We start from the raw sequence: 57,532 nt of genomic DNA, 5'->3' as shown, positions 1-57,532 counted from the left end.
GGCCGCGCCGCCGCCGCGGTCGAAGATGTCGCCCACCAAGTGCAGGTGGTCGACGGCGAGGCGCTTGATGAGCGAGGCGAGCGACTCGATAAAGTCGTCGGCGCTGGCGGTCTCCAAGATGGATTCGATAATGCGCTCGTGATAACGCACGCGGTAGTTGTTCTCGTCCGGATGCGTGTGCAGCAGCTCGTCGATGATGTAGGCGTAATCGCGCGGGATGGCCTTACGTACCTTGGAGCGGGTGTAGCGGCTCGAAAGCGAGCGGGCAACCACAATGAGCTGGTTGAGCATGGTCTTGTACCAGGTGGGCGAGTCCTCGTGCCGGCTGCGGACCAGATCGATCTTCTCGCGCGGGTAGTAGATGAGCGTGCACAGCTCGCCCTTTTCGTTAAAGGAGAGCGTGTCGCCAAAGATTTCGTCGACATGCTCGCGCACGACGCCCGAGCAGTTGTTGAGGATGTGCATAAAGGCTTCGTACTCGCCATGCACATCGCTCATAAAATGCTCGGTGCCCTTGGGTAGGTTGAGGATGGCCGAGAGGTTGATGATCTCGGTGAATGCGGATTGCTCGGTGGGGAACTGTCTCGACAGCAGGCGCAGATACTTGAAGTCTTGCGGATTGCGATCGAATGCGACCATGAAACACCTTCCGATGTGGTTGGTAAAACTGATAAACAGCGTCAAGCGTTTATCAGTATGCGCTGCTTTTGTTTCAATTGGGGTTAGGAGATTGAATTGTTGGCCGAACGGTTTGCTAAATCGATTTAGTTGAGGTAGATATGGCGGTTGAGTGGAGACGTCGGGTCGCTTTTGCAGGCGCATACCTCCGGGATCGCTAGAGATGATGGCGGTAAAGATGTTCACTACCTTTGGTTCAATTTGGTAAATAACGGACATTTGTACCGTATTCCCGCTTGCTGTGCGATAATTTGCGCAGCAATGAGTAAGGAGCCTCATATGAGTGATTTTGTCCTGACCTGTGAATCCGCCGCCGATCGAACCCGTGAGTTCTTTGCGTCGCGCAATATTCCTGTCGCGTGTTTTCATTACGAGATCGACGATGTTGTCTATACGGATGATCTGTATCAGTCGATTACGCCGGACGAGTTTTTTGCTCAGATTGCCGCGGGCGCCATGCCCAAGACGTCTCAGGTGAGCGTGGGTGAGTACGAGGAGTTTTGGGAGCCGTTTGTTGCCGAGGGTAAAGACGTGCTGCACCTGACGTTGTCGTCGGGTATTTCGGGCACGTATGGATCGGCCTGCGTTGCGGCGCAGATGCTCGCGGATCGCTATCCCCAGGGCGGCAAGGTGCGCGTCATCGATTCGCTGGCGGCGTCTTCGGGCCTTGGCCTGCTGGCGGAATGTGCCGCCGACGTTCGCGATAGCGGCGCTTCGCTCGACGAGACGTCCGCTTGGATTGAGGAGCATAAACTCAACCTGCACCACTGGTTCTTCTCGACCGATCTGTCGAGCTACCTGCGCGGTGGTCGCATTTCGGCTGCGAGCGCGATCATCGGCACGGCGCTCAAGATTTGCCCGCTTATGACGGTCGATTGCGAAGGTGAGCTGGTGCCGCGTGAGAAGATTCGCACCAAGAAGCGCGCGATTTCCGAGATGGCTAAGACCATGATGGCACACGTGCAGGGCGGTGCGGATTATTCGGGTAAGTGCATCATGTCGCACTCGGCGTGTCGCGAGGATGCCGAGGCAGTTGCGGCGCTGATCGAGGAACAGGTTCCGCAGCTTAAAGGCAAGATTGAGATTAATGACATCGGTGCTCTGATTGGCTCGCATACCGGACCTGGTACGGTGGCGCTCTTCTTTATGGGCGACAAGCGCGTGGATTAACGTTTGTGGGCTGGCTGACGGTTTTAACGGCTACGCCTGTCCTCCTGACATTTGATAACAGAAAAAGGCCCGTCCCGTTGTTTGCGGGGCGGGCCTTGCTGTTGCGGCTAGCGTTTCTTTCCACGGAAGAAGAAACCGTGTAGCGAGGGCTTGAGTCCGCGGTTGGCACGACGCTCCTCGATATGATCGTGGATCGAGGCGACGCGCTCGATGACCTCGTCGGGAATCGGCACGTCGGGATTCACGTTCTCGACCTGGCTGACCTCAGCGGCGGCGACCTGGTCGATAATGGGCACATCGTCGCGCGAGATGACAGGCGTGGCGTCTTCCTTCATCTTGCGGTAGCGCTCCATCATGTCGGTTTGCAGCTGCTGGGCCGAAGGCGGCGTCCAGATGATAGCGTTGGCGCCGGCGGCGATGGTTTCACGGATGCTCTCGGGCGTCTTGCCACCCGGTGCGATGAGTGGCAGGCTGGGATAGTGCTCTCGCAGCTCGCGTAGGACCTGGGGTGTGTTTTTGCCGGCGGCGATGTTGAGGATCTTGGCCCCGGCGCGCACCTTGGCGTGGGCATCGTCATCGCAGCGAACGACCGTGGCGATGACGGGGATGTCGGCGATGTTGGTGATGTGCTCGACCATCTCGGCGGTAGCGGGGGAGTTGACCACGCACCCCGCCGCGCCTTGCATCTCGGAGACGGCCGCCATCTGCACGGAGCGCTTACCGGTGGTGGTGCCGCCGCCAACGCCCACAAAGACCGGGCACTCGGCAACAGTCAGCAGCGCCTGCGTAATGGCGGGCTGCGGCGTGAAGGGGTAGACGGCAAACACGGCGTCGGCATTGGAGTTGCGGATGACCGCCACGTCGGTGGTGTAGATGAGCGATTTGATGCGGCGTCCAAAGAGCGTAAAGCCGCTGGCCTCCTCGATCTCATCAGGCATGCGGAGGGCCGCCTTGCGCAGGCGCCCGTCGATGGGCAGCGGCTCCATGGGCAAGAGGCCGCTGGGGGTTACGGCCACCTGGGGCTCGGTAAATTCGTCCGCAAGCTCAACCTCTGAGAAATCGACCGAGGCGACGATGTCCTCGTGAACCTCGGCGGGAACATCGATGGGGGCGTGGTCGTTCGTCGCGGCGGGCGTGTCGAAGGAGCTGGTGGCGACAAAAGCGTCAACACGCTCGTTCAAATCGTTGAGAGAATCCATTGCGGTCCGTTTCTATAATGTGCGGTCGGCAGCGTGCGACCGGCGCTACGTTGCTAAAACGTTTGACGAGTTGATTTTTCCCCGCCGCGCTATCCGTTAGACCGAAGGGCCGGCGAACGTGAAGGAGCTGTGGTGGCAGGTTTTGAGGTGCTATCTTAAATGTCCCGTTTATAAGAGAGGTGGCGCGGTATGGAAATCACGACATTATTGAGCTCGATTGGCCTATGCGTGGGCGCAATCGTAGCCGCCGCGGTCATCTACTTTGTGGTTACGGCCATTAAGGGCAAAAAGGCCGAGCGCAAGGAACGCGAGGCACTTAAGCAGCACCGTGACCAGCAGGACAGGCGCGCACGGAGATAGCTAGTTGAGTTGGTCCGTGCGCTAACTGCGTTTTCGGATCAGAGCGATGTAGAAGCCCTCAAAGTCGCGGCTGGGCGGGATGGTCAGCGTGCCGGGCATGCCGTTGGCGACGGTCGAGACGTGGCCGGTGGCGATGGCCTCGGTGAGGGCGTTGCTCTCGACGCGTGGCTCTTCGCCAGCTTCCTGAGCACGGCGCGTTTCACTTTCACTCGGCGTGCCGTCGAGGGGGATGAGCTCGCAGTCCATGTGTTTGTCGAGGGCCTCTTGCAGGGCGTCCTCGTTTTCCTGCGGCATGATCGAACAAGTGGAATAGACGAGCGTGCCGCCTGGCTTGAGGGCGCCCATGGCGCGGTCCAGAAGCGCGCGCTGCGAGCGGGCGCACTTGCAGAGCAGCTGCTCGGTCAGGCCGCGCAGGCTTTTCTCGTTGCCTCTGATGACGGTGCCCGTGCCGGTGCAGGGGGCGTCGAGCAGGATGCGGTCAAAGCGGAAGAACTCGTCAAGCTCGCGTGCGTCGATGCGCATGACGGGCACGTTTTTGGCGCCCTGGCGGCCCAAGTTGGCCTCGAGCTTTTCGGCGCGGGGAATGCTCATCTCGCAGGCGGTGAGGTGCGCCTGTCCCTGGGTGAGGGCGGCGATCTGCGTCGTCTTGCCGCCGGGGGCCGCGCACATGTCCAGGATATCCTCGCCGGCCTGAGCGCCCAGCACCAAAGGAGGCATCATGGACGACAGGCTCTGCAGGTAGATTTTGCCGTTGCGGTAGATGTCGAGATCCCACAGATCGGATACCTGGGCCTCGGGCAGGATGAAAGCGTCCGGGTACCAGGCAACGGTTTGGTGGGCGATGCCGGCTGCGTCGAGTGCGGCGGCGATGTCCTCGGCGGTCGCCTTGAGCGTGTTGGCACGCAGCGTGACCGGGCGCGTGGCAGCGGCGTCGAAGCCTTCGATCATGAGCTCGGCATCGGCAAGCGCATAGGCGCCGGCGACCGTGTCGACCATAAAGCGCGGCAGGTAGGCGGCGGAGTGTTGGGCGGCAAGCTGGTCGGAAAGCTCGGTAGCGGCAAACTGCCTAAGCTTGAGCTCGGGCTTAACCTGCTTTTTCTGCTTACGAAGACGCGGCTTGGACATCCGTCTTTCCTTCCCATTCCATTAAAAGTAGTCAATTTGGGACGGGGCTATTTTAGCTGCCCGTCCGTTTCGGCAGGCGTTGCAGTTAAATTTGGGACGGGGTAGCTAAAATAGCCCCGTCCCAAATTGACTAGTCTGCCTTGGCGTTTGTCTAGTACTGGCTCTCGTGCTTGCTAAAGAAGTCGAAGCGCGGGGGCAGTGGCTTTACGCGGTGCTCGCCGGGCTTCTCGCCCAGGCTCTCCACAAACTCATCCGTGGAGGCAAAGATGTTGTCCCAGCTAAAGAAGGCGACCGGATCGACGTCGAAGTACTCGCAGATGAGCTCGCAGCCGGCCGGCACAATACCGTGCATGAGCACGGTCGCCACGCGCAGCTCGGTAAAGGCGTCGACCAGTGCCTGCGTCATTGCGGCGTTTGCCTCGCTACCCTCGAGCTTGTTGGCAGCCTTGGAGGCGTCGCTCCAGCGCTTGTTGGCGGCACGCAGGTAGTCGTCGCACACGGCGAGTGCGCGGTGCGTCTCGAACTTGTACATGGCCTGCTCAAAGGCGAGAGCTGCCTGCTCGGCGGCTTCGGCCACGGTGGCGGAGGCGGCACCGGCGGGGATGCAGCCGTTGCGGTAGGGGCTCTCGTCGCCCTCCTTGACGGCGACGCCGTAGAAGCAGCTGCGGGCCAGGCGGTTGAACACGCCGGTCAAAAGCGCGCTCTCCTTAAGGGCCGGGTCGATAACGCGCTTGTCGTCGCAGGCGCGCACCTCGTTGCCGTCCTTGTCCTTGCCGGTCACGCGTGTGTCATATGCCTTGGGGCTAAAGCTCACCGGCTTCTCGGACAGGCCGAGCGACAGCCAATGCGCGCGCATCTGCTCGCAGGTGTAGTGGTTGAGCAGGTCGTCTGCCGGCGGGGGAGGCGTCTGCGAGGACGAGCTGGCCTTTTTGCCCATGTAGAGCAGGTGATAGCAGGCGCTGACGGTGCTCTGCGTGAGGTTCCACCCCAGGGCCTCCCACATGGCGGTCTGCGCGATGCAGTAGAAGTAGATGTTATCCTGACCGATAAACTGGTAGATCTGTGCGTCGTCCGAGCACCACCAGTCGCGCCAGTCGAGCGAGCTGTGCTGGTAGGTGGGTGCGGGGACCTGCGTGGAATCGGCGGCGGGCTTGCCCATGAGGGCGGCGTCCTGGGCGGCGACGCCCTCGGTCACGCCGGCGGCGCGGGCGTCGCGGGCGAGCACGGTGCGGGTGTAGCTGATGGGCGCCCACAGGCTCTCGGGCCAGCACCAGCAGGTGACATCGGTCACGCCATCGACCTCGGGCACCGGAACGCCCCAGTCGATGTTGCCGGTGATGCGGAAGGGCACGAGCGCCTTGCCGCTACGGAAGCGCACGCCGCCGTTGGCGAGCACCGCGTGGGCGGCGTCGCGTTCCTTCCAGCTGGGGAAGGTGACGGTAAAACTGCTCTTGTTGCCCTCGGGCTCCAGCACGGTGTGCTCGGGGAGCTGGTCCTCGACGGCATCGAATGCTTCGCGGAACTTGTTCTGGATGTAGAGCTGTGCCGGCAGCAGCCACTCTTCCATGGTCTTGGAGACCACGGAGCGAACCTGCGGGTTCTGGGCGAGCTTGGCAGTATAGGTCTTCATAAAATCGAGGTAGGCGGGCAGGTCGAAGTAGAGGTTGTCGACCGGGCGCAGCTCGGGCACCTCGCCGGTGAGCTGGCTCTTGGGCGCGATGAGCTCCTCGGGCTCAAACTGGTGGCCCAGGTCGCACTCGTCGGCATAAGCCTTCTCGGACTTGCAACCTTGGATGGGGCAGCGGCCGATGACCTGGCGACCGTTGAGGAACGTGCCGGCCTTGGCGTCGTAGAACTGCAGGGTAGAGCGCTTGGAGATGGTGCCCTGCTCGTGCAGGCGCTCGATAATCTCGGCGGTCACCTTGTTGTGAATCTGCGCAGCCGGCTCAAGGCCCGAGCCGCCGTAGATGTCGCAGCTGATGTTGTAGTTGTTGAGGGTCGCGGCCTGACGGGAGTGATTGGACTCGACATACTCGCTAATGGACTTATCGTAGCCCTCGTTCTCCTTGAGCTTGCGGTAGCTCTCCATGATGGGCGAGCCGTAGCAGTCGGTGCCCGAGGTGAAGATGACGTTCTCGCGGCCCAGGCGGTCGCGCAGGAAGCGGGCGAAGAAGTCGGCCGGGACAAAGACGCCGCCAACGTGGCCAAAGTGAAGACCCTTGTTGCCATAGGGCTCGCCGGCGGTGACGATGGCGCGGCGAGGCCAGCTGGGACGGTCGTTCATGGAGTATTTGGATGCCATGGGACTCCTTCGCATATGGTGAGAGCGCAGCCGGGCGCAAGGCCTGGCGACGCGGTGGTCAATTCGTGCATATCGTTCGACATTATCGCACATGCGGACGGGTACGTGGCAGGGGCGCTATCCTAAGATGCTATGAATGAGATTTCCAACATACATGCGTTTGAAGACGAGGATTTCCTGCACGCTTGCTTTGTGTGGGGGATGGCCGTGCTTGGCGCATTTGCCGTGTGCCTGGTGCCGGTGTTTATGCTGCTGGGTGGGCCCGCGGACTTGGATGCGGCTGACGCGGGTGGCTGGACGGCTGTCTTGGGCTGGATAGTTGGCTTGGCTGCGGTTTCGGCGGCGTCATTTGCCGTGCACGAGTTGGTGCACGGCGTGTTCTTTAAGCTGTTTGCGCCCGCCGGTGCGCACGTGACCTTTGGGGCGAACCTCGAGACGTGCATGATTTACGCCTGCGCCGAGGGCGTGGTGTATTCGCGCCGGCGGTACGTGGCAGTTTGTCTGGCGCCGACGGTTGTCGTGACGACAGCGTTTACCCTGGGGTTTGCGTTTTCGGGCTATCCGCTGCTGTGCTACCTGGCAGCCGGCTTGCATTTGTCGGGCTGTGTGGGCGACTGGTATTACGTGCGGACCATTTTGCGCGACCGCCGCATTGTCGCCTGCGAGGACACGTCCTTTGGCGTTCGCTTTTTTGGTCAGTAGTCTTTTTGGGACGGGGCTATTTTGACTACTTTTTGGAGATGGGTATTTTTGACTGCTTTACGTCAAAAGTAGTCAAAATAGCCCCGTCCCAAAAAGACTACCCTGGGCAAAGATTGGGAGGAGATGTCCATGAAGCCGCTACTGCTGCATGCGTGCTGTGCGCCGTGCTCGCTTGAGCCGGTTCGTCTGCTGCGTGAGGAGGGGTTTGAGCCCACGATTTGCTGGACCAACCCCAATATTCAGCCGCGCGATGAATGGCGGCGGCGTTTGGACGAGCTGCGCCGGTGGTGTGCCGATGGCGACATCGAGCTCATCGAGGCGGGGGAGGACCGCGAGCGCTGGGAGGCCGGCGTGGCCCCGCTGGGCGCCGATCGACCCCGTCGCTGTCGTGCGTGCTATGCCCTGCGCCTGGCCGAGGCATGCCGTGTGGCCCAGGAGTGCGGGTTTGAGTTTGTGGGTACGACGCTCGCCGTCTCGCCGTATCAGTTGTTCGAAACCTGCAACGATGCGTTGGAGCGCTTGGCGGCGGCACATGGGCTCACCCCGGTCATTCGCGATTTTCGCCCGTATTATCCCGAGGCCACGCGTCGTTCGCGCGAGCTGGGCATGTATCGGCAGAACTACTGTGGTTGCCGATTCTCGGCCGTCGAGGCGGCCATGGACCGCGCCCGCATCCGCGACGAGCGCAAAGCCGCCAAAAAGTAGTTCTTTTGGGCTGGTAGCCTGCTAGGATGTAGAGCGGATTTTAGCTATATAAGGAGTATTCGACGTGTCTATGCGTACCGATGATTTTGACTACAACCTTCCTGAGGAACTGATTGCCCAGGCTCCTGCTGAGCCGCGCGACTCCTGCCGCCTGCTGGTGGTGGATCGCAAGGGCTCCCAGGCGGGAACGCCGCTGGAGCATGGCGGCACCGTCGAGCACCGCATCTTCCGCGACATCATCGACTATATCGAGCCGGGTGACGTGCTCGTCATCAACCAGACGCGCGTGATGCCGGCCCGTCTTATCGGGCGCAAGGCCGGCTCGGGCGGCGTGGTCGAAACGCTGCTGCTCAAGCGCCGCGAGGACGTTGATCCGCTGGGTCATGTTTGGGAGTGCTTGGTCAAGCCGGGCAAGCGCCTAAAGCCTGGTGCGCAGATTGAGTATCGCGCCGGTGGTGCCCATGCGCCCGAGGGTGCTCCCGTGGTGCTGACGGCCGAGGTCGTCGACTTTGTCACCGATAGCCGCGGCGGCCGCCTGGTGCGTTTTGAGCCGGCCGGTTGCAATGCCGCCGGCGAGCCGCGCACGCTCGATGAGGCTATCCATGCTGCCGGCCACGTGCCGCTGCCGCCCTACATTACCGATTACGAGGGCGATCCCGAGAAGTACCAGACCGTTTACGCCATGAAGGAGGAGCACTCAGCTGCCGCTCCCACGGCGGGCCTGCACTTCACGCCCGAGCTCATGGCCGCTATCGAGGCCAAGGGTGCGAAGTTTGCCGCTGTCGAGCTCGAGGTGGGCATCGATACCTTCCGTCTGGTGGAGGAGGACGACCCCACGCAGCACGTGATGCACACCGAGCGCTATCACGTGTCGCAGGAGGTTGTCGACGCCGTGCATAAGGCTAAGGCCGAGGGGCATCGCGTGATTGCTGTCGGTACCACCGCAGTCCGCTCGCTCGAGAGTGCGTTTGACGCGGACGCGCCGGTGTCCGATCCGGCTGTGACGGCGCGCTATTTTGAGGGCCGTAAGGACGGGGCCGACACGCTCGGCCGTGGTGACATCGTGGCGCGCGAGAACGCGACGACGCAGCTCTACCTCATGCCCGGCTCGACCTATCACGTGGTCGACGCGCTGATCACTAACTTCCATGTTCCGCGCTCCACACTCATGATGCTCGTGAGCGCACTTGCCACCCGCGATCAGATCATGGATGCCTACGCCGCCGCTATCGAGCAGCGCTACCGCTTCTTCAGCTTTGGCGACGCCATGCTCATTTGTTAGTTACGCCGTTCTACCGAACGGCGGACCGGCCGACGCTGCGCGGGCCGCATTTGGACAATCTGACGCTCAACTTCAAGGGCGCGACCAGAAGGTCAGCGCCCTTTCGTTTCACGTCACCTTGCCTCAAATGCGACCCGCTCGCTGTCGCTGCCAAAACATCGGCATTTCTTTGGTTGTCAAGAGATTGCCGTTCTGGCGGGTTTTCGCTGACTTCGCCAAAACATTGGCGTTGCCGTGGTTCAACCTGCCAAAAAGGGACAGGTTTATTTTGGCAGGTTTTATCTGGGCAAACGTTGTTGGTGCAATGGGGACTGCTTTATATGCACCAAGTTGGTGCAAAGTAGCCTGGCCCCTTTGCACCAATCAAAACGTTGCGGTGAGTGTTTTTTGGCAGCTGGTTTACTTGCTCGCGAACAGCCAGATCAGGACGATCACGAGGATTACGGTGACAATGCAGACGATTGCGCCGGTGAATTTAACGCGTGAGTCGCGGGTGCGCTCGCGCACGTCGTTCTCGGCGGCTTCGAGCTGAGCCACTTCGCGCTCGGTTTCGGCACGCTCGTCCTTATCGCGAGCCAGGGAGCCCGCGAGCGATTCGGTGATCTCGGGATGGTTGTGCACCTCGGTCGCCTGCTCGATGATCGACTGCGCATGCGCGACGTCCGCCTGGGCATTGGCGATAGCCTGCTCTTGCTCTTGACGCGCTTTGTCCTCGGTGACGATCTTCTCGCGTAATTCGCGCTGGCGCGTTGCAGCGGCCGCCTTTGCGGTCTGCAGCTCGTCGCGCGCGGCATCGGCCTCGGCCGTCACGGCCTGATGGGCGCGCTTGGCGTCGGCGATGGGGGCTTGCGCCTGCTCGACGGCGTGCTCGGCGGCTGCGAGCGAGTGCTCAAGATCGGCGGTGATGCGCGGGATATCCTCCTCGGCTTTACGCAGGGCATCAGCCGTGTCGGAGATCTGCATCGAAAGCTCGCTGGTGCGCACCGTATAGTTGGCGGGATTTGCCGAGGGATTGCGTTGCAGCTCGGCATACTCACGGCGCAACGTTTCGAGTTGAGCACGCGTGGCGTCGACGGTTTGCTGCGCTGCGGCAACGCCGGCGTCGCGCTCGGCCTGTACCTTGTCGCGGATGCGCTTGGAGTCCTCGAGACGTCGTACGAGGCGGTTACCGGTCTCGCGCGAGCTGGCTTCGCGCGCTTCGACGGCATCGAGTGCGGCTTTGAGACGCCGCTCGGTGGCGTCGTCCTCTTCTTTTATTTGTTCGAGCTGCGCTTTGAGCTCTGTTGTCTTGGCGGCATGGGTATCGCGGCCGATTTCTGCCGCCGCGGCGGCCTTTTGTGCCGTGTCGATAGCGTGGCGCTGCTCGGCGACGATTTGGTCGTAGCGGCCTGCGATATCCTGGCGCGTCTCGAGCTCCTCGCCTTGATCGGCGATGCGCTGATCAAGTTCGGCCAGGTGGGCACGAGCGTCCGCGAGCGCCTTTTTTGCGGCGTTCATCTCGCGCATGGCAGAGGCGCCCTGGGCGATAAAAGTGCCTACGGCGTTTGCTGTATTTGAGACGGCGGTTCCCAGATCGCGGCTGGCTGCAGGGGCGTGTGGAGCGGTCGGGTGACCGGCGTCGGCCGTACCCGCATCGGGCGCCTGCGACGTGGCGATATTGCCGGTGCCACCCTCGATCACGGAAAATCCGGCAGTGTGCGGGTCAACTGCATCTGCGCCAATTGTAGGGTGCTCGAGCTGTAAGAACGAAGGTACGGTGCTGCCTTGGTCGGCAACGGGGGTCTCGCCAGGCACGAAGGTCGATGCGGCCTCGGCGGCCTTCTCTTCTTCGGCGTCCACATCGGCGTCGGCCACGGCGTCTTTCATCGCTTTGACGGCATCCATCATGGAGTCCATGACGGCATCGAGCTCTTCTTCCGAAGATACCTCGATGGGTCCTGCCGCCTGTGACGCGGGGTCCGCGTCGGGCTCGGCGTCGTTCGACTCCGGTTGCTCGCCTTCGTCATGCTCGACAGTATCGCCTGTGTCTGTTGCCTTATCCGCACCGGCGTGCGCATCTTCGGCGGATGCATCGACGGAAGCGGCGACGCAGGTAGGAGTGCTGCAGTCGTCGACGGCGTCTGCGGAATCATCAATATGCTGCTGAGTCTGGGGGTCCAGCTCGTCTGTCATAGGCATGTGCTCCTCATCGTTGATTGTCACCCTATGATAAAGCCTCGCGCCGGCATCCCGCGCGCCGCAGCAAAGTTTCAAAACGTGTTCGATGGCTCGCTTGGATAGCAAAAATTTGGCCGCTCTATTCAGTTTGCGCTTGACATTCCCTTCTCCGAAAGACGTTATGCCGTTCAACTGCCGCGGTCTTTATAATGGTTTGCGTATGAACCGCAACCAAGGAGTTCCAGTTTATGGACCAGAGCCTATTTAAATTCGACCTGATCGCCGAGGATCCGACGACGCATGCGCGTGCCGGCGTGCTGCACACTCCGCACGGCGACATCGAGACGCCGATCTTTATGCCCGTGGGCACCAAGGCAAACGTCAAGGGCATTCCTGCCGAGACTGTCAAGCAGCTCGGCGCCCAGATCGTGCTTGCCAATACCTATCACCTGTCCATGCGTCCCGGCGAGGATACCATCGCCGAGTTGGGTGGCCTGCACAAGTTTATGAACTGGCATGGCCCCATCCTCACTGATTCCGGCGGTTTCCAGGTGTTCAGCCACAACGACGCCGTCAAGCTCACCGACGAGGGCGTGCGCTTTATCGTCAACGACTACGACGGCCGCCACGTGTTCTGGACGCCCGAGGACAACATGGAAATCGCCATGAAGCTCGGCTCCGACATCTGCATGCAGCTCGACCAGTGCCCGGGCTATCCCGCCACGCGCGCCTACGTTGAGCGCGCCGTTGAGCTGTCGAGCATGTGGGCCGAGCGCTGCTATAAAGCTCATACCCGCGACGACCAGGCGCTCTTTGGCATCGTTCAGGGTGGCATGCATCTGGACCTGCGCCTGCGTTCGCTGCGCCATCTGGAGGAGTGCGGTGACTTCCCCGGTTACGGCATTGGCGGCTACTCGGTGGGCGAGGACCACGAGACCATGTTTGAGACGCTGGCACCGCTCGCGAGCGAGTACATGCCCAAACATAAGCCGCGCTACCTGATGGGCGTCGGCAACCCGACGACGCTCGTGCGTGGTGTAGGCGTGGGCATCGACATGTTCGACTGCGTGCTGCCGACGCGCACCGGCCGCATGGGGACGGCGTTTTCGAGCGAGGGTCGCCTTAACTTCCGCAACGCCCGCTTTGCGCACGACGACGGCCCCATCGATCCCACCTGCACCTGCCCGGTGTGCACGGGCGGCTACAGCCGTGCGCTCATTCGCCATATGGTCACGCAGAAGGAGATGCTCGGCGGCATTTTGCTTTCGATGCACAACATCTACTACCTGCTCAACCTTATGCAGCGTGCCCGCCAGGCCATTATCGAGGGCCGTTACGGTGCGTTCGTGAGCGACTGGATGAACAGCCCCGCGGCAGTGGATTACTAAGAGCTGCGGGTGCGCTTACGGGGGCGCTCGCGCGGTGTCGAGGCTACGTGCCAATCGACCGTGCGTAGCCGGCGCCGGGCATCGCATGCGTCGGCATCGGTTGCACGACCTCTGACCGATGCCTTGCAAGCGCTTGATGCATCGTGGGTACCATACCGAATGGTTGATGTTCGGGCGGGTGTTTGACGCATGGCGTCGACCCCGCCCGTTTCTATTTTCGATAGGAGTATCCCATGATTAAGAATGAGAACGTCGAGGGCGAGCCGGCCTACGACGAGACGTACCGACGCGGCCCCGTGGTTATGCGCGGCCCTATGATTCCTAAGGACAACACCTACGCCAACCTGCTGGCGCCCGAGGACTCGACTGACTGGTTGCACGCCGACCCGTGGCGTGTGCTGCGCATTCAGGCCGAGTTTGTCGATGGCTTCGGCGCGCTTGCCGAGCTCGGGCCCGCGGTGACCATCTTCGGCAGTGCCCGCACGCCCAAGACCGATCCGCTCTACAAGGCGGCGCGCACGGTCGGCCGCAAGATCGCGCAGCGCGGCGTGGCGGTTATCACCGGCGGTGGTCCTGGCATTATGGAGGCGGCCAACAGGGGAGCGGCGAGCGCCAACGGCAAGTCGGTCGGCTTGGGTATTGAGCTTCCGCACGAGCATGGGCTCAACAAATACGTGAACCTCGGCATGGACTTCCGTTACTTCTTTGTGCGCAAGACCATGTTTGTCAAATACAGCTCGGGCGCCATCGTGTTTCCCGGTGGTTTTGGTACGCTCGACGAGATGTTTGAGGTGCTCACGCTGGTGCAGACGCACAAGGTCAAACGCATGCCGCTTGTTTTGGTGGGCAGCGAATACTGGCAGGGCCTGTTCGACTGGCTCAACGGCCCGGTGATGGATGCCGGCATGATCAGCCCACTCGATCCAGATCTCGTCCACATCACCGATGACCTCAACGAGGCCGTCGATATTGTCCTGAGCGGGCTGATGTAGGGTAGGTAAAATGGGACGGGGCTAAAAAGACTGGTCTGAAACGTTTGATATCAGTCTTTTTGGCCCCGTCCCAAATGAACTGCTTCCAAGTTGCGGTGGAATAGGGATTGATTTGCGGTTGATAAGCCAAAAACAGTCCCTATTCCACCGCAAGTGGTAAAGGTGCCCCTAGTGGATGGGCTGGTAGCGGGGACAGTAGCTGATGGCGATGGCGTCGACGCCTACGTGGGTGGCGATGGTGCAGCCGATGGGGCCGGTGCCGGCGTCTACGTAGTTCTGGCCTGCGAGCGCTTGGTTGACGAGCTCCTGCTCCTCGGCGGCGCCGGTCGTGAGCACACGTACGCTGGAGCCCGGGTGCTCGGCCAAAAATGCGAGGCAATCTGCCATGGTGTTGGTGACGATGCGCTTGGCGCCACGACCCTTTTTGATCGCCTTGATCTCGCCCGATTTCCACTCCGGCGAAACGGCCAGGCGAATATTGAGCATCTGCGTGAGCTGGCCGGCGAGCTTGGGCGCGCGGCCGTTCTTAACGAGGTTCTCGAGCGTGCGGGGAATCAGCAGCAGATGGGCGTCGGGCAGCGTCGCGCGGATCTGCGCTTCGGTCTCGTCCAGGCTGCGGCCGTCCTCACGCATGGCCAGCGCGTACTCCACCAGCAGGCCCTCGGCACCCGAGCCGGTGCGCGAATCGATGCAGCGCACGTCGAGCTCGTGCGCTTCGGCCGTCAGGCTGGCGTTGGCATAGCAGGCGGACCACTCACTGCACAGTGAGATAAAGATGGCGCTATCGTGGCCGTCGGCGCGCACGCGGTCAAAGAGTGCCTTGAACTCGCCGGCGCTTGGCTGCGAGGTGTGCGGCAGCTGCTTGGATCCGGCCATGCGGGCGACGTATTCCTCGGCGGTAATCTGCACCTGGTCGAGCAGGTCTTCGCCTTCGATAATCACATGAAGTGGAATCACGTAAATGCCGAGCTCTTGGGCGCGGGCGGGGGAGATGTCCGACGTGGAGTCGGTTATGATGGCAAAAGACATAATTGCACCTTTCGTTGGGGCGCTTGCGCGCCGCCTTCTGAGAGCAAAGTGCGACAAGTATAGTAGAGTCGCTCCACATTGCTAGGTTCAATTGTTGAATAGTCAACAGTTTGAAGTGTCGGTGTGGAAATCGTCAACTGGGGAAGAGGGATGTCGATGGAGGCGCTGGAGATATGCAAGCGGCCGGTCGTGCTGTTTGATTTTGACGGCACGGTGGCCGATACGGGCCGGGCGGTGATGACCTCGACGCGTAAAACGCTGGCTGCGCGCGGGTTTTCTGAGGCGCAGATGGGTGACCTGCGCCGCATGATCGGGCCTCCGTTGTGGAAGAGCTTCCACGACTTTTACGGCTTCTCGCGCGAGGAGTCGCTTGTGGTGGCCGACGAGTACCGTGCCTTTTTTGATGAGCTGGGACCGGAAGAGTACCCCGTGTTCGATGGAATTCCCGAACTGCTCGATGGCCTGGCCGCCCAGGGGCATCACTTGGCCGTGGCGACGTCGCGCATGGAGGCAAAGTGCATCGACATGGTGGGCGAGCTGGGGCTTTCACAGTTTGAGGCGGTGGTCGGTATGAATCCGCCGCAGGGGCGCGAGACCAAGGCCGATTCGGTTCGCGATGCCCTGGCGGCGCTCGGCGCGACGGCGGACGATGCCGTGATGATCGGCGACCGCTTTAACGATGTGGAGGGCGCGCACGCAAGGGGCGTGCCGTGCATTGGCATCTATTCGGGCGCGGCGGTGCCGGGCGAGCACGAGGCGGCGGGCGCCGATGCAGTGGTGCACTCGGTGGCCGAGCTTGCTAAACTTTTCGCCATCTAATGACGTTATGCGAGGGGCGGGTGTGGCCGTCGCTCATTGGTAAGGAGGTCGTCCATGAATCAGGTGGAACAGAGCGTTACCGAGTATGTCGACGAGATCTGGGAAGATGTCGTTGCCGATATTGAGCAGCTGGTGAGCTATCCGTCCGTGGCCGTTGCTGCCCATGCGGAGCCCGGTGCGCCGTTTGGCCGCCCGGTCCGTGATGCGCTCGATTGTGCGCTCGGCATTGCGCAAAAGCTCGGCTACCAGACGAGCGACGACGAGGGCTATGTGGGCATCGCCGACATTCCCGGCCGCGGCGATAAGCAGCTTGCGACCATCTGCCATGTGGATGTGGTGCCCGCCGGTCCCGGTTGGAACACCGACCCGTTTGCGATGGAGCGCCGCGAGGGCTGGCTGCTCGGTCGTGGCGTGATCGACGACAAGGGCCCGGCCGTGTTGTCGCTCTACGCCGGTGCCTACCTGATCAAGCACGGCATTGTGCCGCGCTATACCTTCCGCGCGCTGCTGGGCTGCGATGAGGAAGTGGGCATGTCCGACGTTCACCATTATCTGGAGAACCACGCAGACCCCGACTTTTTGTTTACGCCCGATGCCGAGTTCCCGGTCTGCAATGCCGAGAAGGGCCAGTTTGGGGCGACGTTTGTGAGCTCCAAGATCGACGGCGGGCGCATCGTATCGTGGAGCGGTGCCGAGGCGAGCAACGCCATTCCGTCGCAGTCTATCTGCGAACTCGCGATTGCCGCCGATGAGCTGCCGGCGCCCGTTGAGAACGCCGACCGCCTGGAGATCACGGCGCTCGATAACGGGCATGCGCAGATTTTCGCCCACGGTATTGGCGGTCACGCTTCGATGCCCGAGGGAACGATCAATGCCGTCGGCCTCATCGTGGCGTATCTGCGCGAGGCCGAGGACGCGTTTGGTGCACGCGACGAGCGCCTGCTGACGCCCGCCGAGCACGAGTTTGTCAAGTTTCTGACCTTTGTACATGCGGATGCCTATGGCCACGGCCTGGGTATCGACGCGACGAGCCCGGCGTTTGGCCCGCTCACGTGCAACCCCGGTGTTATCCGTGTGATGGATGGCCATATTGAGCAGGTCATCGACGTACGTTTCCCCGACAGCACGAGCGCCGATACCATCTGCGAGCAGCTCGAGCCGCTCGTGGGCCGCTTTGGCGTGACGTGCCGTGTGGGTCGTGCAAAGGTGCCGTTCTCGGTGTCCGCCGACGATCCGGCCGTGAAGGCGCTTATTGATACCTATAACGAGTTTACGGGCAAGCATGCCGAGCCCTTTGCCATGGGCGGCGGCACGTACGCGCGCAACTTTGCCCGCGCCGTGTCGTTTGGCCCCGAGGAAACCGGCCTGGAGCTGCCCGCATGGGGCGGCCAGATGCACGGCCCCAACGAGTGCGCCAACGAGGAACAGCTCAAGCAGGCGCTCAAGATCTATATTGTTGCGATCCTCCGTTTGAATGAATTAGAGCTTTAAGGTTTCGCGGTTTCCTAATCTAAGTTGCGATGGAATAGTTCCTAGAATGGGCCATTTGATGGCCAAGCAGGAACTATTTCACCGCAACTTTGTTTTTATTGGTGTAAAAGGCGGGCCATGCTTGGGGGCGGGTTTGTTATTCGTCTGTAAAGCCGAGTCGCGCTTGCGGTAAGGGTCTATCAAATGCCCGTAAGAAACCGCAGTTGGCGCGGGCACCGCCCGATCGAGGCCGTATCTTTCCAAACAGCAAAGCGGGCAGGGTGCCCGCGAGTCGCATGTATGAAAGGAAGATCATGCTCGATCAGGCTTATTCTCGTCGTCAGTTCCTCGGCCTCGCTGGTGGTCTTGCCAGCTTCGTGGGCCTCGGCCTCGTTGGCTGCGGCGGCGCAGGCGCTTCCAACGCCGCCGACAAGGGCAGCGCCGCTGCCGAGTCCGTCTCCGGCGAGGTGACCTACGACGGCGCCTCCTCGTTCCAGGCTCTCGTCGAGGCCGCTGCCGAGAAGTTCATGGACGCCAACCCGGACGTCTCCGTCTCTGGCTCGGGCAACGGTTCGGGCAAGGGCCTGACCGCCGTTGCCGCCGGTACCGTCACCATCGGTAATTCCGACGTCTTCGCCGAGACCAAGCTCGAGGCCGACCAGGTCAAGAACCTCGTCGACCACGAGGTCGCCGTCGTGGGCATGGGTCCCGTCGTCTCCAAGAACGTGAAGGTCGACGACTTGTCCCTCGAGCAGCTCAAGGGCATCTTCTCCGGCCAGATCACCAACTGGAAGGAGGTCGGCGGCGACGACGCCACCATCGTCGTTCTCAACCGCAAGGCCGGCTCCGGCACCCGCGCCACCTTCGAGGCCGCCGTCTTTGGTGACGAGGCCGTCGACTTTAAGGGCGACGCCGAGCTCGACAAGTCCGGCGACGTCCAGACTCAGATGGCCAGCACCGACAACGCCATCTCCTACCTCGACTTCTCGCACTTCGACGACTCCAAGTTCAACGCCATCAAGGTTGAGGGCGTGGAGCCCAAGAGCGCAAACGTCACTGACGACTCCTTTAAGATCTGGGCGACCGAGCACATGTACTGCGCAAAGGACGCCGACGATGCCACCAAGGCCTTCCTGGAGTTCATGCTTTCCGAAGACGTCCAGGGCAAACTCGTCGAGGAACAGGGCTTTATCCCTGTCTCTGCCATGAAGGTCGTCAAGGACGCCAGCGGCAAGGTCTCCGCTAAATAAGTAATCGCCCCGGAAAGGTTTGCAATGGCAAAACAGCTGCCAAAGCGCGACCTTGAGAACGTGGGCCTGGGCGTCACGGGCGCGTGCGTAGCGCTCGTGACGCTTGTCGTTGCCGCGCTCATCTTTATGGTCGCCCAAAAGGGCCTCTCGGCTTTTCTCAAGGACGGCGTTTCGGTCGTCGAGTTCTTTACCGGCACCAAGTGGGACCTGGCCAACACGGCCGAAAACGGCCTGCCCTATACCGGCGCCCTGCCCCTGATCGTCACCTCGTTTGCGGTCATGGTGCTCTCCACGCTTATCGCGCTGCCCATCGCCATCGGCTCTGCCATCTTTGCGGTCGAGATTAGCCCTAAGTTTGGCTCCAAGGTGTTTCAGCCGCTTATTGAGCTTTTGACCGGCATTCCCTCGGTCGTCTTTGGCCTGGTCGGCTTTCACGTGGTCGTCGGTCTTATGAAGAGCGTTTTCCACGTGAGCACGGGCCTGGGCATCTTGCCCGGTGCCATTGTGCTGGCCGTCATGATCTTGCCGACGATGACCACCCTTTCGGTCGATGGCCTGCGTGCCGTGCCCGATAGCTACCGTCAGGGTTCGCTCGCGCTGGGCTACACCCGCTGGCAGACCATCTGGCACGTGGTACTCAAATCCGCCATGCCGTCGCTCATGACCGCGGTCATCCTCGGCATGACCCGTGCCTTTGGCGAGACGCTCGCCGTGCGCATGGTTATCGGCGGTATCGAGGCCATGCCGACGTCGCTGCTGTCGCCGGCGTCCACCATCACCACCACGCTCACCACGTCCATGGCGGTCTATGCCGAGGGCTCGGCCCAAGACGACGTCCTGTGGGCGCTCGGTCTGCTGCTGATGGGCATGAGCCTCATCTTTATCCTGATCATCCACCTTATCGGCCGCAAGGGGGCGAAGGCTCGTGGCTAGCACGCGCATTCATATCGACGAGGCGAGACTCAGGCGCGTCCAAAAGCAGGACCGCATTGCCACGGGCGTGCTGACGGCAATCGTCGTCATCGTCATGCTCATCGTCGTCTCCATGGTGGCCTATATCCTGTTCGAGGGCATCTCGACGCTGTTCCAGCCGGGCTTTCTCACGCAGCCCGCGCGCGCCAACGGAACCCAGGGCGGCGTGCTCTACCAGCTGTTCGACTCGTTCTATCTGCTGTTGATCACCCTAGGTATCTCGGTGCCCATCAGCTTGGGCGGCGCGGTCTTCCTGGTTGAGTACGCGCCGGACGGACCCATCCGTGACATCGCCTCCACCGCCATCGAGACGCTGTCCTCGCTGCCTTCCATCGTCGTCGGCATGTTCGGCTTTCTGGTATTCTCGGTGCAGCTGGGCTGGAAGTACTCCATCATCTCCGGCGCCGTCGCGCTCACCATGTTCAACATTCCCATCCTGGTGCGCGTGATCCAGCAGGCGCTCGAGGACGTGCCGCAGGCCCAGCGCGATGCGTGCCTGGCTATGGGCCTCACCCGCTGGGAGGCCACGCTGCACATCCTGATCCCCGAGGCCATGCCCGCTATCGTGACCGGTATCGTGCTTTCGGCCGGCCGTGTGTTTGGCGAGGCCGCGGCGCTGCTCTTTACCTCGGGCATGAGCTCGCCGGTGCGTCTGAACTTCTTGAGCTTTAACCTGTCGAGTCCCACCTGCGCCTGGAACGTGTTCCGCCCCGGTGAGTCGCTCGCCGTGCACATCTATAAGATCTATGGCGAGGGCAGCCCCGAGGCACAGCAGATTGTTTGGGGCACCGCGGCACTGCTGATGATCTGCGTGCTGCTGTTTAACGTAGTCGCCCGTATCGTGGGCAAGCAACTGGCAAGGAGGATGACGGCCGAATGAGCGAGATAAATGCAACGCCCGCAACCGAGGCGGCCGCGTCCGAGACCCAGGACTTTCTGTCGAGCGTGGGGGAGAGCGAGAAGCGCGTGCGCGTAAGCGGCAAAGCGGTGAGCGACGAGGTCGTGCTTTCCACCAAGGACGTCAACGTTTACTATGGCGACCACCATGCGCTGCACGATACGTCGCTCGACTTTCACAAGGGCGAGATCACGGCGCTCATCGGGCCTTCGGGCTGCGGTAAGTCGACCTTTTTGCGCAGCCTCAACCTTATGAATCGCGAGATTCGCGGCTGCCGCGTGGAAGGCGAGATTAACTATCGCGGGCGCAACGTGAACACCAAGACCGAGAACACCTACGAGCTGCGTCGCTCCATTGGCATGGTGTTTCAGCAGCCCAACCCTTTCCGCAAGTCCATTCGCGACAACATCACGTTTGCGCCCAAACGCCACGGCATTACTGACCGCGACGAGCTCGATCGCATGGTCGAGGAAAGCCTGCGCGGCGCGGCGCTGTGGGACGAGGTCAAGGACAAGCTCGACAAGAGCGCCTACGCGCTTTCGGGTGGCCAGCAGCAACGCCTGTGCATTGCGCGCACGCTGGCGCTCAATCCCGATGTGATTCTGTTTGACGAGCCCTGCTCGGCGCTCGACCCCATCTCGACGCTGGCAATCGAGGACCTGATGTCATCGATTGTTGCCGACCGCGCCATCGTCATCGTGACGCACAACATGGAGCAGGCGTCGCGCGTGTCCAACCGCACGGCGTTTTTCTACATGGGCGATATGGTCGAGTACGACGAGACCGACGAGATTTTCCAACGGCCCAAGGATAAGCGGCTGAATGATTACCTCACCGGCATGTTCTCCTAGTCCGGGACATGCCTGAGGCCCGCGGCGGCCATGGTTGCCGCGGGACTGATTGGAGAGGCGGGTCATCTCTTACGGGAGATGGCCCGCCTTTTTGTGTCGTGTGCGGCCGTCGACCTACCAAAAAGGAGGCTTCGGTAGTTTGTGTGACAAGGGGCTAGCCTAGGCAGCAACGCTCTTCGCTCCCTTCACGCCCTTCTTCCTCGCCTTCACCGGGCGACCCGGGAGCTGGGGCTGGCAGTCGCCGCACCTGAGCATGAGCAGGGCCACGAGGTTGTCGGTGTTGCGGAAGCCGTAGCCCATCCTCACCGTCACCTTGATCTTGTTGTTGATGGCCTCTACGCGCCCGTTGCTGATGCCGAGCTCGACTGCGGCGATGATGTCGTCGCGCCGGCGGCGCACCTTCTTCTCCACGGCGACGACCTTGGCGATCTTGCAGTAGGCGGCCCTGTGCATCCAGTCGTCGAGCAGCTCGGCGGCCTCGGAGCCGTCGGCTGCCCGGAAGACGGCCCGCAGGTCCTCCTTGAGCTCCCAGGCCCTGACCAGCCGCGAGCCGGCCCTCTTCTTGAGCGCCTCGAGCCTCGCCCTCTGGCCGTCGGTGAGGTCCTCGGGGTTCTTCACGAGCGCGTAGCGGCTGCCCTTGATGGAGGCCGCCTCCTCCTCGAGCGCCCTGACCTCCTCGGGCGGCAGCTCGCCTTTGGCAGGCCTGCCGCGCTTGCCCTCGGGCCTGGGCCTGGCGGCCCTGGCGGCGGCCCTGGCGGCGTTCCACTCCTCGCAGCGCACGGCGTCGAGCGCGTCGTTCATCCACTGGACCACGTGGAAGGGGTCCATGACCCACCTCGCGTTGGGGCAGCGGCGCTTGACCAGCTGCCTTATCCACCTCGCGCCGTCGGCGGTCACCACCTCTATGGCGCGCCTCTGCTCGCGCGTGAGCTCGTCGAGGAACAGGTTGAGCACGTCCTTGCCGGTGCCCTCGTGCGCCCAGATGAGGCAGCCGCGGTCGTGGTCGACGACCACCGTGACGTACTTGTGGCCCTTCTTGTACGACGTCTCGTCGATGCCGATGCGGCGCACGCCGTCGAACCTCGAGGCGCCGCGCGCGGCCTCCAGCTCGGCGTAGACGCGCCTGCACACGCCGCCCACGCTGTGCCACTCGACGCGGGCGAGCTCGGAGACCGCCGAGGCGGTGCAGCGGACCGCCAGCCACGCCACCCAGTCCTCGAAGTCGCGCGTGAAGCGCGCCCCGTGCCGCGCCCAGGGGACGGCCTCGGTGCGCACGCCGTGCTCCGGGCAGCGCACCCTGCAGGGCGCGTACTCCAGGTAGCAGGCCGAGCGCGCCAGGTCCATCGCCCTCCACAGCCTGGGGGCCCCGCGGTTCGCCATGTCGTAGAAGTCGCAGGCCCTGCCGCATACGGGGCAGCGGCGCTGCTCGCGCTTGTAGGGCCGGACGCTCACGACGATGCGCTCGGCCTCGATGCGCGCGCCCAGGACGACCGTGCGGGCCAGACCGAGGGCGAGAAGTAGTAGACTCTTCATGCGTCACACCTCTTCGGTTGTCTGAATTTGGCTTAGCAATCATAGGCGGATGACGCGGAAACGGCCCCTCCCGGGGCCGTTTCAGTTCCAGATCGTTGTTTTCGCCCGCTGAGCTGGGCCTATGCCGGAATCTCTCCCACAGAAACCACCGAAGAGCCCCAAAAAGGGACAGGTTTATTTTGGCAGGTTTAACGTTTTACCACGGAGTGCCCTTGGACTGCTCTGACGTTTGCCCAGATAAAACCTGCCAAAAAAACCTGTCCCTTTTTGGTAGGTTTTGGGGTGGGGCTCGCTGCTATCATGGACAACGTTGAATTTCTACGAAGGAGCAGGGCATATGGCGATTCTTTTGGGATGCGATTCCGTCAGCCTAGAGTTTCCCACCAAGCATATTTTCGATAGCGTGACGCTCGGCGTGGACGAGGGCGACCGCATTGGCATCGTCGGCAAAAACGGCGACGGCAAATCGACGCTGCTGAGTGTGCTCGCCGGTATGCTGGACCCCGACGACGGCCGCGTGACGCATCGCCGCGACACCACGATTGGTTTGCTCGGCCAAAAGGACAACCTGGTCGATACCGACACCGTGCATCATGCCGTCGTCGGCGACACGCCCGAGTACGAATGGGCGTCGAGCCCGCGTACGCGCCAGATCCTGGCCGGCCTTATTAGCGATGTGCCCTGGGAGGGCACGGTGGGCGAGCTTTCGGGCGGTCAGCGCCGCCGCGTGGATCTCGCGCGCCTGCTGATCGGCGACTACGATGTACTCATGCTCGACGAGCCCACCAACCACCTGGACATGCGCACCATCAACTGGCTCGCGCGCCACTTAAAGGCCCGCTGGCAGCGCGGCCAGGGCGCCATGCTCGTGGTCACGCACGACCGTTGGTTCTTGGACGAGGTCTGCACTAGCATGTGGGAGGTCCACGACGGCCAGGTCGATCCCTTCGAGGGCGGCTACTCGGCCTACATCCTTCAGCGCGTAGAGCGCGACCGCATGGCCGCCGTTACCGAGGAGCGCCGTCGCAACATGGCGCGCAAGGAGCTCGCGTGGCTGAGCCGCGGCGCACAGGCGCGCTCCACCAAGCCCAAGTTTCGCGTGGATGCCGCCCGCGAGCTCATTGCCGACGTACCGCCCGTGCGCGACGAGCTGGAGCTCAAGCGCCTGGCGGTGAGTCGCCTGGGCAAGCAGGTTATCGACGTGGTCGACGTGGACGCCGGCTATGCCGATACCGACGGCGCGCCCAAGCAGGTGCTCTCCGACGTGACCTGGCTCATTGGTGCGGGCGACCGCTATGGTCTTTTGGGCGAGAACGGCGCCGGCAAGTCCACACTGCTCGATGTGATTCAGGGCAAGATCGCGCCCCTGCGCGGCCGCGTGAAGATTGGCCAGACGGTGCGCTTTGGCGTGCTGTCGCAGCAGCTCGAGGAGCTCGAGCCCTACATGGGCGACACGATCCGCGAGGTGCTCAGCAACTACAAGAAGTACTACGTTATCGATGGCAAGGAGACCTCGCCCGAGAAGCTCTGCGAGCGCCTGGGCTTTACGACGCAGCAGCTCTGGAGCCGCATCGGCGATCTTTCGGGCGGACAGCGCCGTCGCCTGTCGCTGCTGCTGACGATCCTGGACGAGCCCAATGTGCTCATCCTGGACGAGCCCGGCAACGACCTGGATACCGACATGCTGGCGATTGTCGAGGACCTGCTCGATGGTTGGCCCGGCACGTTGATTCTGGTAACGCATGACCGCTTTTTGATGGAGCGCGTGACCGACCAGCAGTGGGCGCTGCTCGACGGCCACCTGACGCATATGCCCGGCGGCGTCGACCAGTACCTGCGCCTGTGCAATGCCACCGCCGAGGGCGAGCCCGTGGGTGCGCCGAGCGCCAAGACCGGCACGTTTGACACCGGTGCCGCGGCAGCTGCGGCCGAAAAGCCCAAGGCGAGCGGTCAGCCCAATGGCCTTTCCAATGCCGAGCGCCAGAAGCTCCGCCGCGAGGTGAGCTCGCTCGAGCGCAAGATGGAGACGCAGCGCGCTCGCGTGGAGGAGGCCGAGGCCGCGATGGCTCAGGTCGACCCTACCAACTACACGGCGCTGGGCGAGCAGCAGGCAAAGATCGACGAGGCTCACGCCGCTATGGACGAGCTGGAGATGGCGTGGCTCGAGGCGAGCGAGAAGCTCGAGGGCGAGGAGTAGACGAGGATGATCAAAGCCGCGTTTTTCGATATCGACGGCACGCTACTGAGCTTTAAGACGCACCGGATTCCGGCGTCGGCACAGCAAGTGCTCGACAGCTTTCACGAGCAGGGGATCGCGTGCGTGATCGCCACGGGCCGTCCGACCTACCAGATGCCCGATTGGCTGTTCGATCTTGGTTGGGATGCGTACATTACGCTTTCGGGCCAGCACTGCTTTGATGCCGAGGGCGTCTACCGCAGCTGTCCGATTGATCCGGAGGACGTTGCGGTGATTGTGGACCAGGTGGCGCAGGGGCGCTATGACTCACTGTGCATGCAGGGCGAGAACTCGTTTGTGAACCGCCTGTCCGAGCGCGTGGTGACGGCCGGTAACAACGCGGGAATCGTTTACCACGAGGAGCCGTTTGAGCATGCCTTCGATGCGCCGGTTTACCAGTTTTGCGCCTTTGTGGATCCTGCCGACGAGCATATCGTGACCGATGCCGTGTCGCATTCGCTCACCACGCGCTGGTGCGACCTGTTCTGCGATATTATTCCGGCCAATGGCGGCAAGGACCTGGGCGTGGCGGCGACGCTGGAGCGCCTGGGTATCGACGCGAGCGAGGCGATCGCCTTTGGCGACGGCGAGAACGACCTGTCGATGTTTGCCGCCGTGGGCACGAGCGTGGCCATGGGCAACGCGCAAGACACGGTAAAGGCTGCGGCGACCTACGTGACGACCGCCGTGGACGACGACGGAATTTACAACGCCGCAAAGCACTTTGGGCTGCTATAGCTGCGGCTCGGCACTTGGGGACGTTCCTTTTCTGCCGTCAGTTGGGGACGCCCCTTGCGCGTGGTGTGCCGCGTCGCCCGGCCGGAAAGCCACGTATGCTACAGGTTCTTGACACCCATCGCGCGCATGGCGTTCAGGATGGCGATGATCGCCACGCCCACGTCGCCGAACACGGCGAGCCACATGTTGGCAATGCCCAGTGCCGCAAGTACCAGAATCAGCACCTTAATACCCAGTGCAAAGATGATGTTCTGCCAAACAATCGTCATGGTCTTGCGAGCCACGCGGATTGCACGGGAAATGTTGGACGGCTTGTCGTCCATGAGTACAACGTCGGCGGCCTCAATCGCGGCGTCGGAGCCCATGGCGCCCATGGCAATGCCCACATCGGCACGGGTGAGCACGGGCGCATCGTTGATACCGTCGCCCACAAAGGCGAGCTTGCCCTTGCCCGATTCGGTCGCCAGCAATACCTCGACGCGCTCGACCTTGTCTCCTGGCAGAAGCTGCGCGTGGAACTCATCGACTCCCAGCTGATTGGCCACGGCGGCGGCCACTTCCTCGCGGTCTCCCGTGAGCATGACGGTGCGCTTGACGCCGGCGGCGTGCAGCTCGCGAATCGTTTGCTCGGCATCGGCTTTGACGGTGTCGGCAATTACGATGTGACCGGCATAGACGTCATCGACCAGCACATGGAGGATAGTGCCGACGACCTCACAGTCCGGTGTTTCAACGCCGGACGCGGCGAGCATCTTGGCGTTGCCGACGACGACGTGCTTGCCGTCGATGTTCGCCGTCACGCCGTGGCCCGCGTCGTTGGCGGATTCGCATACACGCTTGGGGTCGAGTTGACCCTGGAAGGCGGCGCGCACCGACTGCGCGATGGGGTGGTCGGAGAACGACTCGGCGAGGGCTGCGACTTCAAGCAGCGATTGCTCGGTATAGCCGCCCTCAGGGTGCACCGCGACGACCGAGAACGTGCCGTTGGTGAGCGTGCCGGTTTTGTCGAAGACGACGGTATCCACATCGGCGAGCGCCTCGAGGTAGTTGGAGCCCTTGATGAGAACTCCCAGCTTGGACGCGCCGCCGATGCCGCCAAAGAAGCTCAGCGGCACGCTAATTACGAGTGCGCACGGGCAGCTGACGACGAGGAAGGTCAGGCCGCGCAGGATCCAATCGGACCAAGCACCGGTCACCAGGCCGCCGCCGAGCGCGAGCACCGCTGCCGCGCCGGTGACGGCGGGCGTGTAGACGCGGGCGAACCGTGTGATGAAGTTTTCGGTGCGCGCCTTCTTTTCGCTGGCGTTTTCCACAAGCTCCAGGACGCGCGCGACGGTGGACTCGCCAAAGGGTTTGGTGGTGCGCACGCGGATAAGACCCGTCATGTTGATGCAGCCGCTGATGATATCGTCGCCGGTCTTGGCGGTACGGGGGACCGACTCGCCGGTGAGGGCGGCGGTGTCGAGCTGGGTTACGCCCTCGACGATAACGCCGTCGATGGGCACGCGCTCGCCGGGCTTGATGACAATGACGGTGCCGACGGCGATGTCATCGGGAAAGACCTGCTCGAGCGTGCCGTCAGCCTGCTCAACGTTGGCGTAATCGGGCGCGATGTCCATCATGGCGCTGATCGATTTGCGACTCTTGCCCACGGCGTATGCCTGGAACAGCTCGCCGACCTGGTAGAACAGCATAACGGCGGCGCCTTCGGCCATGTGCGGGTCGGTATCGGGGAAGAGCACCATGGCAAACGCGCCGATGGTCGCGACGGCCATGAGAAAGCTCTCGTCGAACGCCTTGCCGCGGCGGATGTTATTGAATGCCTTTTGCAGTACGTCGTATCCGGCAATCAAAAACGGCACGAGGAACAGCACAAAGCTGGCGTAGATGTTGCCGGGCTCTCCAAATGCGATAGTGAGGGCGCCGAGCTCATCGAGGGCGTACACCACGACAAAAATACCCAGCGCTACCAGGATGCGGTTGCGTTTATGCTCGAGTGACTCTTTTTTCTTGCGCTTCTTCTTTTTCTTCTTGGGGTCGGCGGTGGCCATGACTCAATCCTCCCATTTGAATGTATGAACACTCGCTCATGTAATTTCGCGAGCAAAGGCCGCGGCAAGCGCGGCCTTGCAGGTTGGCGTAAACCTGGGCTAGAGAATGATCTCGCAGTCCGGCTCAGCGTCGGCGGTGAACTCCACGACGCGATCAAGGACCTCGTCGAACTCAGCGTCGTCGGCCTCAAGCGTCAGCTTCTGGGTCATAAAGTTGACCGAAACGGATTTGACGCCCTCGAGCTTGGCGAGTTCGTCCTGAAGCTTACGCGCGCAGTTGGCGCAGTCGATCTCGTCGAGCTTGAACTGCTTTTTCATGATGGGTTCCTTTCCCTGTATTTGCGGCTTGGGTGCAGACCGCTCTGGTACCGTGGTTGGTCGCTATTCGCAGATGTGGCTCATGCCTTGGTTGAGCATGGTGTAGACATGATCGTCGGCGAGCGAGTAGAGGATGTTGCGCCCGTCGCGCCGGAATTTAACCAGGTGCGACTGTTTGAGCGTGCGCAGCTGGTGCGACACCGCGGACTGCGAGGTCGCAGTCGCCTCGGCGATGTCGGCCACGCAGAGTTCGCGGCCCATGAGAGCGTAGAGGATCTTGATACGCGTGGTGTCGCTGAAAACCTTGAACAAGTCGGCAAGGTCGTACAGCAGCTCCTCGTCGGGAAGGTCCTCGGGCGAGCAAGTGGTGGGGATGTCGGGCACGATGGTGGTGTCGATGTCGGTCCTTATTTCATCGGCGTGTTCGCTCATTGCAATATCCTTTCATATGAACATGTGCTCATATAACTTACTTCCGAGTATATGAGCGCATGTTCATATGTCAATATAATTTGCGAAATTTTTTGCTATCGGATGGCTCTAGAGGCGGCTAAGGGCATTGGTTGGTGCTGATAAGGCCGCCGATGCCAACGTGGGTACCCTAGCGACGTGCAAAAAGGGGAGTTTTCAGCATCGACGAGGGGTTATTTATTGCATGATACGGCGTCGTTTGCCGCCACAGGGCTTTACTGGAGTGCAAATGGCAATAGATATTCCCCAGCTGTTGCCTAACTTACATCGAAAACAGCGGCTTCGGTGCAAAATGGGGCAATTCGGCCGCCCTCGGATACTCGGCTCTGCTGAAAACTCCCGTTTTTGCACGTCGCCGGGGTACCCACCCTGTCAGTCCGCCTCTGTTCTGGCCCCGTACACCCTGCCTTCGGGTGTGGAGGTGCTTGTTTGGGCGAACTCCGGGCAATCCAGCTCGATGACTTGCATGTCGTCGATGGCCGGGACATTGTTGATCGTCGGGTCGTCCAGCGAGATGCCCTCGAGCACTGCGCGCTCGAGCTCAAGTGCATTACCCTGCGCTGCGTCTTGACGGAGGAGCTCCTCAATACGCTTCTTTTCCTCGATAAATCTCCTGAGCACAAATTGTCGCAGCTCTTCTTGCTTGATTGCGAAATCTTTGGGCAGGCGCGATGGGCGAATGCCCTCCTTTCGCTGGATTGCCTCCATAACCCTGGCGAAGGCGCTGGCGTGCATAAAGGAATAGCGACTGACGGTAATGATTCCGTAGCCCATGGACGCCAGCGCGTTCTTGCGCTCTTCGTCAATGGCGCGGTCTTCTTCGGCATCGTGCTGAAATCCGTTGTATTCGATATCGGTTCGGGACCGCTTGAGATATGCATCCATATAGAACTTTTCGCGCCGCGTGAGATTCTTTGCAGCAGCTGTGACCTTTACTTCGTAGTCGGTCTCGATCTCGCTAATGCCAAGACCGCCCTCGCGTCTGGGTAGCGTGAGCATCATGACAAACGCCGTTTCCATCGGCGATCGGCATCCGTCCCGCACGCATTGGATGGCTTTTCGAGCAAGTTCGAGGCCCTTGCAGTCGATGAGGGAGTTAAAGAAATGTTTAAGGCTCGAAGTCGAGGTGAGCGCGAAGCGCTCGGTATAGGATGTCGAGGCATCGTGCCCAAGGGAATAGGCTCCACACAGTTCGAAGTAGTACTCCACAAGTTCTCGAAAGGGAAGATAGGTTGCGGCCTGAAGCGCACAGAGTTCGACGCCGACAATATAGATGTCGTCGGCAAGCTTGATAAAGCGCGAGCCCGCGAATCGCTTGGATGATACGTGGCACTTGCAGCCCGTCATGCTGCGCACGTTTGCGCGCTCGAACACCGTTGTATCGAGCGGGGCATCGTTATCCAGAGCGACGTTGTGCCTGGCGAGCCAGTCGGCGGCAGAGTCGAGCAGATCCTTGCTGGGGCGCGCCCCGTAGATCTTGGCAGGGCTGCAGGGCTCGGTGCCAATTGCGGATACCGAGTATGCGGCTTGGTAGACCGCTTTTGCCGTGTTATGTGAAAGCACGATACTCATACAGATAGCATGGCAGACCAGGCGGCGGGGTTCGCAATGAATGCCAAGGCAAAATGGCGCGGCATAACAAAAGCTGTCCAAGCGCTTGACGTCAATGATGGAGAAAGATGCTATTTGGAGCATTGTCGCAGCTCGCTGGCTACGCAGACCTCCACAACTGATGCTGGTCAGCATCGTTTTGATGCAAAGGCGGCGTCAACAAAAATGTGCAATTTGGCTTGAACATACGCAGATGAAGTACTTGGTTATGCGGCGGCTAGACATCGGGGGCTGGAGGGCCATGTTGTACGGCGCGAAAAACGGGCCGATATCCGCTTGGACATCGGCCCGTTTTTGCGTCGCTTGAGGGGGGCGCCTCGGCGTGTCGCTTTTGCGCCGGGCGCTATGGTCCGGCAAGTATTGCTCGCGAATGGCGCCTCTGCTTGGCAATCTACTTGGCAAACAGGTTCTTGAGGTTGAACTCGGCCTGCACCGTGCGGAGCATGAGGTCGGTGTCGTCGAGGCCCAGGTGCTGCTCGTTGGCGTCGGGCGCGAGGGTGCCGCGACGGCGTGCCCAGTTCTCGAGTGCGGCGGGCGCGGACTCGCGGGGGAGCGAGCGCACGTCGGCGTCCAGGCTGCGGCAGATCTGGCGTGAGTCGATGACGATAATCTTGCCGGCTCGGCGCGCCTCGGCATAGCCGTCCAGATGGATCTTGAACCAGCTGTCCTCAAAGGCGGCGTTGTGCGCCATGTACGGGTATTTCTTCATGAGCTTGAGCAGCTGCTTTTGCAGCTCCTTGTTCTCGCGGAAGGGCGTTTTGCCGTCGATGTCGTTCCAGGTGATGTGATGGATATTCGACAGCGGCACATCTTCGCCGCGGTAGATATCGGGCAGGCCGCAGTAGTGTGCCTCGGCGTCGTGCGGGACGGCGTCGCTGGTGAGCTCCATGATCTCCCAGCCCACGTTGATGATGTAGCCGCGCTCGGGTGCGCGGCCGGTGGTCTCGATGTCGATGCCGAGCACCGTGCCCTGGATGGGCTTGCGGGCGTACGCCACGCCGAGCGCATCGCGGTCGCCGCGGATCTCGCGCATGACGGACGCGGCGGTGCGCTTTTGCATCTTGCCGATGCCGGCGCAGGTATCGGCGTCGGACAGGCCGCGCGAAAGCGTCGCGGGCGTCACGTTGCGCAGGCGCGCCTCGCCAATCTGGTCGCATAGGTCGCGGTTGCGGTCGGCCAGGTCGCGCACGGTGGCAAAGTCGAAGCCAGGGTCGCCCTCGGCGGTAAAGTACTCGGTCTCGAGCACCTTGAGGGCCTCTTCGCCTTTTTGACGCTCGGACTCCATGGCGGCGTGATCGCCATAGATGAACATGGGGATAAACGGCTGGCGCTCGTATTCGAGTGCTTGCGAAACATTCATATACTGCTCCTTGGACGGGCCGCGTCGTGCGGCTCGGGGTCATTGAGATGTGGCGAGATGATAGTTTACCATATGCAACTATTGGCATCACGCCTAGGACAACTACAATACCCTAGTTGACCGCTAGGACTTTTACAATGCTGCCGAAAGACACGAAAGGTTCCATCCGTCATGGATTTGCTGATTGATATTTTGCTCGACGCCGGCAAGGACACGCTCTCGCTGGTGCCGTTCTTGTTGGTGACATATCTGGCCCTCGAGACGCTGGAGCATGTGGCAGGCGATCGTGTCAACGGCGCCATCAAGCGTGCCGGCGCCGCTGGCCCCGTGGTTGGCTCGTTGCTGGGCATGGTGCCGCAGTGTGGCTTTTCGGCGATGGCGGCAACGCTGTACGCCGGTCGCGTCGTGACGTTGGGCACCCTGGTGGCGGTGTTTCTCTCGACCTCCGACGAGATGCTGCCACTGCTGCTTGCCGAGCAGGTTCCCGTGCAGACCATGGCGATGCTTTTGGCTTCGAAGGCGCTGATCGCGCTGGTCACGGGCTTTATCGTGGATGCCGTCATTCGCGGCCTGCGTCGCAACGCCCGTGCTCATGCGGCGATTCGCCGTACCGTGTTGGGAACCGCTGCCAATCCGGCGCACGTTAACTGCGCGCACGACGACCATACCGGCGGTGACATCATCGACGAGGTGGCCGAGGCGGGCGTGAGCGCCGACCACATCCATGAGCTGTGCGAGCGCGACCATTGCGGTTGTGATGAAGACGAGGACGAGCGTGACCACGGACATGGCCACGACCACGGACACGAGGGCGAGCACGAACACCACCACGGTCACTCCCACTCACACAAAGGCGCGCCCGTCCTGTCGATTATCCGCAGCGCGATTTCGCACACCGTACAGGTTTCGGTATTCATTTTCCTGGTGACGCTGATTCTGGTCGCCGTGCTCGAGACCTTCGGCGAGTCCGCGATCGAGCAGTTCCTGCGCGGCAACGAGACGCTCGCTGTCCTGGGTTCGGCGCTTGTCGGCCTCATTCCCAACTGCTCGGCGAGCGTGGTCATTACGCAGCTGTATCTGGAAGGCGCGCTGCAGCTGGCACCGATGCTCGCCGGCACGCTCATTTCTGCCGGCGTGGGTTACCTGGTGCTGTTCCGCACCAACCGCAGCGCTCGCGAAAACGCGGTGTTCCTGGTCATGATGTACGTCATCGGCGCCGGCTGGGGCCTTATCCTTTCCGCCTTTGGCCTCTAAGTAGATGTTTGAGGCATCCCGTAAAAACTGGGGCATTCCTCAAAGATCTACCGCCATGACCGGCGTTGGATGCGCGCCAATCGCCAAAACAAAAAGGTAGATTTTTATGCATGTCCCAAAAATCTACCTTGGTTAGCGCAGCAGGTCGGTGAGGTTGCGCTTAAAGCGGGCGCGGTCTTCGCTGGTGAAGGCTGCCGGTCCACGGGTGCGACCGCCGGCGCGGCGCACTTTCTTTTCTTCGTGACGAATAAACAGCTGCATATCGATGGTGGCTTTGTCGTACAAGCGCCCGCGCACGCCGATAGCGGCGGCATCGCGACCGAGCACCATGCTGGCCAGGCCAATGTCCTGTGTCACGACCACATCGCCTGCCTGCAGACGCTCGATAATGGCAAAGTCGGCGCTATCGGCGCCTACGCTCACGTCGAGTGTTGTGACCCAAAAGCCACGTCGCGCGTGCTCGGCATCGCGTGGGTCGTCACGGCGAATGTGCCGCTCCAGGTTTTGCGTGCTGTTGCCGGCAACAACCACGGCAACACCCGCCCGTCGTGCGCAGTCGATCGACTCACGCGTGACCGGGCAGGCGTCGGCATCAATAAACAGCGTTCGCGGCATCTAGTGCACCAGCTTGCCAAAGCGGATAGCGCGAATAACCAGCGTCACGCCAAACACCAGGAGTGCAGCGCCGGTAAAGATGACGAGCATCTTTGCCGACCACAGCGGGTAGATGAACACGAACACGCCGGCGATGATGGAGAGCGCGCCGCTCAGGATGGCGAGGGCGCGGTTGGAAGAAAGCTCGGACTCCAGAATCGACATGATGCCCTCGACAATCCAGCCAAAGCCGGCCACGACCACCACAAGCGTGCTGAGCGTCGCGGTCGAAAGCGCCTGGTTGCGCAGGATCACCACGCCGCCCAAGATGATGAGCAGGTTGGCGAGGATGCTCGTGACGCGCCAGCCGGCGGGCAGCAGCGGCTCAAAAATGGCGGTGAACAGCCTGACGCCAGCCGTGATCACAAAGTAGAAGCCCAGTACGGTCGTCAAAAAGACGAGGGTCTTAGCGGGTGCAAACAGCAGCGCGATGCCGGCGATGAGTGCGATGACACCCGTGGCGGCGTAGATCCAGCGCACGGCTTTAATCGCCTTGCCTGCCATGCTTTTCTCGTCAAATCCAAACAGACTCGATTGTTGGTCGTCATTCTTAAAGATGCCCATGAGGCCTCCTTTCCGTGCGGCGTAAGCCGCGATCGTTACAACTGGTATCGCCTAAAGGAGCTGGCGTATGGGCCGGGGGAGGGCGAAACACAACTCAAAGGCCCCGATTTGTTTCCGTTGTTCCCCACGTTGCGATTTTCTATTCAACAGGTGTAGAACATTGCAGCTCTGTTCGTTATTGCCTGCGTTTTAGGTTAGATTTTCCTAAGAACAATTGGCTTTTTGGGGGTCCCTATGAACGAAGCAGTTCCCGTGGTGCCGTCGAGCGCCGAGTCGATGGCAAAGCAGGGTTGCGAAAAGCTTGGCCTGGATGCGTTTGATGCGCTGGTCCGTCGCGCCCGCACATGCCGCCGTTTTGACGAGTCCATGCGCGTGCCGCGCGAGTTTTTGCTCGAGCTGGCAGAGCTGGCGCACCTGGTCCCCTGTGGCGCCAATGCTCAGCGCTTGCGTTTTCATGTGGTGAGCGGTGCCGAGGACTGCGCTCGCGTGTTTGACGAACTCGCATGGGCCGGGGCGCTCAAGGACTGGCCGGGTCCTGCCGAGGGCGAGCGTCCGACCGGCTACATTGCAATTCTTGCCGAGCGCACCGTTCCCGGCAAGCCCGCCGCGCCTATCACCGAGGTCGACACGGGCATCGCGGCTCAGACGATGATGCTCGCCGCGCGCAGCGCAACGCCCGAGGTGGCGGCTTGCATGTTCAAGGCCTTTACGCCCCGCGCGATCGATGCGATGGGGCTCGACGGCGACAAGTACGAGCTCAAGCTAATCATGGCCTTTGGCGTGTCGGCCGAGACCCAGGTTATCGACGCGATCGATTCCAACCCCGACGGTTCTATTAATTACTGGCGCGACGAGGCGCAGGTGCATCACGTGCCCAAGCGTCCGCTTGCCGACGTGCTGGTGTAGTTGCGTCGTTGCGGCGCGATCCGGCGGCAAACCACCACAAAGGTGCCTGTCCCCTTTGTGGTGGTGCGAGGGGAGGGCGTGTGTCCGATCTGTATTTGGTTCGGCATGGGCAGACCGAGCTTAACGTGCAGAACATTTTGCAGGGCTGGCAAGACTCGCCGCTCACGGAGCGCGGGCGCGAGCAGGCACTGGCGACGCGCGCGGCGTTTGAGGCGCGCGGTATCTCCTTTGACCACGCGTATTCGTCTCCGTTGGGTCGGGCGCGCCACACGGCCGAGCTGATCGTTGGCGAGGATCTTCCCATAGAGCCGGTCGATGATTTGCGCGAGTGGCGCCTGGGCACGCTGGAGGGCACATCAAATCGCGATATGCCGCCGCAGCCCTGGGGCGATTATCCGGTGGCCTTTGGTGGCGAGTCGGAAGGCGAGCTTCGGGCGCGCATGGTCGCGGCGCTGTCCCGTATTATGGCCCGACCGCAGCACGATCGTGTGCTTGCGGTCTCTCATGGCTCTGCCTGCCAGGAGTTTCTTAGATGCGTGACCGGCGGGGGAGAGCAGCCCGACAACGGTGCCGTGCTTCATTTTGGCTATTGCGACGGGGCGTTTTCGCTCCTTGATTGGTAACGAACGAAGGGACCCCTATGAACAAAGATCTGTATCTGGTCCGTCATGGACAGACAATATTCAACCTTAAACGCATTATTCAGGGATGGAGCGATTCGCCGCTCACGCAGTTGGGCTGCGAGCAGGCGGCGCGTGCCGGCATGTTCTTGCGTGCGCGTGGCGTTGAGCCCGATCACGCCTACACCTCGACGCTGCACCGCACCGAGCAGACTATCGCCAGCCTGTGGCCGGGCCTTGCCTACGAGCGTCTGGATGGCCTGCGCGAGTGGTTCTTTGGCGACTTTGAGGCCGAGCGCGTGATGCTGATGCCCGAGCGTCCGTGGCGTGACTTTTATCGTCAGTTTGGCGGTGAGGGCCAGATGCAGGTACGTGAGCGCATGGTGACGACGTTGACCGATCTTATGCGACGCCCGGACCATTCGTGCGTGCTCGCGGTGAGCCATGCCTCGGCCATCAAGGAGTTTTTGGATCACTCTAGGGGAGCGGCGGCCGACGAGCGCGAGCGCGTGCCGGGCAACTGCTCGGTTCTGCATTTTGCGTTTGACGATGCAACCGATACGTTTGAACTGGTCGAAGTCTTTACGCAGGAGGATTACGCGCGTGAGCTGGGGCTAGAGCCACTCGTGGCGGCAGCGGGCCCGCGGCGTGGGTAGCGCGGGTGCGGCGATGCGGTTTGCCGGCGTAATTGTTTGATGCGAAAGGGGCGGGGATGCATGCGCATGTATCCCCGCCCCTTGCTTGTTGAGCTGCCGAGTCTTTGTGCTGGGCGTTTAGGCCCCGTTAGAACCGTGCGATCTGGTGAGTGAGCAGACCCGTCGGAACCTGCGGCGCGACGCCGCTGACCTGTGCGGCGGGGAACAGCACGGCCACGGTAAAGTTGAACGGCTCTTTGCCCGTGTAGGTGCCGGCTGCGCGGGCCTCGTCTGCCAGGAGCTGCGACGCCCCGGTCAGAGCGACGGCGTAGGCGGGGTCGTCGGCCAGTGCCGGCTCCGGTGCCTGATCGAGCATGGCTCGGATGGCGGCAACAGCGTCCTCGCGCTTGACTTCCCACACGCGATGCGTAATGCCGGTGGGGTCGGTGACGGCATAGAGCGCCGCGCCCTCTTTGGCGGCGCCAAGGATGATATCCATGACGGGCGAGGCTTCGTAGGCGAGCGACACGGGGCGCGGCTGCACCTTGAGCTCGGCGATTGTACGGGCGGCTGCGGCCGCATCTGCGGAAGCTGCGTCGCCGCCCGTCAGTACGCCGACCGGGCAAATTGCCACAACGCCCGTCACGCGCCCTGGCTCTCCGGAGCATTCGTACACGTAATACGCCGCACCCGGATCCTTGAGCATGAGCCCATCGGCAATCGCACCGCGCAGGGCGTCGTTGCCGCTCAGGATGTCGCCCATCTGCGGCAGAGCCTCGAGCACACGGTCCTGAGCCGGGCGGATGCAGGGAAACGGAAGAGCTTTCATGGACAGTCCTAACGCGCTAGTCGGTTTGTTTGCGGCTTATTATGCCCCAACTTGGCTATTCGCGCCCCAGAGCGTGTTGTCGGCGAGCGCGATCAGCACCCGCTGGCAGCGAACGATATCGGCGTGGGGCACATATTCGTTGGGCTTATGGGCGAGCGCGAGCGAGCCTGGGCCATAGCTCATGCAGTTGCGGTTACCCGTCTTGCCGGCAATGACGGCAGTGTCGGTGTAGCCGGTAAAGAAGCCGACGGTCGTGTCCGCGCCTGTCACGTCATCGGCGGCACGCTTGAGCGCGGCTAGAAGGGGAGAGACCGGATCGCGCTCGATGGCGGGGCGGTCGCCTGTCACGGTATAGCTTCCATGGCAACCGGGGACTGTGGCTTCGGCGCCGGCGATGGCCTGCTCTACCATGCGCGTCGCGGCGGCCGTATCGGTCGGCGGCGTCAGGCGCATATCGACCCAGACCTTGGCACGGTCGGGCACGACATAGGGGCGATAGCCGCCCTCGATCTGTCCAAACGTGATGGTCGAAGCCCCCAGCTCATCATGCACGGGCAGCGCCGCGAACGCATGGCGCAGCGCACAGACGGCCTCGGCCATGGCGGCGACGGCATCCGCTCCCTTCCAGGGCTGGCTCGCATGCGCCGTGACGCCGGTCATCTCGATCTCGAACCACGTGCGACCTTTGTGCGCCACCTGAATCTGTCCGTCGGTGGGCTCGGTGTCCAGCACCCATTCGCGCGAGCCGACCCAGCCGGCATCGATGGCGGCCTCGGAGCCGCGCATAAAGTCCTCTTCGTCGACCGAGAAAATAAGCGAGAAGCCGCGGTGGGGCAGCTCGCCCTCTGCCGCCACGCGCTCGAGTGCGTGGACAAGCGCGGTAATGGCGCAAGCCAGGCCGCCCTTCATGTCGCAGGCGCCCCGGCCATAGAGTTTGTCGTTGCGCACAACCGCCCCAAGCGGCGGCGTGTCCGCGTCCCAGCCATCTCCTAGGGTGACGGTATCCATATGGCAGATGTAGACGAGTCGCGCCTCGTCGCTCACACCCGGCACGGTGACAATAAGGTTGCGGCGCCCGGAGAGTACTTCGAGCTCTGCAATCTGCACGGCATCGAGCGCAGGACTATCAAGCTGCGCCAGCTGCTGTTCAATGAGCCTCTTAATGAAGTGTTCGATCTCGCCTTCGTAGGCGCCCGGGTCCGAGCTATCAATCTTCACGAGCTCCTGCGTAAGCCGCCAGGCAAAGTTCTCATCAACCATATGCAACCTCACAATCAGTTTGTTTCCAAAACCGATTGTAAGCCACCTGGAAAATTCGCGACGTGTGCGTAGCAGTATTAACCGTTCACAGGCCGAGCCATCGCGTTTGGCGTCCGGGCAGGCTCGCAAACGACGCAATGGGTACGTATCCTTCATGGACGACATGCTGTGCGACATATCTGCCTTTCGGTATCACCGGATACCTCCACAGGTCTTGGCAATAATGCCGGATCTGCCCGATTCTGTGGACGATCCGCGCAGGGAGCATCTTTGTGAGCACCCGCTCGTCAAGTATTTCCTGGGCACTCCGTTACACGTGTTGGCGCAGGGCCTCTGCGGGCGTAAGGGCGGCCGCATTGTCAGGCATGTTTGGAACGGGGAGAGGCCGTTTGGCTCCGTGCGGCAGACAGAGTTTGGCCTTGATGTCGCGTCCCCGCTCTTTACCCTGCTGACCCTGGCTTCCTCGGTCTCAAATGAGCGCCTGATCATGTGCATGTATGAGATGTGCGGCACCTTTGCCGTGTGCAAGATTGCGCCTCAGGTAAAGTTGGCACTTGAGCAGGCGTATGGGAGCCGGTGGGGTGACGCACGGTTGGGCTGGGAAAACGTAAAGGATGCCTCGGGGAATCCAACGGACCTGTGGAAACGACCGCCCTTGATTGAGCTCTCTGAACTAACCGAGTACGTCGATAAGATCCAGGGGCTCCGCGGTGCTAAATCGTTCACGCGTGCCGCGAAATGCATTACGGGGGTTGTGGCATCGCCGCTCGAGGTCCAGGCTTCGATGCTGTTTGGCCTTACGAGGTTGCGCGGCGGCGAAGGGCTGCGCCTTACCAATAACGTTGAGATTCGCATGACGCGCAGCGCCCGCCTGATTTCGGGGCTTGATAGGCGCTACGCCGATATCCTGCTGTCAAATAAGGACGGCAGCAGAGAGTGCCTGGTTGAATGTCAAGGTAAAGCCATTCACGGATCCATAGAATCCAAGATCTCGGACTCCGATCGAACGACGGCCCTTCAAGCGATGGGATATCCTGTCGTTCTGATGACCTATGGTCAGCTGGTCGACTCCGATGCCTTCCGCGTGGTGATGGAACTCATCATGTCCTATCTCGATGTGCCGTTGAAAGACAAGACGCCGCGGCAGCAGGAGCTCGAACGGCGGCTTCGTGAGGAGATTTTTATCGATTGGGCGGGAATGTAGCCGTGCGGGTGGAAAACGGTCGCGCGGACTAGAGTTTTGGTCACAAAAAGGCTTCAATTTCGCCTTTGGAGGGCCCTAAAAATGCTATCTAGAATAAGTTGTTTCGGAAAATAGACAGTCAACTTACATTCGGCACAGAGAGATCGATTTTTACCTACTAAAGTCCCTGATAAAGCTGTTTATCAGAGTAGGTGCGCTCAGTGATTTGGGCATGACTGTCGATTATCCGAAAAAACTTATTCTGGGTAGCATTTTCAAAACCAGCCGGAGCAACGAAATCGGCCCCCGTTTCGCGAAAACGGGGGCCGAATGAGCTTCATTGCCTGTCTGGCAGGCTTGGCGCCGACGCTACTTGATCACGCGTACGCGATACATCGAAGGAATCTGCTTGAGCGCCTCGATGGTGCTGCTGTCCAGGTGCTCGTCCGTGTCGAACATGGTGTAGGCGTTCTCGCCGGCGGACTCGTTGGTCATACGCTGCACGTTGGCGTTGTCCTTGGCCAGGATTGCCGTGATCTGGCCGATCATGTTGGGTACGTTGGCATGCAGGCAGGCAATGCGGCTTGCGGCGCGCGCCTTGCCCATGCTGCAGGCGGGGTAGTTGACGCTGTGCGCGATGTTGCCGTTCTCCAGGTAGTCCTTGAGCTCGCTGATGGCCATGTCGGCGCAGTTGGCCTCGGCCTCGCCGGTGCCGGCGCCCGAGTGCGTGGTGATAAACGTGTTGGGCATCTTGACCGTCTTGGGCGTGGCAAAGTCGCAGCTAAACCAGCTCAGCTTGCCCGCGCGCAGGGCTGCGTCGACGGCGTCCTCGTCAATGATGGTCTCGCGCGCGTAGTTGATGAGCACGGCGCCCGGGGCCAGCAGGTCGATCTGCTCGGTACTGATCATGCCGATGGTGTCGGCCTTGCTGGGCACGTGCACGGTGAGGTAGTCGCAGCCGCGGCAGAGGTCCTCGAGCGTGCCCACGCGCTGCACCTCGCGGCTCAGTACCCATGCGTGCTCGACGGAAATGAACGGATCGTAGCCGTAGACGTCCATACCCAGGTCGACGCAGGCGTTGGCGACCTTGGAGCCCACGTTGCCCAGACCGATGACGCCGATGCGCTTGCCCTTGAGCTCACGGCCCACAAAGGCCTTCTTGGCCTTCTCGGCATCGACCTGAATCTCGGGGTCGTCGGCGTTGTCGCGCACCCAGTTCATCGACTGCACCACGCCGCGGCTCGAGAGCACCAGCATGCCCAGGACGAGCTCCTTGACGGCGTTGCTGTTGGCGCCGGGGGAGTTAAAGACGACGACGCCCTTCTTGGCGTACTCCTCGATGGGGATGTTGTTGACGCCGGCGCCGCAGCGGGCGATGGCGCGGATGCCCTCGGGCAGCTCGTAGCCGTGCAGGTCGGTGGAGCGCATCAGGATGGCGTCGGCCTCCTCGGCGGTGCCCACAAACTCGTAGCCCTCGCCAAACTCGACCTTGCCGTCTTTGGTTATGTCGTCGATGGTTTTGATCTTGCGCATGAAAAACTCCTTAGCGGGTTTGTTTATAACAAGTGGTTTGAAGTGGCTGGTCGGCCCGCGGGTTGCGGGCTAGTTAGATCGCGGACTCAAACTATGCTGCGCTTCGAAGTCCTTCATGTACGAGGCCAGTGCCTGCACGTCTTCCATGGTTACGGCGTTGTAGACGCTCGCGCGCATGCCGCCCACCAGGCGATGGCCCTTGACGTTTTGAATCTGGTGCTCGGCCGCGCCTGCGACAAAGGCCGCGTCGAGTTCGGCGTCGCCGGTGCGGAAGGTGACGTTGGCGATGGAGCGGCTGCCGGCCTGCGTGGTGCCATGGAACAGCTCGCTGTGCTCGAGCAGGTCATAGAGCAGGTTGGCCTTGGCCCAGTTGCGCTCGGCCATGGCGGCGAGTCCGCCGGCTTGCTCCACCCAGCGGAATACCTTGCCGCACACGTAGATGCCAAAGGTGTTGGGCGTGTTGAGCATGGAGCCCTTGGCGGCTTGGGTCTTAAGGTCCATGTACTGCGGCGTCTGCGCAAAGGCTGGGCCATCGGCGATGAGGTCGTCGCGCACGATGACCACGGTCACGCCCGCGGCGCCGGCGTTTTTCTGCGCGCCTGCGTAAATGAGTCCGTAGCGCTCAACGTCGAGCGGCTGCGACAGAAAGCAGCTCGAGACATCGGCGACTAGCGGCACATCGCCGCAAGCGGGCAGCTCGTGGTACATGGTGCCAAAGATGGTGTTGTTCTGGCAGATGTAGACGTAGTCGAGCCCGTCGCCCGCGGCCTCGGCGGCAATGCGCGCGTTTATGTCGGCCATGGCGGGAATGCGGTCGAAATTGGTGTCCTCGGAGCTCGCGAGCAGCACGGCCTCGCCGTACTTTGCGGCCTCCTTGTACGCCTTGTTGGCGAAGTTGCCGGTCACGACGTAGCCGGCGCGGCCGCGGCGCATGAGGTTCATGGGGATGCCCGCAAACTGCAGCGTGGCGCCGCCCTGCAAAAACAGGACACGGTAGTTGTCGGGGATACTCAGCAGGCGGCGCAGGGTTGCCTCGGCGTCGTCGATAATCTGCTGGTACATGCTAGATCGATGGCTCATCTCGAGCACGGACATGCCGCAACCGCGGTAGTCCATCATCTCGTCGGCGATCTCGGCGAGCACGCTTGTAGGCAGTGCGGCCGGGCCAGCTGAGAAGTTGTGCACACGTGCCATCTTCTAGTTCCCCTCGTAGTCGTTTGAACGTTCGGGATACTTTAGCACAGTGGAGCGCCCGGCGCGACCGCATCACGGTAAAACTCGACTGCGCCGCTATGATTTACAGGATGGTTACATGGGGGGGCTACTTGAGTAGTTTGAATCTACTCAAAGGGTTCTTTCGATGGTCCTCGATTGCCAGGATGCTGATGTTTCGCTGCTCAACATCCACGTGGTAGTACACACCGTAGTGCGCGCAAAAGAAGACCCTGCAGTCAATGGGCGGAAAGGCTGCCTGATAGTAGGGGTCGTACTCTTCCCCAAAATAAGGATGCTCGGCTAGAAAGTCGATGAGGTTGCCGATTCTGGCGTAGATTCGCTCCGAAGGAATCTCGGCATAGGCATAGAGTGCCTCGTCAGTCATGACAACATCAAAAGGCTTATCAAGTTCGTCGAGCTCCGAGTAGAACTCGACGTCTGCGTTATCCAATTTCATGGCGAGCCGCCCTGATGCGATCTGCATCTGCCTTGGCCTGTTTCCACGGTCGCACGCGACCGTTTACTAAGTCGTCGTAGCCACGCGTGATGGCTCGCTGGATGCGTTCTTCGCGCTCCTGAATGGCGGTTAGTGCGCGCGTCTGCTCGTCATAGGCCTCGGCATCCATGACGACAAGCGATGCCGATCCGTTTTTGGTCAGGTAGACGGGCTCTTTGGTTTGGTGGCAGCTATCCGCTATGGAACCAAAGTTGCGTTGCAGATCGGAAATAGGCTTTACGACAGGCATATGAAACTCCTTACATAGAATCATATGTATAGATTTATCTTGATTATAGCGTAAAGACAAATGAGGACATGGGCGAGCAACCTTGCTTGTCCCATCTGGTGGCAGAAAGACGTGTATGATGCGCGGCGCGTCCGCGCGACAGGTCCATTTTAATTGCCTTGGTGCCAAGGAAAATGAAAGGGCCTTCAGGCGTGCGCGATCGCCGTTCACCGATTAAAACTACCGCTCATCTGCATATGCACAGTTGATTTATTGCACAACAAAATGTTGCTAAACAAAAACGTTCGCAAGTGGCGTATGAAGTAATCATTGGCATAATTCTTCCTTTTTTCCAATACAGCTAGTGGGTTGTTTGGGGAATATCGGGGGTCGTTTCTGTATGGACAACAATGCTGTGAGTGCAACAAACATTTCAATGGACGTAGACGCGTACTACGAGTCGCTCATTCTGGATGCGGTCGCGCAGGCCGATGCCCCACTGCACGAAGCACTGGTGCGCTCGAGCGTGTATCGCACCATTAATGACTCATACGAGCGAGCGCTAGCCCAACTAGTTATAGGTGGTGAACTTTTATACGCTAACGGCGAGTACAGCATGGCGCCCGGTGCGGCCAAGGAGGTGGCGGAACCCGCAGAGGAGCCGGTGGCTGCTGATGCCATTGAGCTTGAGGCTGTTAAAAGCGAAGGTGCCGAGGGCGAAAACACTGGGGACGAGGACGTTGACGGCACCGTTGTTGATGACGAAAACGTTGAGTCTGAAGAGGCTGCGCCTGAGGCCGTTGAGTGCGATGTCGAAGAACCCGTAGCCGCAGAGCCTGAGACACTTGAGCGCGCGGCGGCGGCGCCGTGGGCCGACGAGGCCGATATTGCAGAGCCCGAAGCGGTTGAATCCGTTACTCCTGAGGACCCTGCACCTATGGCTTTTGGCCCCATTTCGTTGCGTGCAGATTCGACCCTTGTGCAGTTGAAGGTTAATGGGCGCAGCTGGCCTATCCCTGTTGCCGTGGGTGTTTCGTATGACAAGAAGCCGGCCGACGGTCTGTCTCTCATGGGATACGAGTCGCCGACGGAGCCTGCAGAGGTGGCGGACGAGCAGCAGGAGCCGGCTCAAGTCGAGCAGCAGGAGCCGGTGCAGCCTGAGTGTCCCAGGCTCACGCTGTCTTCCGAGCCGCAGCAGCTGGTTATTTCCTTCTCGGATAGCCTTGAGGCCGAGGCCGCCACCGAGCTCGAGCAGCCCGCGCTTGTGCTCGAGTCTGAACCCGAATCCATTAAAGAGACCGTGACCGTCGCGGACCCCGAAGCCGAGATTGCGCCCATTTCTGAATCCGAACCAGAGCTCGAACTTGAGCCCTGCGTCATGGCTGCATCTAAGTTTGAGCCTTCCGAGGACGCCGTTAAAAAGCTCGAGCGTCCCAAGTACCTGAGCGGTTGGGACGACCCGCGCTGTGTGTTTGATACCGAGACCCAGGTTGCCTTTCTCGACAAGCATGAGATTCACGATGTGTTTTGCCTTGTGCGCAAGTTGGGCAAGGCTGAGGACGAGACCTTACGCATTGCTTTCGAAAAGCATCTTACCGCCTATGCTTTGCCGCTATCTCCGCAGTATCGCGCGCAGGCGCCAGAGCTCGGCAGACTCTCGGGCAATGCGAGGCTGACATTTGACATCTATGGTAATCTGCGCAGCATTAGGCGTGATTACCGTGCCTACGCGAACATTAAAGGACCGATTAGCGAAACACTTAGCACGGTGTATACGAGTGGCGGCGCGCCGCTTTCGCTGTGGAACCTTTCGATTACTCCGGCAATTCAGCGTAAATTAAAATGGACCCTTAAAATCTACGACCTGCCTACGCTGCTCACCTACAATGCTACGGCGTTACGGAGAAGCGGCCTCACATCTTCTGAGGTTGGTTCAATTATCGATGCTTTAAATGAGTGGCCATCGGGTCGTTTGCAGCTGGGAAAAACCAAAGACGAAATGGAACTTGCCCGTCTGGCTGCAATAGGGGGTTGGTATCCAGCTGCTGGCACGCCGCTCGAGCGCGTCGAGGCAGTTAACCGTCTTGTCAGGGATACCATTAACCGTCTGCAGCGCGAAGGCCTTGCCGTAAACGAGCCTTCGTTCCGTCTACTCTTTTGTACCAGGCTGGCGGGTAGGCTTGCGACGGGCGCTAACGAAGAGGACGCTGTCAATTCGGCGCTCGCGAGTCTCAAAAGTGAATATCCCGCCTTTAGTGCAGCGGTAAAAACGTTTGAGCGCCTGAACTTTGAGCTGCCTCAGGATCAAGAAGATATTGAGGCCAGCAATACGGAATCTAACTGCGAAAATGCCGATTCGGCAGACGACGTTATTACGTCGGTCGATGAGGTTCAACCGGGCGGCGAGGTGGATGCTCAGACGGAAGCGCTTGAAGCGCAGTCCGCTCACGAGTCTGAGCATCCACCGGTGCAAGATCTTACGCTGGAACAGGCGCTTAAGCTTGCCGTGGGCCAGGACATTGTAAAGTTCAATAGATGGTTCACGGATCTCGCATACCAGGACCGCATCCTGATGGGCTATATGCTCATCGATGACAAGCCGGCTCGCTGGATGGATAACCTTGGCAAGTCTGCTTGGAAAATCCGCGAGCGTTACGATGCCCTTATGGCGGGGCGACCAACGTTTGACGTCGATACATTTGGTCCGCTCTTTCATACGTATAAGCTTTCCGCCAAGGAGTTTTACGGCCTAACGCAAACCGCACAGCCTGCATTCCTGTATATGAAGCGCGTATACGGACAGGGCACCATCCCGCTTAAATATGCACAGGTCGATAAGGACCTTGCGCCGTTTGTATGCGATGCGGTTCGCGCGTACTTTGCGAGCATGGAAACCGAAAACGCTGACGAACCGGCCGAGGAGAAGGCCGCGCCGGTGGAGCAGGCTGTCGCGCCGACACCCGAGCCCGAGCCTGCGACCGAGCCCGAGCCCGCGCCGACACCCGAGCCCGAGCCCGCGCCGACACCCGAGCCCGAGCCTGCGACCGAGCCCGAGCCAGACCAGATGCCTGACTCTGCCGCTCCGGAGCCAACTGCCGTCCCGGTCCCACAACAGCCGGCAAAGCCCTTTACCAGCAAAATCGAAGACCTCACCGGCAAAGGCCCTATGTCTATCGAGGCGTGGCTGGCGTTGCTGCCCGCCGACGATGCCGACCTGCTGCGCTGGGTCTTTAGCGACAAGCCCCTTATGGATTACCCTCGCAAGCCGGCCGGACTCGGCCCTCTGCGTCGACGTCGTGATGACCTGATCAGCAACCGTCCGCAATTGGACGAGGATCAGTTTAGTTCGTTTTACACGTGTTACGACCTTACCGTGGAGACGTTTTGCGAGATAACGCAGGCGTCTCCGATGGCCTTTGGCTATCTGAAGGCCATTAAAGTCTCGAACAGGTTTAGTCTTCGCCGCGCCGCCAATGATCCGACATTGCCGCAGGAGTGGCGTGATAGGATAGCGCAGCTGCACCGCCGTCCTGCCGCGGATACGCTTCGAGCGCCTGTAAACATCGAAAAGGACAACGCCTCCCAGCTCGAGCAGATTGCGCGTAAAAAGCTGGGCAGCTTCTCCACGCGCGGTGCCGCGCTGCGTGCCTTTGCCGAGACCGGAGCTGTTGAGGAATACCACACGCTCAAAGACATCCGCATCAAGTACCAGCGGTTTTTGGATGATAACAAGTGCGGCTTTAAACAGATGTTGGCGATGCCTTCCGAAGACACCAAGTGTCTTAACGAATTACGCGGCACCGGAAGTTTTTTGGTGGCTCGTGGCAACAAGATACGCTCCTACAAGATTGACAACCGCCTTACGTCCGAGTTGCGTCGGGTCTTAACGCTCGCCGCCGGGCGCAATATCGAGTGCGGCGCGGGTCTTATCCTGCGCGAGAACAAGGAGTTGTGCGACCTATACGACGTGCGTGATGACGAGGAGCTCTACGAGATAATCCGCACGTACGTGCGCCCGGATACGGTGCACGGTTTGCGGACGGTTATGTCCCCCGTGATACGCTTGGGCGAGACGGATCGCAAGCGTCAGATGCTCGATGTACTGCGCGACGCGGGCACCGAGCTGTCGCGCGAGGAGTTTGCCCAGCGCTACGCGGACAAGTACTGCATAGACACGAAGACGGTTCGCAGCAACTACCTGCGCGACATGAACGCATATCTACGCAACGATCGCTACTCGTATGTCGATGTCGACCTTTCTGCCGAGCAGCAACAATTCATCAAGGACATGGTGACCGAAGACTACGTATCGCTGCCGTACGTCAGGGCGAGCTTTATTGCTAAGTTTGGCTCCACGTCCGGTCGTCTCATTAACGATCAGACGCTCGCGCCCCTGGGCTTGGAGGTCTCGAGGGACCTGATCGTTAAAAAGGGCGTTGATCTGCGGAAATCGTTTGATAATCTGCTTATGTCGCGCGATAGCTTTGCCTATGGGGCGCCAGGGTTTGGTGATGAAGTCATTAACCACCAGGACTTTAGGCTGGCAATAGCTCAGCTGCTACGCAACTTCACCTTTATCGAGTGTAATCACGGTTCATTTATTTCGCTCAAGCACCTAGAGGAGTCGGTGGGAATTCGACGTACAGACCTAAGCTCGTATGCATATGCCGTTTCTGGTCGTACGGAGTCGGGCGTGCCATTTACAGTGGCAAGCCTGCGCAAGCAGGGCTTTGAGCACAAGCTCGATGCTGTGGCAGAGGAGTGCGGCTTTGACGATGCGTTTTTCGACTCGATTGTTGTGTACGGGCTGCCGCAAGAACAGATTAGGCGCACCCGCTTTGGCGGCACCTACATGTTCTGCCGAAAGGAAGGGAGTTTCTCCATTGCCGATGCGGTCGAATATGTCGCCAAGCAAAGGGGGCCCATTGGTGTAGACGACCTTATCGATGTGTTCCAGGACGATTACGGTGTGGTCTTTACCGCTTACGACATCATCAAGGCGGTCAAGGACAAAGACCTGTTCTACAACGAGGACCTTGACATGGTCATGCCCAACAAGGAAGCGAATGCAGCTTACCTGCGCGAGCTGTATATCAAAAACAACCAATAGGAGGAGTCAACATGAACCTGCTCGAAATGATCGGCGACGGCGTCAACATTAAGCCGACCGGAGCCAACCACAAGATCGTGATCGACGGCAAGCCCGAGATGTATCCCGTCTACAGCATTAAGCTTGAGTTCCTGCGCTACAACGTGCAGAACGACCGTATCGCCTCGTGGATTAGCCGCTATAAGGCCGAACATGGCGAGGGTGCGTTTAATGAGCTGGACGTCGCGGCCTGCAACGACATCATTGAGGGTTTTATCGTCGACAGCAATAAGGATGCCATCGAAAAGACGCAGCGTAGCATTGCCCTGCGTTCGCAGGAGCGCCCCGGCGTGGTGCTGGCCGACGGCCTGATCGTCGACGGCAACCGCCGCTTTACCTGTCTGCGTCGTCTTGCCGCCGAAAACCCAAGTTTTGGCTGGTTTGAGGCTGTTATTCTTCCCGAGAGCCTGGGTAACGATTCCAAGAAGATCAAGATGCTGGAGCTTTCGATCCAGCATGGCGAGGAAGAGAAGGTCGGCTACGACCCGGTCGACCGCCTGGTGGGCATCTACAACGACATCATCAGCTCCAACTTGCTCTCGAAGGAAGAGTACGCCCAGTGCATTGGCGTTGAGCCCAAGGAGCTCGAGAAGGAGATTGTAAAAGCCCGCTATATGAACGAGTTCCTGGAGTTTGCCAACGCCAAGGACCAGTTCCACCTGGCGCGCGAGCTCAAGGTCGCCGGCGTTATCAACGACCTGCAGGGCGTGCTAAAAAAGTGCAAGAGCGACGATCAGGAAGAGGACGTTAAGAACATCGTCTTTGCCAACATGATTGCCGAGCCGCAGGGCGACATCGTGCGCTTTGTCCGCAAGATGAAGCCGATTCTGGAAGGCCCCGACGCGGATCGCTTTATCGAGCGCGAAAACGAGCTGGCCTTTGAGGTTGCCGAGCGCCTGAAGAACAAAGAGATCGTGACCTCGACCGACATCGCCGAGATTCGCGACGATGTTCAGCTGGCGACGGCCTTCCGTGAGGTTATGGAGTCGGCCGAAAACACCACCAAGATGAACAAGGCCCTCAAGTCGCCTTCGCTCTCGATCATTCGCGCCATCAGGGATCTTGATCAGGTGGAGGAATCGACCTTTGGCTTGCTGCCTGCGGACGAGATTGCCAATATCGCCGCCGAGGTCGCCAAGCTCGAGGCGAGGGTGCATATGATCAAGGACAAGATCTCGTACAGGATGGGCGGCGAGGAAGCCTAAATGAAACTGCGCCTCTCGTATAGCGACGGCATTTCCGTCGTGCCGCTCGACATGACGGTTGAGCAGCTGCGCCGCGAGCCGGTCTGGAAGATTCGGCTTTCGGCGTTGCGCCGCTATGCACCGAGCTATCGAGAGGCGGACGTGCTCTTTCCGCTGGCGATTGACGACCCGGGCGCCAAGCGCATCGTCGAGCTGCTGCAGCAGGCGGCAAGCTTTGGTGTGGAGTGCCAGGTGGACCCGGACCTGCTGCGAGGCCTTACGGCGCGTGAGGACTATCTGCGCGAGAAGGCGCGCGTGGGTCTGCTGATCAAGGCGCACGATGAGTCGGTGGCCGATCGCTTTGATGAGTTTTGCCAGGCAGAAGACGCCCTGATGCAACGCCCGCTCAAGGACCGCCAGCTGTGGGATGCGTTCTTTATGAGTGCCATGGGCCGCAGCGCCAACTTCTCCGTTCCCGGTTCGGGCAAGACGGCGTCGGTCCTGGGCACCTTTGCCTACCTGCGCGAGCGCGACCTGGTCGACCGCATCATCGTGCTTTCGCCCAAAAACGCTTTTGGTTCGTGGCGCGATGAATGGGCCGCCTGTTTTGGCGCCGACCGCCCGCTGCGTTCGCTGTGCTTTCACGACCCCGAGTTTCGCGGTCGTTCCACGCGCGATAAGTGCAGCACTCTGCTGTTTGACTACAAGCGCTACGACATGATTTTGCTCAATTACGAGTCTGTCGCACTGGGGGAGGCGGCCGCGCGTATTGCGGCAGATCGCGCCCTGGTGGTATTTGATGAGGTGCACAAGGTGAAGCGTGTGGGCGGCAAGCGCGCGGCAAGCGCGGTGCAGATTGCCGCGGCGGCGCCGTACTTTATCGCGCTTACCGGTACGCCGATTCCCAACTCGTTTGAGGACCTATACAACCTGCTCCACTGTCTATGGCCGCGCGACTACAACTGGTACTTTGGCATGAGCGCCAATGCCCTTAAGTCGACGAGCGAGGACGACGTTGAGCATATTAACGAGTCCATCGCGCCGTTCTTTTGCCGTACGAACAAGCATCAGCTGGGCGTACCCCGGGCCAACGAGGACCATCTGGTCGATGTGCCTGCAGAACGCTGGGAGCAGCAGCTGTTCCAAAAGGTGCTGCGTACGCTTTCGGGCGAGCCGTTCGAGATGATTATTCGCCTGTTGCAGCTTTCGTCCGATCCGCGCATGCTGGCCGAGGATCTGAGCGCCGGCGACTATGCCGACCTGTTTGACGGCGAGGTGCAGACGGGGGCGGGCAAGGCACTGGAAGGTCTGCAGGTGGATGACCGGCCCACAGCCAAGATGGTCGCCTGCCTGGACTTGGTCGAGTCCCTGGTAGCCCAGGGCAAGTCAGTCATCGTGTGGTGCATCTTTAAGCGCAGTATTCGTAATGTGGTGCGCGAGCTGCGCGAGCGCGGCATTACGGCCCGCGCTATCAGTGGGTCGACCGATATGCCCACGCGTGCCCGCGTCATCGACTCGTTTAAGGCAGGGGAGACGAGCGTGCTGGTCACCAACCCGCACACACTGGCCGAGTCGGTCTCGCTCCACAGCGTGTGCCACGACGCCGTCTACTTTGAGTGCAGCTACAACCTGGTGCACCTGCTGCAGTCCAAGGATCGCATCCACCGCCTGGGCCTGCCGCAAGAACAGTACACGCAGTACCACTATCTGCGCGCCGTGTACGAACGCCGCGGCGGCCCCTGGTCGCTCGACCGCAATATCTACGAGCGGCTGCAGCACAAGGAACAGGTCATGCTCGACTCGATTGACCGCGGCACGCTGGAACCCGGCTATACCGACGAGCGCGATCTGGAACTGGTGTTTAAGGGTCTTTTTGATGACGAGGAACAGCGTAACGAGATCAACGACCACGACGCCGCGGACGATACGCAAGAACGCAAGGAGATGTAAACGATGCAGAAAGCCTTTCCCATCTTTGCCATGGAGCTGTTTTGCGACGGTTGGCTGTTCTTAACGCATTCCGATGTGACGTGGGATGGATCGTCGCACGCCGTTAAGCGTATTCGTATCAATGCCGACAAAAGTGAGCGGCTCCTGAGCCATGTGCGCGAGCACTTTACGGATGTTCCGAGCAACATCGATTTGTGCCAATACGTCGGTGCCACGTTAGAAGAGCTCGAGAAGCATGCCGAGCCGGTTGTTCCCCGAGACGTTGTTTCGTCCCGTCTGCAGTTGCTGTTTGAGGGCGACTTGACGCCGATTACGCTGGTGCAGCTCATGTGTGTGGGCGACTGGCTTTCGGTGCGTCAGGGCAATGAGGGCGAGATCCGCGTTACCTACGACGAGCGTCTGGCTCAGCAGATTTCCGGGTTTGGCCTGTTTATGGCGAGCTTTGTCGAGTCGCTTTGCTCTCAGAGCACGATGTTGAGCGACGGATCGGTTGCCACGGTGTTCGAGGCAAGGCCGGCAACGGAGCCGGGTATATGCGCGTTTTTGGAGATGAGTGAAACGGCTCTCGCGGAGCCCGAACCCGAGGATGCGCCCGACGTTGGACGGGGATCCGAGCCCGAGCCCGAGTCTGAGCCAGAGCCTGCACCGGAACCTGCTCCCAAGCCCTCTGCAAAAGAGCAGGAAAAGCTGCGCATCGCAAGGGAGGTAAAGGCCGCGCGCGACAAGATGGAAGAGCTCGACAAGGCACGTGTTTCTTTGCTCAACCAGCTGCTTGTGCTGCGCCATAAGCATGAGCAGCTTTCCGATCAAAGTGGTTGGAGGGCAATTGTCGAGATGGAGGAAGTCGGCAGGCAGGTCAAAGATCTCAGCAGCCATGTCGACCAGATTGACAAGCAGCTGAGCGACGCACGACTTGCCTACGCCGAGACCCGCGCAGCGTCGCTGCAAGCGCTTAAGGAGCTGGGGCAGTAGGACAGCAACAACCCTCACGACCCGGTACTTAAACGGTATGATTGGAAGCACGTTTGCATCGCCCCGATGCAAATAAAAAGGCCCGAACCCTTGGAGTGTGTCCTGTGGATAACACCGACAAAATATCGCTGGGAGGCGTGCTCACGCGCGAGCAGTTTTTGCTGCCCGAGATGCGCATCGTCGCTGCGTTGCGTCTGGAGGGCGTGAGCGACGACGAGATCATTGCGCGCGTTAAGCACGACAACCTGTTTCAGTATCCCACCGAGCGCATGCTGGCCGACCGCGCCCGCGTGTGCCTGCGCCGCTTTGATGCCGTAGCGCTCGACGAGGCGCAGTGCGCTGCCCGCGGTATCGACAAAGACACCGCCGATCAAGCGGTCACGCGCATCATGGATCTTGTCGCCAACGGCATGCCCGATCAGGCTGCCCAGGCCAACCTGTTTGCCATGATGTGCCGCTACACCATGGTCCGCGAGCTCATCCAGGTGGAGATCGGCGAGCGCATGTCTAACTTCGACTACAACTTTACCGACGTTGACCTTAACGCGTTTGTCACCCGTTTTCAGGTTGAGCATGCCGAGGCCGTCAAATGGTCCGATGCTACGCTGGGCCGTATAAAAAGCACCCTGCGCCAGATTCTGCGCAGCGCCGGTTTTAAGGCATCGCAGCGCACCGATACGCTCCAGCCCCTGCTGTTGGACCCCGACGTGGAACAGGCCATCCGCGACCTGGGCGACAGGGACGCCCTGGCCGCACTCACCGGGCAGGTGATGTAGACATGGCAATAAACCAGCCGCACATTCGCCCGCGCAACCGCGCCGAGCGCATGCATGAGGACTTTGACCATCGCCGCGAGGCGCTGCGCGAGCGCCTGCAAGACCAGGATTTCTTGGCCAACAAGGGCATCGGTAACGAGATCGGCTTTTATACGTTTTGCTACGATCCTTCGCTGGAGTTTGAGTGCCGCGCCTATGTGGACGAGCTCATGGCAGATGCCCAGGCCGGCAAGCTGCCGTGCAATCTGGAGGTCTTTAACCTGTACGACGTGATGCTCGAGATTTGCGAGCAGCGCCGTATTTTGCGTGCGATTCCCCGGCGTGAGGCAAAGGTCGGCTCGGAGGCCCAGATCAAAGAGCTCCAGAAGCCCTGCAGCTCCAAGAGCTTTGCCCAGTACCTCTTGGAGCATACCCAGCCTCATCAGCCCGGCGACGTGATCTTGCTCACGGGTGTGGGCGAGGTCTTTCCGCTGCTGCGCGTGCACAACCTGCTCAACGACATGCTTGCCGATTTTGGCACCGTGCCCGTCGTCGTCATGTACCCCGGCAGCTTTGATGGCCGCCAGCTCAAGTTGTTCAACAAAGAGAACGCCAGCAACTACTACCGCGCGTTCGATATTTCTTAGGAGCGAAAGATGATTATCCAAGACCTGTTTTCCAAGGACATCAACCGTTCCATCAACGGCGTCGTCAAGGTGCAAGATGCCAGCGACGAATCGGTGCGCCAGGAGCTCGACGAGTACGTGGTGACGCGCGAGCTGCAGGGTCATTTTGCGCACTTCTTCGAGGCGTACGATAAGGCGCTCGACGTTCCCACCGACAATATGGGCGTGTGGATCAGCGGCTTCTTTGGCTCCGGTAAATCGCACTTCCTCAAGATGCTCTCGTATCTGCTGCAAAACGATGAGATTGCCGGCAAGCGGGCCGTCGATTACTTTAAGGGCAAGATTTCCGACCCCATCGTGGCCGCTCGGGTTCGTCGTTGCTGCGAGGTTCCCACCGAGGCGATCCTGTTTAACATCGACAGCAAGGGCGGCCAGTGGAAAGAGGGCGACACCTCGCGCACGGCCCTGCTGCGCGCCTTTGAGCGCGTGTTCTTTGAGCACCTGGGCTTTTTTGGCGAGGACCTTAAGCTCGCGCGCCTGGAGCAGCATATCGACAGCAAGGGTAAGACGCAGGAGTTTCGCGCTGCCTACGAGAGCATTGACCACGGCAACTGGCTCGAGGACCGCGAGAGCTATAGCTACTTTGAGGACGACATCGTCGAGGCCCTGCAAGAGGTCCTGGGCATGAGCGAGCAGGCCGCGCGCCACTGGTTCGACGGTACCGAGGACGACGCCATCGCTGCCGATACCTTTGCCAAGATGGTCAAGCAGTATGCCGACAAGCGCGCCGAAGAGTGCGGCGGCGAGTTCCGCCTGCTGTTCATGGCCGATGAGGTGGGTCAGTTTATTGGCTCCGATGCCGACATGAGCACCAGCCTTATGCTGTCGCTGCAGACGCTCGTCGAGGAGCTGGGCAGCCGTTGCGGTGGCCGCGTGTGGGTTATGGTGACCAGCCAGGAGGCCATCGACGAGGTCGCCATGATCGTGGGCGACGACTTCTCCAAGATTCAGGGTCGCTTTAACACGCGCCTTTCACTCTCCAGCTCCAGCGTGGACGAGGTTATCCAGCGCCGCGTGCTGCAAAAGAACGATGCCGCCACGGTAAAGCTCCAGCAGGACTACGAGGCCCAGAGCACCGTGCTCAAAAACGTGTTCAGCTTCGATGGCTCGCGCAGCAACCTGATCGGCTACGCCAGCCGCAACGACTTTACGGCTAGTTACCCCTTTGTGGACTATCAGTTTAAGGTGCTGCCCGACGTTATGACCGAGGTGCGCAAGCACGGCGTTAAGGCCAAGCATATGTCTACGGGCGAGCGCTCCATGCTCTCGGCCTTCCAGGAATCTGCCCAGGCCATCCAGGATCAAGAGGTGGGCGCCCTGGTGCCGTTCTGGCGCTTCTTCGATACCATCGCCAAGGATCTGGAGCATGGCGTGATTCAGGTGGTCACGACTGCCGAGCGCGCGGCCGAGGACGGCCGTGGCCTTAAGGCCCAGGACGTTAAGGTCCTAAAGCTGCTGTATCTGATTCGCTATATCGACTACATCAAGTCCAACGTCGAGAACATCTCCATCCTTATGGTCGACGGCATGGACGTGGACAAGGCCGCCCTTAAGGACCGCGTTAAGGAGTCGCTCGACCGCCTGGTGCGCGAGAACTACGTGGCACGTCAGGGCGATGCGTACAATTTCCTTACCGACGAGGAACAGGATATCTCGCGCGCCATTAGCGAGACGCCGGTAGATGCTGCCTTGATTATCGAGGGCATTAAAAAGTCGCTCTTTAGCGGCATCTATACGGCTACCAAGCTGCGCGTGGGCGCCAACGACTTTCCCTTCGACCGCTATGTAGACGACTCGGTCTATGGTGTGGCCCAGGGCGGCATGAAGCTCAACGTCGTTACGGTGGCAGATGACCTCTCGCGTGCCGACGATGCCGAGCTCGCCGTCAAGTCGGCCAATATCGCGCTGGTGGTGCTGGCAGACGACATCGACTACTTCGACGATCTGCAGAATGTGGCTAAGATCCGCAAGTATCGCAAGACCATCAATACCGAGGCCCTGGCGCCTTCGACTCAGCAGATTATCCAGGCAAAGATGAAAGAGGCTACTTTCGTTGAGCGCGAGGCAGCCAAACTGCTGGAGGAGGCCGTGCTGCATGCCCGTGTGGCTGTGAATGGTTCCATGGTTAACATTCGCGCCACCAAGCCCGCCGATGTGTTTGACCAGGCCCTGTCAAAGCTGACGGATGCCATCTTTACCAAGGCCGACTACATCGCCGACCCCGCCAAGACCGACGAGGACATTCGCGCCACGCTGCGCGGTGCCAACCAGGTGGCGCTCGACGGTCAGAGCTCCCAGAACGCCCGCGCCGAGAAGGAGGTCGCGGACTTTTTGCATGCCCAGACGCGCCTGTCGCTGAATACGACCATGGGTGACCTGCAGCGTAAGTTCCAGGGTGCTCCCTATGGTTGGCGCGAAATCGACATTGCCAACGTGGTGGCGCAGCTGGTGGTTTCGCAGCGCGCGACCATTACGGCTGCCGGCGCCAATGTTGCCCCCACCGACCTGCGTATGGTTACCTTCCTGCGCAAGGACGCCGACAAGGCCCAGGTGCGCGAGCGCGTTAAGATGAGCGACGAGCTCATCAAGAAAGTCAACAGGGTGCTGCGCGAGACCTTCGACGCCAAGCGTGATATTTCCAACGAGGACGAGCTTACCGCCACGGTGATCGATACGCTTGCGGGCTACAAGAACGAGTGCGTGGAGCTCACGAACAACAACTTTACGGGCTTGGCCCCGGCCTATCCGTATCCGGGCCTAAAGGTGCTGGACGACGGCATTAAGCTGACCACGCTCCTGTTGGATAACCAGAACGACGCCCAGGCGCTCTTCAATGCCTTTGTAAAGGCGCAGGACGATCTGGACGATTGGAAAGAGGACTACGACCAGGTCGTGTTCTTCTTTGAGAGCCAAAAGCCCGTCTTTGATAAAGCCGTTGCGTTTATGGGCCTTATGAAGGACGAGGGCTTCTACATGGACTCTAACGCCCAGGCGGTCGAGGCCAACAAGCGCATTGAGCAGATTCTGAAGAACCCGCGTCCGTACCGTGAGGTCCGCGAGCTGCATGACCTGATGGAGCCCGTCATGGCTGCCCATAAGCAGATGGTCGATGCCAAGCGCAAGGAGATGCTGGACGACATAACCGCACAGATGGCCCAGGTACACGAATATGCCCAGAGCCAGGACGGCTACGCCAAGCTGGCCGAGCGCGCTATCGAGAACGCCGGTCGCATGGCCAAGTCGTTTGAGAGCCGCGTTCACGCTGCCACCAAGGCGAGCGAGCTTGCCGCGCTCAAGCAGCAGCTGATTGAGTATTGCGACCGCGCGTGCGAGAACATCGATAAAGCTATCGATGAGGAGAAGGCTCGCCAGCAGCGTGAGAGCCGCCGCGCAGAAGTCATGCCTTCCGGTGAGACCGTTACTACGATCAAAGACCCGGGCAACGATGCTTCGGCGACCGTCGAGCCTGCACCCGCTCCTGCTCCCAAGAGGATTAAAAAGCTGCGCCTGGCCGAACTGGGCGAGCGCAAAAAGCTGGAGAGCGAAAGCGATATTGACGCTTATCTTGCCCAGCTCCGCGCACGTCTGCTTGCCGAGCTACAGGGCAACGACGCCATCCGCCTGAGCTAACCAAGAGCCGCTGGGGAAGGGGAGACCGCCATGAACGATACCGCCATCAAGAACTACTGCATCTGGGCCCGCAACGAGCTCATCGCCGGCGTCGAGGCCCGCATGAGGCTCTACGGCGTGGCCGAGGGCGCCGAGCCGGCCGGCGCCGCGGCGGCGGGCGG

The 57,532-nt window shown here is 60.8% G+C and carries 48 protein-coding genes (1 of these 48 cut by a window edge); 28 read left to right on the top strand and 20 right to left on the bottom strand.

Annotated elements, in window-relative coordinates; translation table 11 throughout:
• Positions 1–639 carry the 5' portion of a fructose-1,6-bisphosphatase gene (locus ACTQZF_RS02160; RefSeq protein ID WP_427719821.1) on the bottom strand. Its footprint begins 1,278 nt before the window's first position, so the window shows 639 of its 1,917 coding nt (coding positions 1–639); the start codon lies at positions 637–639; its stop codon lies beyond the left edge, outside the window.
• Between the two features lie 318 nt (positions 640–957).
• Between ACTQZF_RS02160 and ACTQZF_RS02155 the strand changes: the two genes are divergently transcribed.
• A complete protein-coding gene (locus ACTQZF_RS02155) occupies positions 958–1,848 on the top strand; it encodes a DegV family protein (protein WP_441554444.1) in 891 nt (296 codons plus the stop codon).
• Positions 1,849–1,955: 107 nt separating this feature from the next.
• On the opposite strand, the gene ACTQZF_RS02150 is transcribed toward ACTQZF_RS02155, so the two are convergent.
• Positions 1,956–3,047, bottom strand: coding sequence for a hypothetical protein (locus ACTQZF_RS02150; protein ID WP_441554443.1), 1,092 nt, complete (start codon positions 3,045–3,047; stop codon positions 1,956–1,958).
• A gap of 189 nt (positions 3,048–3,236) precedes the next feature.
• On the opposite strand from ACTQZF_RS02150, the gene ACTQZF_RS02145 reads away from it, so the two are divergent.
• Positions 3,237–3,407, top strand: coding sequence for a hypothetical protein (locus tag ACTQZF_RS02145; RefSeq protein ID WP_441554442.1), 171 nt, complete (start codon positions 3,237–3,239; stop codon positions 3,405–3,407).
• Between the two features lie 21 nt (positions 3,408–3,428).
• On the opposite strand, the gene ACTQZF_RS02140 is transcribed toward ACTQZF_RS02145, so the two are convergent.
• The gene (locus tag ACTQZF_RS02140; RefSeq protein ID WP_441554441.1) at positions 3,429–4,532 is read right to left on the bottom strand and encodes an RsmB/NOP family class I SAM-dependent RNA methyltransferase; all 1,104 of its coding nucleotides are present in this window, start codon (positions 4,530–4,532) and stop codon (positions 3,429–3,431) included.
• 151 nt (positions 4,533–4,683) lie between these two features.
• Positions 4,684–6,834 (bottom strand): class I tRNA ligase family protein, encoded by a 2,151-nt coding sequence (locus tag ACTQZF_RS02135; RefSeq protein WP_441554440.1) that lies wholly within the window; start codon positions 6,832–6,834, stop codon positions 4,684–4,686.
• A 132-nt stretch (positions 6,835–6,966) separates the two neighbouring features.
• On the opposite strand from ACTQZF_RS02135, the gene ACTQZF_RS02130 reads away from it, so the two are divergent.
• The 3 genes from ACTQZF_RS02130 to queA all read left to right on the top strand — a co-directional run bounded on the left by ACTQZF_RS02130 (position 6,967) and on the right by queA (position 9,523).
• A complete protein-coding gene (locus ACTQZF_RS02130) occupies positions 6,967–7,536 on the top strand; it encodes a DUF3267 domain-containing protein (protein ID WP_441031447.1) in 570 nt (189 codons plus the stop codon).
• A gap of 129 nt (positions 7,537–7,665) precedes the next feature.
• On the top strand, positions 7,666–8,241 hold the full coding sequence (locus ACTQZF_RS02125; protein WP_441554439.1) for an epoxyqueuosine reductase QueH: 576 nt from the start codon (positions 7,666–7,668) through the stop codon (positions 8,239–8,241).
• A 70-nt stretch (positions 8,242–8,311) separates the two neighbouring features.
• Positions 8,312–9,523 (top strand): tRNA preQ1(34) S-adenosylmethionine ribosyltransferase-isomerase QueA, encoded by a 1,212-nt coding sequence (queA, locus tag ACTQZF_RS02120; protein ID WP_441083258.1) that lies wholly within the window; start codon positions 8,312–8,314, stop codon positions 9,521–9,523.
• A gap of 399 nt (positions 9,524–9,922) precedes the next feature.
• On the opposite strand, the gene ACTQZF_RS02115 is transcribed toward queA, so the two are convergent.
• Positions 9,923–11,695: a hypothetical protein gene (locus tag ACTQZF_RS02115; protein ID WP_441554438.1), complete on the bottom strand. Its 1,773-nt coding sequence runs from the start codon at positions 11,693–11,695 to the stop codon at positions 9,923–9,925.
• 233 nt (positions 11,696–11,928) lie between these two features.
• On the opposite strand from ACTQZF_RS02115, the gene tgt reads away from it, so the two are divergent.
• Both tgt and ACTQZF_RS02105 read left to right on the top strand, forming a co-directional pair.
• Positions 11,929–13,068: a tRNA guanosine(34) transglycosylase Tgt gene (tgt, locus tag ACTQZF_RS02110; protein WP_441014862.1), complete on the top strand. Its 1,140-nt coding sequence runs from the start codon at positions 11,929–11,931 to the stop codon at positions 13,066–13,068.
• A gap of 233 nt (positions 13,069–13,301) precedes the next feature.
• Positions 13,302–14,060 (top strand): TIGR00730 family Rossman fold protein, encoded by a 759-nt coding sequence (locus ACTQZF_RS02105; protein WP_154515782.1) that lies wholly within the window; start codon positions 13,302–13,304, stop codon positions 14,058–14,060.
• Positions 14,061–14,228: 168 nt separating this feature from the next.
• On the opposite strand, the gene ACTQZF_RS02100 is transcribed toward ACTQZF_RS02105, so the two are convergent.
• Positions 14,229–15,089 carry a DegV family protein gene (locus tag ACTQZF_RS02100; RefSeq protein WP_441545490.1) on the bottom strand — a complete coding sequence of 287 codons (861 nt, stop codon included), beginning with the start codon at positions 15,087–15,089 and terminating at the stop codon, positions 14,229–14,231.
• A 150-nt stretch (positions 15,090–15,239) separates the two neighbouring features.
• Here ACTQZF_RS02100 and ACTQZF_RS02095 point away from each other — a divergent pair, with 150 nt between their 5' ends.
• The 6 genes from ACTQZF_RS02095 to pstB all read left to right on the top strand — a co-directional run bounded on the left by ACTQZF_RS02095 (position 15,240) and on the right by pstB (position 21,349).
• Complete coding sequence (locus ACTQZF_RS02095; RefSeq protein ID WP_441546807.1) at positions 15,240–15,908, top strand: HAD hydrolase-like protein; 669 nt, start codon at positions 15,240–15,242, stop codon at positions 15,906–15,908.
• A gap of 54 nt (positions 15,909–15,962) precedes the next feature.
• Positions 15,963–17,399 (top strand): M20 family metallopeptidase, encoded by a 1,437-nt coding sequence (locus ACTQZF_RS02090; RefSeq protein WP_427719569.1) that lies wholly within the window; start codon positions 15,963–15,965, stop codon positions 17,397–17,399.
• Positions 17,400–17,674: 275 nt separating this feature from the next.
• Positions 17,675–18,628: a phosphate ABC transporter substrate-binding protein gene (locus tag ACTQZF_RS02085; protein ID WP_441554437.1), complete on the top strand. Its 954-nt coding sequence runs from the start codon at positions 17,675–17,677 to the stop codon at positions 18,626–18,628.
• Between the two features lie 24 nt (positions 18,629–18,652).
• On the top strand, positions 18,653–19,561 hold the full coding sequence (gene pstC / locus ACTQZF_RS02080; protein WP_427719566.1) for a phosphate ABC transporter permease subunit PstC: 909 nt from the start codon (positions 18,653–18,655) through the stop codon (positions 19,559–19,561).
• Positions 19,554–20,480, top strand: a complete 927-nt coding sequence (pstA, locus tag ACTQZF_RS02075; RefSeq protein ID WP_441554436.1) for a phosphate ABC transporter permease PstA — start codon at positions 19,554–19,556, stop codon at positions 20,478–20,480. The genes pstC and pstA overlap by 8 nt, the downstream gene beginning before the upstream one ends.
• Entirely contained in the window at positions 20,477–21,349 is an 873-nt protein-coding gene (gene pstB / locus ACTQZF_RS02070) for a phosphate ABC transporter ATP-binding protein PstB (RefSeq protein WP_427719562.1), read from the top strand. Before pstA ends, pstB begins: the two co-directional genes overlap by 4 nt.
• 159 nt (positions 21,350–21,508) lie before the next feature.
• Here the strand turns inward: pstB and ACTQZF_RS02065 are convergent, their stop codons facing one another.
• Positions 21,509–22,882 carry an ISL3 family transposase gene (locus tag ACTQZF_RS02065; protein ID WP_066660379.1) on the bottom strand — a complete coding sequence of 458 codons (1,374 nt, stop codon included), beginning with the start codon at positions 22,880–22,882 and terminating at the stop codon, positions 21,509–21,511.
• A 337-nt stretch (positions 22,883–23,219) separates the two neighbouring features.
• Here ACTQZF_RS02065 and ACTQZF_RS02060 point away from each other — a divergent pair, with 337 nt between their 5' ends.
• Positions 23,220–25,079 (top strand): ABC-F family ATP-binding cassette domain-containing protein, encoded by a 1,860-nt coding sequence (locus tag ACTQZF_RS02060; RefSeq protein WP_441554435.1) that lies wholly within the window; start codon positions 23,220–23,222, stop codon positions 25,077–25,079.
• Between the two features lie 6 nt (positions 25,080–25,085).
• Complete coding sequence (locus ACTQZF_RS02055; protein ID WP_441554434.1) at positions 25,086–25,856, top strand: Cof-type HAD-IIB family hydrolase; 771 nt, start codon at positions 25,086–25,088, stop codon at positions 25,854–25,856.
• Between the two features lie 98 nt (positions 25,857–25,954).
• On the opposite strand, the gene ACTQZF_RS02050 is transcribed toward ACTQZF_RS02055, so the two are convergent.
• From ACTQZF_RS02050 to ACTQZF_RS02035, 4 genes are all read right to left on the bottom strand, one after another.
• Positions 25,955–27,907: a heavy metal translocating P-type ATPase gene (locus ACTQZF_RS02050; RefSeq protein WP_441554433.1), complete on the bottom strand. Its 1,953-nt coding sequence runs from the start codon at positions 27,905–27,907 to the stop codon at positions 25,955–25,957.
• 99 nt (positions 27,908–28,006) lie between these two features.
• A complete protein-coding gene (locus ACTQZF_RS02045) occupies positions 28,007–28,225 on the bottom strand; it encodes a cation transporter (protein ID WP_195363207.1) in 219 nt (72 codons plus the stop codon).
• Positions 28,226–28,288: 63 nt separating this feature from the next.
• On the bottom strand, positions 28,289–28,657 hold the full coding sequence (locus tag ACTQZF_RS02040; protein WP_117794534.1) for an ArsR/SmtB family transcription factor: 369 nt from the start codon (positions 28,655–28,657) through the stop codon (positions 28,289–28,291).
• A gap of 411 nt (positions 28,658–29,068) precedes the next feature.
• Positions 29,069–30,268, bottom strand: a complete 1,200-nt coding sequence (locus ACTQZF_RS02035) for a hypothetical protein (protein ID WP_427794609.1) — start codon at positions 30,266–30,268, stop codon at positions 29,069–29,071.
• A 9-nt stretch (positions 30,269–30,277) separates the two neighbouring features.
• Here ACTQZF_RS02035 and ACTQZF_RS02030 point away from each other — a divergent pair, with 9 nt between their 5' ends.
• Positions 30,278–30,490 (top strand): hypothetical protein, encoded by a 213-nt coding sequence (locus ACTQZF_RS02030; RefSeq protein WP_441554432.1) that lies wholly within the window; start codon positions 30,278–30,280, stop codon positions 30,488–30,490.
• A gap of 208 nt (positions 30,491–30,698) precedes the next feature.
• Here ACTQZF_RS02030 and ACTQZF_RS02025 read toward each other — a convergent pair whose 3' ends face one another.
• Entirely contained in the window at positions 30,699–31,667 is a 969-nt protein-coding gene (locus ACTQZF_RS02025) for a 3'-5' exonuclease (RefSeq protein WP_441554431.1), read from the bottom strand.
• Between the two features lie 171 nt (positions 31,668–31,838).
• On the opposite strand from ACTQZF_RS02025, the gene ACTQZF_RS02020 reads away from it, so the two are divergent.
• Positions 31,839–32,921 (top strand): putative manganese transporter, encoded by a 1,083-nt coding sequence (locus ACTQZF_RS02020; protein WP_441554430.1) that lies wholly within the window; start codon positions 31,839–31,841, stop codon positions 32,919–32,921.
• Between the two features lie 132 nt (positions 32,922–33,053).
• Here the strand turns inward: ACTQZF_RS02020 and ACTQZF_RS02015 are convergent, their stop codons facing one another.
• Together ACTQZF_RS02015 and ACTQZF_RS02010 are read right to left on the bottom strand one after the other, a co-directional pair.
• Entirely contained in the window at positions 33,054–33,536 is a 483-nt protein-coding gene (locus ACTQZF_RS02015; RefSeq protein ID WP_441554429.1) for a YaiI/YqxD family protein, read from the bottom strand.
• On the bottom strand, positions 33,537–34,139 hold the full coding sequence (locus tag ACTQZF_RS02010; protein WP_118099399.1) for an HdeD family acid-resistance protein: 603 nt from the start codon (positions 34,137–34,139) through the stop codon (positions 33,537–33,539).
• 234 nt (positions 34,140–34,373) lie between these two features.
• Here ACTQZF_RS02010 and ACTQZF_RS02005 point away from each other — a divergent pair, with 234 nt between their 5' ends.
• The 3 genes from ACTQZF_RS02005 to ACTQZF_RS01995 all read left to right on the top strand — a co-directional run bounded on the left by ACTQZF_RS02005 (position 34,374) and on the right by ACTQZF_RS01995 (position 36,321).
• Positions 34,374–35,045, top strand: a complete 672-nt coding sequence (locus ACTQZF_RS02005) for a nitroreductase family protein (protein WP_441554428.1) — start codon at positions 34,374–34,376, stop codon at positions 35,043–35,045.
• Between the two features lie 80 nt (positions 35,046–35,125).
• Positions 35,126–35,668: a histidine phosphatase family protein gene (locus tag ACTQZF_RS02000; RefSeq protein ID WP_427747436.1), complete on the top strand. Its 543-nt coding sequence runs from the start codon at positions 35,126–35,128 to the stop codon at positions 35,666–35,668.
• Between the two features lie 17 nt (positions 35,669–35,685).
• Positions 35,686–36,321 carry a histidine phosphatase family protein gene (locus tag ACTQZF_RS01995; RefSeq protein ID WP_441048236.1) on the top strand — a complete coding sequence of 212 codons (636 nt, stop codon included), beginning with the start codon at positions 35,686–35,688 and terminating at the stop codon, positions 36,319–36,321.
• A gap of 127 nt (positions 36,322–36,448) precedes the next feature.
• Here the strand turns inward: ACTQZF_RS01995 and ACTQZF_RS01990 are convergent, their stop codons facing one another.
• Both ACTQZF_RS01990 and ACTQZF_RS01985 read right to left on the bottom strand, forming a co-directional pair.
• Positions 36,449–37,129, bottom strand: coding sequence for a DUF1015 family protein (locus ACTQZF_RS01990; protein WP_441554427.1), 681 nt, complete (start codon positions 37,127–37,129; stop codon positions 36,449–36,451).
• Between the two features lie 39 nt (positions 37,130–37,168).
• Positions 37,169–38,389, bottom strand: coding sequence for a M20 family metallopeptidase (locus tag ACTQZF_RS01985; RefSeq protein WP_441554426.1), 1,221 nt, complete (start codon positions 38,387–38,389; stop codon positions 37,169–37,171).
• A gap of 223 nt (positions 38,390–38,612) precedes the next feature.
• On the opposite strand from ACTQZF_RS01985, the gene ACTQZF_RS01980 reads away from it, so the two are divergent.
• Positions 38,613–39,593: a hypothetical protein gene (locus ACTQZF_RS01980; protein WP_441554425.1), complete on the top strand. Its 981-nt coding sequence runs from the start codon at positions 38,613–38,615 to the stop codon at positions 39,591–39,593.
• Between the two features lie 348 nt (positions 39,594–39,941).
• On the opposite strand, the gene ACTQZF_RS01975 is transcribed toward ACTQZF_RS01980, so the two are convergent.
• The 4 genes from ACTQZF_RS01975 to ACTQZF_RS01960 form a co-directional block, all read right to left on the bottom strand.
• Positions 39,942–41,105 (bottom strand): phosphoglycerate dehydrogenase, encoded by a 1,164-nt coding sequence (locus ACTQZF_RS01975; protein ID WP_154515718.1) that lies wholly within the window; start codon positions 41,103–41,105, stop codon positions 39,942–39,944.
• Between the two features lie 69 nt (positions 41,106–41,174).
• The gene (gene serC / locus ACTQZF_RS01970; RefSeq protein ID WP_441554424.1) at positions 41,175–42,299 is read right to left on the bottom strand and encodes a 3-phosphoserine/phosphohydroxythreonine transaminase; all 1,125 of its coding nucleotides are present in this window, start codon (positions 42,297–42,299) and stop codon (positions 41,175–41,177) included.
• 127 nt (positions 42,300–42,426) lie between these two features.
• Positions 42,427–42,777 carry a type II toxin-antitoxin system RelE/ParE family toxin gene (locus ACTQZF_RS01965; protein WP_441041988.1) on the bottom strand — a complete coding sequence of 117 codons (351 nt, stop codon included), beginning with the start codon at positions 42,775–42,777 and terminating at the stop codon, positions 42,427–42,429.
• The gene (locus ACTQZF_RS01960) at positions 42,764–43,066 is read right to left on the bottom strand and encodes a type II toxin-antitoxin system Phd/YefM family antitoxin (RefSeq protein ID WP_196032773.1); all 303 of its coding nucleotides are present in this window, start codon (positions 43,064–43,066) and stop codon (positions 42,764–42,766) included. The genes ACTQZF_RS01965 and ACTQZF_RS01960 overlap by 14 nt, the downstream gene beginning before the upstream one ends.
• A 415-nt stretch (positions 43,067–43,481) precedes the next feature.
• Here ACTQZF_RS01960 and ACTQZF_RS01955 point away from each other — a divergent pair, with 415 nt between their 5' ends.
• From ACTQZF_RS01955 to brxC, 7 genes are all read left to right on the top strand, one after another.
• Positions 43,482–48,155 (top strand): hypothetical protein, encoded by a 4,674-nt coding sequence (locus ACTQZF_RS01955; RefSeq protein ID WP_441554423.1) that lies wholly within the window; start codon positions 43,482–43,484, stop codon positions 48,153–48,155.
• 11 nt (positions 48,156–48,166) lie between these two features.
• Positions 48,167–49,399 (top strand): hypothetical protein, encoded by a 1,233-nt coding sequence (locus tag ACTQZF_RS01950; protein ID WP_441554422.1) that lies wholly within the window; start codon positions 48,167–48,169, stop codon positions 49,397–49,399.
• Positions 49,400–51,328, top strand: a complete 1,929-nt coding sequence (locus ACTQZF_RS01945) for a DEAD/DEAH box helicase (protein ID WP_441554421.1) — start codon at positions 49,400–49,402, stop codon at positions 51,326–51,328. It begins immediately after the preceding gene.
• A 3-nt stretch (positions 51,329–51,331) separates the two neighbouring features.
• The gene (locus ACTQZF_RS01940; RefSeq protein ID WP_441554420.1) at positions 51,332–52,300 is read left to right on the top strand and encodes a hypothetical protein; all 969 of its coding nucleotides are present in this window, start codon (positions 51,332–51,334) and stop codon (positions 52,298–52,300) included.
• Between the two features lie 104 nt (positions 52,301–52,404).
• Positions 52,405–53,076, top strand: a complete 672-nt coding sequence (locus ACTQZF_RS01935; RefSeq protein ID WP_441554419.1) for a DUF1819 family protein — start codon at positions 52,405–52,407, stop codon at positions 53,074–53,076.
• Between the two features lie 2 nt (positions 53,077–53,078).
• Positions 53,079–53,702, top strand: a complete 624-nt coding sequence (locus tag ACTQZF_RS01930; protein WP_441554418.1) for a DUF1788 domain-containing protein — start codon at positions 53,079–53,081, stop codon at positions 53,700–53,702.
• 9 nt (positions 53,703–53,711) lie between these two features.
• Positions 53,712–57,371, top strand: coding sequence for a BREX system P-loop protein BrxC (gene brxC / locus ACTQZF_RS01925; protein WP_441554417.1), 3,660 nt, complete (start codon positions 53,712–53,714; stop codon positions 57,369–57,371).
• Positions 57,372–57,532: the final 161 nt, after the last annotated feature.

The sequence above is a fragment of the Collinsella sp. LCP19S3_H3 genome (assembly GCF_052119145.1).
Taxonomy (GTDB): domain Bacteria; phylum Actinomycetota; class Coriobacteriia; order Coriobacteriales; family Coriobacteriaceae; genus Collinsella.
Note: the sequence above shows the minus strand (reverse complement) of the source record. Positions and strands in the feature narration are given on the sequence as shown.

Coding starts and splice junctions, on each gene's coding strand:
- ACTQZF_RS02155 (WP_441554444.1), top strand. CDS start 958: ATGAGTGATTTTGTCCTGACCTGTGAATCCGCCGCCGATCGAACCCGT.
- ACTQZF_RS02150 (WP_441554443.1), bottom strand. CDS start 3,047: ATGGATTCTCTCAACGATTTGAACGAGCGTGTTGACGCTTTTGTCGCC.
- ACTQZF_RS02145 (WP_441554442.1), top strand. CDS start 3,237: ATGGAAATCACGACATTATTGAGCTCGATTGGCCTATGCGTGGGCGCA.
- ACTQZF_RS02140 (WP_441554441.1), bottom strand. CDS start 4,532: ATGTCCAAGCCGCGTCTTCGTAAGCAGAAAAAGCAGGTTAAGCCCGAG.
- ACTQZF_RS02135 (WP_441554440.1), bottom strand. CDS start 6,834: ATGGCATCCAAATACTCCATGAACGACCGTCCCAGCTGGCCTCGCCGC.
- ACTQZF_RS02130 (WP_441031447.1), top strand. CDS start 6,967: ATGAATGAGATTTCCAACATACATGCGTTTGAAGACGAGGATTTCCTG.
- ACTQZF_RS02125 (WP_441554439.1), top strand. CDS start 7,666: ATGAAGCCGCTACTGCTGCATGCGTGCTGTGCGCCGTGCTCGCTTGAG.
- queA (WP_441083258.1), top strand. CDS start 8,312: ATGCGTACCGATGATTTTGACTACAACCTTCCTGAGGAACTGATTGCC.
- ACTQZF_RS02115 (WP_441554438.1), bottom strand. CDS start 11,695: ATGACAGACGAGCTGGACCCCCAGACTCAGCAGCATATTGATGATTCC.
- tgt (WP_441014862.1), top strand. CDS start 11,929: ATGGACCAGAGCCTATTTAAATTCGACCTGATCGCCGAGGATCCGACG.
- ACTQZF_RS02105 (WP_154515782.1), top strand. CDS start 13,302: ATGATTAAGAATGAGAACGTCGAGGGCGAGCCGGCCTACGACGAGACG.
- ACTQZF_RS02100 (WP_441545490.1), bottom strand. CDS start 15,089: ATGTCTTTTGCCATCATAACCGACTCCACGTCGGACATCTCCCCCGCC.
- ACTQZF_RS02095 (WP_441546807.1), top strand. CDS start 15,240: ATGTCGATGGAGGCGCTGGAGATATGCAAGCGGCCGGTCGTGCTGTTT.
- ACTQZF_RS02090 (WP_427719569.1), top strand. CDS start 15,963: ATGAATCAGGTGGAACAGAGCGTTACCGAGTATGTCGACGAGATCTGG.
- ACTQZF_RS02085 (WP_441554437.1), top strand. CDS start 17,675: ATGTATGAAAGGAAGATCATGCTCGATCAGGCTTATTCTCGTCGTCAG.
- pstC (WP_427719566.1), top strand. CDS start 18,653: ATGGCAAAACAGCTGCCAAAGCGCGACCTTGAGAACGTGGGCCTGGGC.
- pstB (WP_427719562.1), top strand. CDS start 20,477: ATGAGCGAGATAAATGCAACGCCCGCAACCGAGGCGGCCGCGTCCGAG.
- ACTQZF_RS02065 (WP_066660379.1), bottom strand. CDS start 22,882: ATGAAGAGTCTACTACTTCTCGCCCTCGGTCTGGCCCGCACGGTCGTC.
- ACTQZF_RS02060 (WP_441554435.1), top strand. CDS start 23,220: ATGGCGATTCTTTTGGGATGCGATTCCGTCAGCCTAGAGTTTCCCACC.
- ACTQZF_RS02055 (WP_441554434.1), top strand. CDS start 25,086: ATGATCAAAGCCGCGTTTTTCGATATCGACGGCACGCTACTGAGCTTT.
- ACTQZF_RS02050 (WP_441554433.1), bottom strand. CDS start 27,907: ATGGCCACCGCCGACCCCAAGAAGAAAAAGAAGAAGCGCAAGAAAAAA.
- ACTQZF_RS02045 (WP_195363207.1), bottom strand. CDS start 28,225: ATGAAAAAGCAGTTCAAGCTCGACGAGATCGACTGCGCCAACTGCGCG.
- ACTQZF_RS02040 (WP_117794534.1), bottom strand. CDS start 28,657: ATGAGCGAACACGCCGATGAAATAAGGACCGACATCGACACCACCATC.
- ACTQZF_RS02035 (WP_427794609.1), bottom strand. CDS start 30,268: ATGAGTATCGTGCTTTCACATAACACGGCAAAAGCGGTCTACCAAGCC.
- ACTQZF_RS02030 (WP_441554432.1), top strand. CDS start 30,278: ATGGCAGACCAGGCGGCGGGGTTCGCAATGAATGCCAAGGCAAAATGG.
- ACTQZF_RS02025 (WP_441554431.1), bottom strand. CDS start 31,667: ATGAATGTTTCGCAAGCACTCGAATACGAGCGCCAGCCGTTTATCCCC.
- ACTQZF_RS02020 (WP_441554430.1), top strand. CDS start 31,839: ATGGATTTGCTGATTGATATTTTGCTCGACGCCGGCAAGGACACGCTC.
- ACTQZF_RS02015 (WP_441554429.1), bottom strand. CDS start 33,536: ATGCCGCGAACGCTGTTTATTGATGCCGACGCCTGCCCGGTCACGCGT.
- ACTQZF_RS02010 (WP_118099399.1), bottom strand. CDS start 34,139: ATGGGCATCTTTAAGAATGACGACCAACAATCGAGTCTGTTTGGATTT.
- ACTQZF_RS02005 (WP_441554428.1), top strand. CDS start 34,374: ATGAACGAAGCAGTTCCCGTGGTGCCGTCGAGCGCCGAGTCGATGGCA.
- ACTQZF_RS01995 (WP_441048236.1), top strand. CDS start 35,686: ATGAACAAAGATCTGTATCTGGTCCGTCATGGACAGACAATATTCAAC.
- ACTQZF_RS01990 (WP_441554427.1), bottom strand. CDS start 37,129: ATGAAAGCTCTTCCGTTTCCCTGCATCCGCCCGGCTCAGGACCGTGTG.
- ACTQZF_RS01985 (WP_441554426.1), bottom strand. CDS start 38,389: ATGGTTGATGAGAACTTTGCCTGGCGGCTTACGCAGGAGCTCGTGAAG.
- ACTQZF_RS01980 (WP_441554425.1), top strand. CDS start 38,613: ATGCCGGATCTGCCCGATTCTGTGGACGATCCGCGCAGGGAGCATCTT.
- ACTQZF_RS01975 (WP_154515718.1), bottom strand. CDS start 41,105: ATGCGCAAGATCAAAACCATCGACGACATAACCAAAGACGGCAAGGTC.
- serC (WP_441554424.1), bottom strand. CDS start 42,299: ATGGCACGTGTGCACAACTTCTCAGCTGGCCCGGCCGCACTGCCTACA.
- ACTQZF_RS01965 (WP_441041988.1), bottom strand. CDS start 42,777: ATGAAATTGGATAACGCAGACGTCGAGTTCTACTCGGAGCTCGACGAA.
- ACTQZF_RS01960 (WP_196032773.1), bottom strand. CDS start 43,066: ATGCCTGTCGTAAAGCCTATTTCCGATCTGCAACGCAACTTTGGTTCC.
- ACTQZF_RS01955 (WP_441554423.1), top strand. CDS start 43,482: ATGGACGTAGACGCGTACTACGAGTCGCTCATTCTGGATGCGGTCGCG.
- ACTQZF_RS01950 (WP_441554422.1), top strand. CDS start 48,167: ATGAACCTGCTCGAAATGATCGGCGACGGCGTCAACATTAAGCCGACC.
- ACTQZF_RS01945 (WP_441554421.1), top strand. CDS start 49,400: ATGAAACTGCGCCTCTCGTATAGCGACGGCATTTCCGTCGTGCCGCTC.
- ACTQZF_RS01940 (WP_441554420.1), top strand. CDS start 51,332: ATGCAGAAAGCCTTTCCCATCTTTGCCATGGAGCTGTTTTGCGACGGT.
- ACTQZF_RS01930 (WP_441554418.1), top strand. CDS start 53,079: ATGGCAATAAACCAGCCGCACATTCGCCCGCGCAACCGCGCCGAGCGC.
- brxC (WP_441554417.1), top strand. CDS start 53,712: ATGATTATCCAAGACCTGTTTTCCAAGGACATCAACCGTTCCATCAAC.